The sequence below is a fragment of the Anaerostipes hominis (ex Lee et al. 2021) genome, assembly GCF_002270485.1.
Taxonomy (GTDB): Bacteria; Bacillota; Clostridia; order Lachnospirales; family Lachnospiraceae; genus Anaerostipes; species Anaerostipes hominis.
The window spans coordinates 1-55,869 of sequence record NZ_NQOG01000007.1; the positions used below are offsets into that span (position 1 = coordinate 1).

Consider the following 55,869-nt stretch of genomic DNA (forward strand, 5'->3'; position numbering starts at 1 on the left):
ACTCAAAACATCAAGCTCACCTTCTGTTGATTGTTCTAAATTTAATATTCTCAAACCAATTCGTGTTAAATTTTCAAGGTACAAACAAAATCAGATATTTATTAATGTGTCTTTTGACACCCTAATCTTCATAGGAAAGTTCTACGACCTTCCCTATGAAATAAAAACGCTCCGCGAGTTGTGCACAGATGCGTAAGGAAATTATTTGCCTGCGGCAAATTGCATCTGGCACGCAAAGTTGTCAAGCCCCTCAAAGAGTGAGGGGATGCGAATGAGCATATTCACAAACTAATGTGAATATGATTGACAAACAAATAGAACCTGCTATAATTTTAAATATAAAACATATGCACGATAAATATAGCAAATGCACAAATGGAGGTATTGGCATGATCACAGATATGGGGACAATTTTACGAAAGGCAAAAGCAGAAGGATATGGTGTTGCGGCGCCGAATGTATGGAACAGCGTTACAGTAAAGAGTGTTTTTGAAGCCGCTGAGGAGCTGAAGGCACCGGTAATCTTTGACTGCGCAGGAATCCACAGCCTGGAGGAAACGATAGACACAGTGAATTACTATAAGCATAAGTTTCCAAATGTATCCGGAGCAATCAACTTAGACCACGGCGGAGATTTTGAAGAAATTATTACAGCTATCCGGTGCGGATGCACATCTGTTATGGTAGACCGCTCTACCCTGCCGTTTGAAGAAAATGTAAAAGAGGTTGCGCAGATCGTAAAGATCGCCCATGCTGTCGGAGTTTCTGTGGAGGCAGAGCTGGGACATGTGGGACAGGGGTTTGAGTACGAGCAGACCAGAGATTCGGGACTTACGAGGAAAGAAGAGGCAGCCGAGTTCGTGAAGCAGACCGGGGTTGACTGTCTGGCAGTATCTGTGGGAACTTCCCACGGCGCTTATAAAGGAACTCCAAAGCTGGAATTTAAATTGCTGGCCGAGCTTCACCGGATGCTTGATATTCCGCTGGTTCTTCACGGGGGATCTGGAACGGGAGATGAGAACTTGCAGAGAGCGGTGAAAACAGGAATACAAAAAGTGAACTTGTGTACAGACTTGAGTAATGCAGGGCTTGCAAGGTTAAAAGAGTATCTTGGAATTGACTATGACAGTATTGTAAAAGACGGAAGTCTCGGAGAGTTCGGAAACCAGAGTGCCAACATGTATGACTTGTCAAATGCTATGGGAGAAGGCTATAAGAACTTACTGAAACATTATATGAAATTATTTGGCGGAGAAAACAGAGCATAGAGACTTTTAGGACAGTAAAAAAGGAGTAGATTATGAGCAAAGAGAAAATGAGATTTGGATGCTTAGTAAAAAAAGGAGTGGCAGTAGTCAGGGAAAGAGATTTGCCGGAAATCGGTGAGTATGATGTTCTCCTGAAAATGAAAGCCTGCAACATCTGCACTACCGACTACGGACAGTGGCTTGGTCTGAGAGAACACCAGGGATATCCGATGGCAGGAGGACATGAGGCTGCCGGCATCGTAGAAAAAGTCGGGTCCAAAGTGACTGATTTCAAGATTGGTGATCTGGTGGCAACAGGATATGAGGGCTGCGGAAACTGTTCTGCCTGCCGGAACGGGCAGGTGGACCAGTGTGAAGACATAAGAAAAGACACGGAAGATGGATACCGCTGGGGCTTCTTCGGTTTTTCAGACTACTGTGTAAAAAGTGTGAGGGGCATTTATAAAATAGCAGCTTCTGTTCATCCGGCTGAAGCAGGCTTTTTAGAGCCGCTGGCTACAGTACTCCACGGGGCAAAAAAGTTAAGGCTCAAGCCATTTGATACCGTGGTTGTCATCGGGGCAGGAACAATGGGGCTGATCAACGCACAGGTGGCAAAGGCTTATGGATGCCGTGTGATTGTATCAGAAATGATTCCGAAGAAAATTGAGACTGCCAGAGCCATGGGATTCGAGGTAATCGACTGCAGTCAGTCAGACCCGACAGAGGAAGTAAGAAAGCTGACAAAGGAAGACGGTGCAGATGCGGTCATTGCAGCTGTGGGAGTCACGGCAGCAAACGATCAGGGTCTTGAAATGCTCAAGGAAAAGGATGGTAAGCTTTTACTGTTTGCGGCAGGCTATCCGGCACCGGGATTACATATTGATTCCAACGAAATGCATTACCGAAGGATGGAACTGATCGGAACGTTCGGCGCCGACAATGAGGATTTTCAGGAAGCCGCAAGGGCGCTCAGCACAGGGGTTGTAGACGTCTCAAAATTAATTGAGGAAAAAACATTCAGTCTGGATCAGATACAGGAGGCATTTGAAGCAGCAAGCCGGCCGGGAATGTACAGGGTAAGTGTCCTGCTGGACCAGTAAAAAGGAAAGGAGAAGGATTCTAAGCAGAGCAGAAATACAGACCCTTATGGATATTGAAAAGAGTGGGGTGAAGCTGTATTTTCAGATGCAGTCAACCGACAGGAAAAACGATTTCTTTAATGCAGGCCATATTATTGCTGGAGCTGACCATTGTTTCACTCATTTTGGGCTGTCTCGGGATAATTATATAAAAGGATGAATGGTTTAGATTGACGGATCACGTATCATTTCTATATACTAGTAGTAAGACAAACAAATTTGCAGAAGACAGGGAGACGCAGGAAGTTGAAAGACGAACGGTTCATGATGAAAGTTGTAAAGATGTATTACAAAAACGGCATGTCGCAGGTGGATATCGGTAAGAAATTAAACGTGTCTAGAATGACTGTCGCAAGAGCATTGGAGCAGGCCAGAAAACAGGGATATGTACAGATCAAAATCAACTTTCCTGAAAACAGCGCTGCCAACGAAGAAGAATTCCTTGAAGAAAAATTTGACCTCAAAGAAGCGATCATAGCTTATCCCAGAGAGGGGGAGGTCATCGAAGAAATCGGGTTTCTCACAGCAGACTACATGATCAGGATAATGAAAAACCATATGACTCTGGCACTTACAAAGGGGATCACTCTTCAAAAAGCCATTCAGTATCTGGAAAAAGACATGAGGCTGAGGCTGAAAAAGTATAAGGATGTAAAAGTAGTTCCCCTGTCCGGCTCCAATAATCCGCCGGCTTCTGCAGATGAAGAATACCGTCTGGCATATTCCAATTATCTGATCGATGTGGTCGCCAAGATTTTAAAAGTAAGTGCATATCAGATCATGGCGCCGCTGGTCGTTGCAGACGAGCAGGCTAAACAGAAGTTTATGGAAGAAGAGAGTGTCCGCAATGTCATCGAGATAGCGGAAGACGCGGATGTAGCAGTGTTTGGGATCGGTGCATTGGATTACAATTCAACCATCATGAATACAGATATCATTCCTCCGGGGGAATATGATCGTCTAAAAGAAAAGGGAGGGGTCGGCGAGATTCTTTGCCATGTTTTTGACATAGAGGGAAACTTGATTGAAGATTCCTTCAACAAGCGTCTGGTCAGTATTTCATTTGAGAATTTAAAAAAGATACCAATCAGAGTAGGGGTTGCCTACGGCAAAGAAAAGCGGCAGGCAATTCTGGGCGCGCTGAGGGCAGGCATTGTAAATGTCCTGATCACCGACATGCAGGCAGCAGAATATTTGATGGATGTAGAACAATAAAACACATATAAACATAATTTAAGGAGGTCCAAATGAACAATTTCACATACTCTATTCCAACAAAGATTCATTTTGGAAAGGGACAGATCACACATTTATCCGAACTGAGGGAGAGCGGAGAAAAGGTCCTGCTCGTCTATGGAGGCGGCAGCATTAAAAAAGCAGGAATCTATGATACCGCAATGAAGATTTTGAAAGATGCAGGACTTTGTGTGTCCGAACTTTCCGGTGTGGAGCCTAATCCGCGGATAGAGTCTGTGGTAAAAGGAGTTAAAATCTGCAAGGAAGAAAAAATCGACATGGTCCTTGCAATCGGAGGAGGAAGTGTCATCGACTGCGGAAAAGTCATTGCGGCCGGAGCCTGCAGTGAAGAAGATCCATGGGAACTTGTTTTACACCCGGAAAAGATCACTGCCGCGTTGCCGATTTACTCTGTGCTTACATTGGCAGCCACCGGATCTGAAATGGATAAATTTGCAGTCATCTCCGATCTGAAGAAAAATGAAAAATGGGGAACAGCCAGTGAGCACATGAAACCAAAGATGTCCATCATGGATCCGGAGTATACTTATTCTGTTTCCAAAAAGCAGACGGCAGCAGGTACAGCAGATATAATCAGCCATATTTTTGAAAATTATTTTACCAATGTGTCCAATGCTGATGTACAGGCACGGTTTGCGGAAGGCCTTTTAAAGAACTGTTTTTACTATGGACCTATTGCACTGGAACACCCGGATGATTATGACGCCAGGGCCAATCTCATGTGGACATCCAGCATGGCAATCAACGGCATTCTTTCAGATGGAGCCGAGGTTGCATGGTGTGTGCATCCCATGGAGCATGAATTAAGTGCATTTTATGATATTACCCACGGGGAGGGACTTGCAATCCTCACACCTCACTGGATGGAGTTTGCACTAAATGAAGCTACCGCGAAGAAATTTGCAGACTATGGAAGAAATGTCTGGAATCTGCCGATGGCAGAAGAAAATATGGAGACAGCGAGAAAGGCCATAAACTGTACGAGAAAGTTCTTTAGGGACATGGGTCTTCCTACTACATTGAGAGAAGTAGGGATCGACGAAACCTATTTTGACATCATGGCAGAAAAAGCGGCGGCAGGTTGTAGAGGCTCCTTTGTAGAGCTCACGAAAGAAGATATCATTCATATTTATGAAAATGCATTATAGGTTCAGAGTAAAATAACAGAAAAAGGCCGGGGTCCTGTCCATGGGAACCGGCCTTTTCTGATGCGTTCTCCTGATGAGTGATTTCTTTTTCAAACACACTGTTCCAGTCCGCGAAAAAATACAAAACATTACAAAGTTATTGAGATAATTTCTTGTTTTAATTTTAACAATATGATAAAATAAGCTAGAGCAAATGAGCTTAAAAACATTACTTACATATGAGTGTGGGATGTTTATTATTTATTCACTGAAAGGAGTTTCAACATGATTTATTCACATGAAGTAGAACAAATGTGTACCGTAGCTCAGGGTGTAAACCACGGAGCTGCTCCAATCCCTGAAGAAGCAAAATGGATCAGTGCAAAAGACGTAACTGATATTTCCGGGCTGACTCACGGTATTGGCTGGTGTGCACCTCAGCAGGGGGGATGTAAGTTAACTCTGAACGTTAAAGAGGGAATCATTCAGGAAGCATTGGTAGAGACTATCGGATGCTCTGGTATGACTCACTCAGCTGCTATGGCATCTGAAATTTTACCGGGAAGAACAATTTTAGAAGCATTAAATACAGACTTAGTATGTGATGCTATCAATACAGCAATGAGAGAACTGTTCTTACAGATCGTATACGGAAGAACCCAGAGTGCTTTCTCTGAGGACGGGCTTCCGATCGGAGCAGGTCTTGAAGATTTAGGAAAAGGTTTAAGATCTCAGGTTGGTACTATGTACGGTACACTGAAAAAAGGACCTCGTTACCTTGAAATGGCTGAAGGATATGTTACAGGAATCGCTCTTGACGATGAAGAACAGATCATCGGTTACCAGTTCGTAAACTTCGGTAAGATGATGGATTTCATCAAAGCAGGCGATGACGCTCAGACAGCTTTAGACAAAGCAAAAGGTCAGTACGGCAGAGTAGATGATGCTGCTAAAATCATTGACCCAAGAAATCAATAGGAGGTAACGAACATGGCTTTATTTGAATCATATGAGAGAAGAGAGAAACAAATTCTTGCTGTATTAAAAGAATATGGTATTAATTCTATCGAAGAAGCTGCTGAAGTTACAAAGGCTGCAGGATTAGATGTATATGCTCAGGTAGAAGGCATCCAGCCAATCTGTTTTGAAAATGCAAAATGGGCTTACACCGTGGGTGCTGCCATTGCAATCAAGAAGGGCTGCAAGAGAGCTGCAGACGCTGCGGCTGCTATTGGTGAAGGCCTTCAGGCATTCTGTATCCCTGGATCAGTAGCAGACCAGCGTAAAGTAGGTCTTGGACACGGTAACTTAGGAAAAATGCTCCTGGAAGAAGAAACCGAGTGTTTCGCATTCTTAGCAGGACACGAGTCTTTTGCTGCTGCAGAAGGTGCGATCGGTATTGCCGAGAAAGCAAACAAAGTACGTCAGAACCCACTTCGTGTTATTTTAAATGGTCTTGGAAAAGATGCTGCACAGATCATTTCCAGAATCAATGGATTTACATTTGTTGAAACTAAGATGGACTATTCCACAGGAAAAGTAGAAGAAGTATTCAGAAAATCTTACTCTGAAGGTCTGAGAGCAAAGGTTAACTGCTATGGTGCAAATGATGTAACAGAAGGTGTTGCAATCATGCACAAAGAAGGCGTTGACGTTTCTATCACAGGAAACTCAACAAACCCAACACGTTTCCAGCATCCGGTTGCAGGTACATACAAAAAAGAATGTATCGAACAGGGTAAAAAATACTTCTCTGTTGCATCCGGCGGAGGTACAGGCCGTACACTTCATCCGGACAACATGGCTGCAGGACCGGCTTCTTATGGTATGACAGATACTATGGGACGTATGCATTCTGATGCACAGTTCGCAGGATCATCTTCCGTACCGGCTCACGTTGAAATGATGGGTCTGATCGGAATGGGCAATAACCCAATGGTAGGTGCAACTGTTGCAGTTGCAGTTGCGATTGAGGAGAGCGCCAAAGAAGGTAAATTCTAAATAATAGATTAAAAAAGTATCAAGAAATGGCTTAAAACCGTGGGTTTTAGGCCTTTTCTTTTTGGTGTAAATATGTGGAAAGAAGTCCTCAGATTCAATAAAAATACATGCGTTGGTTACACGTTGGTTACAAATTGGTTACCTGCTTTGGTTACCTACGAAAAATAATTGATAAATTTAGCGTCGATTTTTATTGGAATTTAGGGATACAGATGAAAAAAAGGCTATGTATCCCTAAGTAGTTGACATCCAACTTTTGTATCCCTAAAAAGGATATAATGAAATTTTTTGTATCCCTATCTTGTATTTCTGCTTTCTTTATGTATCCCTAAGTAAAAAATTATGAAAAGGGTAGCCCCAAAAGGCGTAATAAAAGAGACCCTGGAGTGATTTACCAGCGTCTTTTTTATTAAAGCTATGATTTAATTGTATGAAAAATAAAGTAAGAGCCATTCTTCCTTTAGAGGTGGATTAACTTACTTAAAGAAATGTCCCGGATTAAATTTTCTCTTACATAAAAGTGATCATAAGCAAAATCAAATAAGTTATTAAAACATGATTTTACCTTTTCTCTTGCGGCGTTGGTAATATGGATTAAATCACCTTTCTCACTTATACGTGTACCTGATAATAAAAGTTCCCTTATGTCATGTAATGTTATAGAAGCAACATTTTTGTTCCAATAAGGTTTGCTAAATGCATATCCGGAATCATATATCCGATAATTTTTCTTTGGAAAACGATGCTTAAAATATCTCTTAAATACTTGAAAAAGATCCTTTAGGGAAATCTCACGAGGCTTCTGATTTCGGAGATATTTATCCAAATAAGATACAGCTTGTTCTTCCTTTTCAAAACAACCAAGGTGTATCCGAATTCTGGTACCATCAAGTTTCTTTTTAGAGATAACGACTTGCCATGGCTTTTTTCTATTTTTTCCAATGCATCGGATACATCCTGTACCTTTTTTTCTCCTATTCATCATACGCTTCTCCTATGCTGATGATTGCCTGCTTCATTTTTTTCATTATTTCTTCATCATAAACTAAGGGTTCTCGTCTCCGATCATGTACTTCTAATAAATGTTTTAGAATATATGGATCCAGTTTGACTTTCTCTGCGGTAGATAGGAATGTGTTTCTCATGTCTCCGATGGTATGAGTACACGAGAGCATTCTTAAAATTTTTTGATATCTTCCACGAAAAACATCATATGTCATCGATCCGCCCGTTTCATCAGCAAAGAGGAATTCAGAATTGGATTTTGAAGAAAATTCAGCAACCACATCGAGAAGTTTTGGATTGAGTGGAATTGGATGCATATATTCCCCAATTTTATCGATTGGAACCCTAAGTATTCCATTGGATAGAAGGTCCTTTCTTTTGATCCGCACAACCTGGCCTGCCGATATTCCATGATACAAACAAATCAAGACCGGTCTTATGATATATGAAATATAAGGATTGTTTGCGTTATCCCAAAGTATATTTATTTCTTCTTTAGAGAAAAGTCTTTGATTTTTACTTGATTTTGGAGCCGGGTTAAATTCAATGCTTCTTGGAATGTTTCTTTCTAGTAAAATCCCTTCAGAAATAGCATAATCAAAGATCCTATTTAAAAAAGATTTTATCTTTTGCTTTGTATTTGGAGAAGCTTTGATCTTTCCTCTGGCAGGGTCTATCCTATACGAAGAAGTGATGCACTGCACAATATCTTCTCTTACTATACAGACAACTCTTTTCTTATATAGCTTATGACAATAAGGGTATACATAGCGATCATTGTTTGAAAGTAGACCCATGTTCAAACAGGTATGATATAGCATTTCAAACGTTATATTACAAAAAGAAGTCGAATTTCTTTTGAAGCCATCAAGTGCTTTATTGGCGGAGCTTTTCGTTGGATAAAGACCAAGAGAAGTCCGATGGCCTTCCGTAGAAGGAGATAAAGCTTGATAATATATTTGTCCATTTTTCTTTTTGATTTTTCGAATTGTACCATCTCCATTCCGTCTTTTCATAACACATCACCATCGTATTTAAATTTTTTCATTTGGTTGATGTACCACGGGAATTCGGGAGATATATAGCAATCTTCCGTTACATCATTCGCAGTAGAGTGCCCCATAAACTTCTTTATAGCGAAAGCATCCATTCCGGATGTTTTTGCTATAGTAGCAAACGTAGTTCTAGAATCATGGGGAGTATGGGGCCCTAATTCTAAATGCTCTATAACTCTGTTGAATCGATACCTATAATTGTCATAACTCAGGTTTTTTCGTCCTGTGCTATGTCTTGAAATATATGGATCATTAAACAAATATGGACTTTTTAATTTTATAGCAAGGTTATAATAATTATTAATAATGTCTTGTATATCTGGATGAATGGGGACTGATCTTAAATATCCATTTTCAGTCTTTTTTCCAGCTATAATGTATCCTTTATCAGGGAATGTATTTTCAACAAGAATTTCTATGAGTTCTCCTGGCCTCCATCCCATAAAAATATTTACATAAATAAAGTCAGCAAACGGATAATCTAGCCTGGACTTAAGAACTTTTCTTTCTTCATTTGAAAAAGGAATGTGACGCTTATGCTGGCGCTTATATGCCCGCTTGACTTCCTTGCTTATTTTGAAGTTTCTAGCAAGATTAACCGGGAGAATACTTTCGGCAGTCACTAAATCATACATTTGATTTAAAATTGATTTAATCCTCATAATCGTATTTGGAGATGCCACGATTTTTTTGCCGCAATCATTTATGTAGTAAGGAGTACTGTTTAAAAATCTCATCAGATGAACAGTTTGTAGTCCTGTTATTTTCTCATGAGCAATCTTACTGCAGTATCTCCACTGATATTTTAAATCATCTGCATAATCAGGATTTGTTTCAAAAATAATCTCATAAAGTTTTAAAAACACTTCATTTAGTGTCATATCTTTATTTAAAAATTCATAAGGATTTCGTTCATAATTATCAATGGCTCTTTGAGCTTCAGATTCTGTCTTAAAGACGCCTAGACTTTTTCTTTCTGGAATAACGACGTCTTTTACCTGATCATAGTGGTAACCAGAGACGACCCGAGCCCATTTCTTTTTTCGTCTTTTCCCTTTTAGAGTAGTGATGCTTCCTTGTCCGTTTGCTCTTTTCAATTTGGTTCACGCTCCTAACTTACGATGATATCGTATGACAGAAGATGCAATGCCAATAATTACGCAATTACAACTATCCATAATACATCTGAAATATCTGAAATTACATAGTGAAATATAAGAAGCATGGTGAGTTTCCTGGCTAAGATAAAAAACCTCTGATTTTAAAGAACTTTACAGGTTTTCTCAAAGATAAAAGAAAGTGCTATTGCACGGGTAATGATATGTTTTCTAAATAGTTTGTCAAATTTCGCCACCAGGATGGCAAATAATTGCATTTTTACTCTATTATACATACAGAGTATATCATATTTCTAAATTAATTCAACATAATTTTTGTACAAGCATATTTCAAAATTTGTATCTTATCTTTTTTTTGCATACTACTAATAGAACTTATTTTTATGGATGAATCGGAGTGGGCATCAAGATACTTCCGGTTCATTTTTTATGTAAAAAAGGAGGAATTTATGAAAAAAATATTGATGAGATACATAAAAGAGTATACGAATAATGAGGCGTTTGAAAAAAGAGTAGATGGCGCTATCTCATTGGTATTTCGACTTTCTATGTGTATTATGTTGTTCGTTTATCTTATGATTCGTATGAATGAAGGCCTGCTAAATTTGTCAACACTTTGTATTATTGGTGTTGTTATCTTAGCGCTGGCATTTTCGAAACACTAATGAAGGAGTCGGACATGTTTACAACAATTGAAGAAGGAATGAAATTTTTAGAAGAAACTGTAGTGCAAAGAAGCAAATATAAGAGTCTGGATTTATTTGATAAAAGCTGCCAAATTAGTGTGCAGCTTATCCAACTTGGAGCAGATCCGAAAGAAGTAATGAATGCCTTATTGCCTTAAAAAGGGAGCGTATGCTCCTTTTTTTGTTTTATGAGGCGTTTTTATTTATCAATTTAGTGATAATTATTTAGTTTATCAGCTTGGTGATAATATAAAAGCTAGAATTCTTTAATAAAAAGCCAACGGGAGTTTAGTCTTAAATAGTAAAATCGCAGTTTTTAAAAATTGCGCTTCTTTAGAAACATAAGTGAAACACCCCGATAAATATTATACTTCTTGCCCTTTTCCTGCCCCATTTATGCATACAAAACTGCCTTTTCTATAATATTTTGCGGAAACCCATCTCAAATACGCAGAAATTCGTCCTAAATATCTTTTCGCCTCCTCCCCATCAACAGAATCTTCCGCCCAAATCCCATTTACCAGTAAGTTGATAACGATTTTCTTCTATGAATTTATCAATAAGTTGATAAGCAGGAAGAATCCCATTATGATGAATCACCAAGCTGATAACAAGTAGGGGAGAACGTCATCCACTCATAAAGGATTTTATTTATCATAAAGCTGATAAACAAAAAAGGAGCAGAACTGATCCATGTTCTATTGATTTTCATTTACCACTAAACTGATAAAAGTTACTTTTTATCCTATATAAAAGTCACTTTCCTATTTTAAATAGGACTTTCTTTCTCATGAGGGTAATCCCTATCTCCACTTTTTCTATTAAGAAAGTACACATAGTCTTTTTCAAGGAATCTCCTGACTTTTTATAAATTATCCTGTCATGGGATAAGTAGAATGTGTCATAGAGAAAAGGGGTTTTTACCTAGTCAAGACCACTTTTTCTTTTCCTCTTATGAATATCTGCATACTATTTCTGAACAGGTCATTGATGGAAAGGAGTATGAATGAAAATATTCTTATTCCGTCCAATATCAAAGGAGGAATCTCAATTATGAAAGAAAATGTACATGTGTTTATCATTAACGGATATCCGAGGAGTGGAAAGGATACGTTTATTGATTTATGTAAAAAGGCAGCGATGGAGCACAATAAAAAGGGGAAAGGTTCCATCTTCATCAAGTCTCATTCTACGGTAGATACCATTAAGGAGATTTTTCGAATCTTTGGATGGAACGGGGAAAAGACGGAAGTTACCAGAAAACAGTTATCCGACTGTAAACAGTATCTGACAGAAAAATTTGACCTCCCATTCAAGGAATGTGTGAATATCGTCCATACATTGGAGGACGAGGCTCATGATTCAAATCAATACGTTTTGTTTCTTCAGGTAAGGGAACCAAAAGAAATCCAAAGATTAAAGGATGCAGTTGGCGCAAGAACTATCTATATAGATCCGGAAAAACGTAGGAAAAAAACACAACAAAGCAATATGGGCGATGCAAATGTAGAGTGCTTTGAGTATGATCTCCGTATTATAAACAATGGGTCACTCAAAGATTTGGAGAGAAAAGCATGGTGTTTCATTGAGAAAATAACTTTATGAGCTTATTCTTGCCAAGTGGATAATAAAGATCGTAAAAAAGAGATATTTTTGTTTGTGGACGAACGAAGAATTAAAGTAAGGGCTTCCCGTTTTGGGGAGCTCTTTTTTGAATCCATGCAATTCTCTCATAGACTTTTTGGTTTAATAAACCTTGAATACCGCATGTTTAGGTGGTTTTTCATGAGAAAAGCGATGCGCCATCTCTAAAAAACGTTTCATCATACTATCTGTGAAGGGGTCAATGTTGGAAGATAGGGAGGAAACATGGTGATGAAAATTCCATTCAAAGAGGATCAAAAAGCGGGATACCACGGTGATGTCAGAGATCTGAAATATTCTTTATCAGATGAAGATTTTTCCCTTTTACGAATCTACTTGATGGATATTCTCCATGGAGAATCCGGGAAAAGCTTATTAAAACTCTGGAATATTGGAAGCCAGGAAGGTGCATGTGTGATCAGCAGCGGACGAATCTTTCAAGCCGGAATATTAAAAGAGATCCTTCAAAAAAGGAATCTCGCTAACCTTTCCATCACAATGAATACATACCAAAAAGATTCCGATCGTTTCTCAAAGATGAATATCCATGCGATCAAATCATTTGCGATCGACATTGATTACCGGCAGAATGAAGCTTTAAAAGATAAGGATCCACAGACGATCAAACAATGGCTTATGAGTGAGAATTTCCTTGGACTCCCATGGCCAAACTGGATTGAAACAGGGCATCAGCTGCGTCTGATCTATGTCCTGTATAAACCGGTCTTTAATCGCAAACGAACAAAGAACCTTTTTGTCCTGATTGAAAGAATTATGAAGGTCATGTGTCAAAAGATCAATGAAGAATTGGATCTTTATGCTGAACCACAGAAGCTTACGTCTTTTCTGCGCTTGCCGGGAAGCATCAATACCAAAGGGATGGAAATGGTTCGTGTTGAAAGAACAAACACAAAGAAATATACCCTTGATTATTATGTTGAAGAAATCCTTCCTGCATTGCCAATTTGGTACGGGGGATGGAAAAAGAGAAAAAGAAACACAAAAAGGAGAGAAAAAGCTTTAAAAAATCTGGAAATGCATAACAGACAAGTCTTAGAGGATTTAAAAGCATATCAGACATTTCTTAATAAAAAGCGTATCATGACAGGGCACCGCGAGGTCATGTGTTGGATCTATTGCAAATATTGTTACTTGATCTCCGGCGACCAAGAAGACGCTGTTGAAAAAGCGGTGAAATTTAATAAGGGATTTTTGTGCCCACTCATTGAAAGACAGCTCCGATTTGATATCCGCACAACAGATCCTATGCCCTTAAGGAATCAGACTATCTTAGATCAGCTAGGGATAGACGATGTAATTAAAAAAGAAGCTGGGATAAAGATCGGTGAAAATGTGCGAAAAAAGGAATGCCAAAAAAGATACGATCAAAAGAAACGCAGGAAAAAATTCAAAAAAGGGGAATACAAATGCCAGAAGATGAAAAATCAAAAGGAGAAGATCTATACCCTTTACAATCAAGGATTTACACAAACTGCTATAGGAGAAAAACTTGGAATCAGCCGGAAGACAGTCTATAACTATTTGCGCATGAAGAAGGAGGAACTAAGAAAGCAGGAAGAAATGATAAGGCGCCTTCGGGCAGCCCTAAAAGGAGAGAAAAAAGTTGGCCGGCCCGAGGTTATTACCCGGCTTAATTCGGCTGCAAAAAAATATGAAGTATGGAAGCAGCGATTAGAAATGTTAGAACATCGTTTCCATGAATCGAGTGGGGAGGTACTTTTACCAAGCAGTCTTAAAAGGCACAAAAAAAGGCGAAAAAAGATCTGGCGTCCGAAAATTTTTTATTGGTGATAGTGGGAAAAAAGCTTCTGACCCTATATGGCACCATATATGGATGGGAGCAGCGTGAGCATCCTATGTGACTGTTACTTGTGTTTGCCAAAATCAATGAAGCCGATATTGTTATGTGAAGGGAGCTGATACTGTGAGAAAGATGCACGAAAAGCTATACTTACGCCTTAGAAAGAAGGGAATTTCAGAAGATAAACTGTTATATTTCAAAGATCTTAAAAATTCAATTGATGAATTGGAATGCATGGCTCATATCTTTGTAAACTGTGATCTTTCGATCGATGATTCTATAAAGTTTTTTGAACGTGTGAACAAACTTTCCTACCATTCTGTAAACCAAAGAAAAACGGTTATTTCTTGCCTTATGACGGTAAAGGATAAAAAAGAGGTGAAAAAGCGACTGTGGAAACTATTCGAGGGCCCTTTGTACCTTCCCTTATCTTGCTTATATGAGGTTCTCTGTTTTTTCCAAAGGGAAGATGATATGCAGGGAACACTCCAAATCCTAGAAAGACTACCTTACCATGGAGAGGATGCGGAACGGATTCTTACGTCTATCGTTTCCTTTCTTTACGATCCATGTGATGAAAAAATTGTAGATTCTGAGGTGGAACATGTGAAGAAGTATCTGATATATGTGGCGCGAACTGGGAAGCCTGCAGATGAACGCATTTCAAAAAGAGATATTCTTGAGTTTATGAAGGCGCATAAAACTGATAAGTGGCATCTATGGGAAAGTTCTAAAAAGTTTTATGATTTTCTTCAAAAAGAGAACCCATTTTTAAAGGAATTAGATGAACTGTTTCATGATAGGACAAGGCTATCTACAATTCCCGAAAAAGAGATCCGCCAAGACTATCCCATGGAAGCGAAAGATCAATATGTCATTATGAAAAATAATATACAGGCATCGTTTTTAGTGCGGCGGCAAAGTGCGGAAGTGAATTTTTACGCCTATAAAGGAATCTGTGTCCGTGCTGGAAAAACACTGCAAAGAGAAGAAAAGATTGTTGGATATTTTATGAAAAGTAAATTCAAGATTCTTTTCTTCTTTAGCAATGCTGGTGTTTATTATGAAGCCATCAATGGAAAACTTTATCCATTTAGTATTCAAAACCTATGTACCATTCAAAAGGTCTATGGGGAACTAAAAGAGGTATTTGTTGGCATTTTCTCTGCATTATGTCGCAGTGGAGGGTTTGGCCGGTGTGTAGCAAACATGATATCTGATGCTGAACCTTGGATACTTAAAATGGAACTTTCCGATGCTGTCAGGTATCGCTCTTTTGAACATTACTTTATAGAAAACTATAAAGGGGCCCCTGTATTGCAAGAAAAGTTACCAGAAGGAGATTCTATTAATCGTCATCATCCGGAATATTTCTATATGCTGCTTAAGGTGAGGAACAAAATCCAAGATAAGGAACTTATAAAACTTCTTTCTTTCAAAGAGAAGAGGATTGAAGAGCAGATTGTAACGGAGTATAAACTCTGCCTTCAACAGAATACGGTCGAGGAGATGTTGTGTTCCATCTTTCTTGGAGCAAATCCATGGACAAAGAGAGTTGGTGGAATGAGTGCAACTTTTTTTGAAATTTGTCAGAGGGCGAAAATTGTCCATAAAAAAATTCGAATCTTCTATCCAGGAAGAAAATCCTTATTTGACGAAGCTGATTATTTGGAAAACCAGATCCAATGTAGGAGGATGGGCGTTATCAAGATTCCAAGAGATTCTGTATTTCAAAAGCTTGAAAAATTTCTTCCAGAAAACTTTATGAGGATCCGGACCAGAAAGGCACTTAGAGAAATCTGTCTTCTTTATCGGGGGATTGCAAAGGATGGGCATGATGGAAAAATTAATCAAGATAAAGAGGCACTCTTCTGGAAACCTCCATTCCTCTATTCTTTTATCAAAAAGGATGGAGCCTATCAATTGGATGCACTTTATGAAAAAGGAATTCAGATAAAGAAAAGTACCCTAAAGTTTCAAAAGATATTAGAAGAAATTCAGTTATACATAGAGAAAGGTGTAGAAATATTATGATGAATACAAAAGACATTATCCTTAGAGAAATACAAGAAGAAAAGAAAAAACTTGAGGCAATGAAAAAGCAGATAGAAGAAAGCACTCCCGGATCAGATTTTTTGAAGCAGATTGGAAAATTCAAAAGGGATCATAACTTTTCTTGTTTTGATGAGAAAGTGTTTATGGAAATGATTCTTGAGGAGTATCTGCCGGAGGAGTTTTTTACATTGATGGAAAGGAAAGAAACCAAGGATACTTCTCAGTATATCCGATATGAGACAAAAAGGTTTTATATTTTATTTCCTGTCAGATTTCCGTCGCTACTTCCCGCGTCAGAAAAAGAGATACTCATAAGGTTTAAAGGATCACCGCCGCCCATGAAGCCAAACCCAGCTCATCCGGATCTGATAAGAGGAGTGGATATCGCCATAAAGTATAAAAATCAAAAGAGGATAAGTACTTTACTTGAATTTATGAAGCTTTACTATGTGAAGTCAACGAAAAATCCATTTAGATTTTTCATACGGTTTAAAAAGATCTCTCGTGTTTTAAGCAGCGGGATGGTGGAACGACTAACTAGTGAAATTGAAGAGAAAGAAAAACAGAGTCTGGAATATCCAGACAAGAAACGGCGCTATGATGAAGAGCAGGCATATGCAAAAGGTATGATCAAAAAACTTTATCAAGAACTAAAGCCCCTCACAGATGCTGGATGGCGTGTTGACATCCGAGGTATTGAAAGAAATAATGGGGTATTTGTTATGTAACAAACAGGAGACGAGGAAACCCTTTGTCTCCTTCTTTATTGTCATACTATCTATGAAGCATTTTTTAGAAGGAAAGGAGAAGAAAAATTTAAGATGTAAATGACGCACAAAAAAGGAGGATGTGTATGTCTATGCAATGTGTACTAAACGATCTGGTGTCTGATGGAGAAGTTCTCGCGGAATATGCCATCTCAGGTTCTTATATACCCTATCACTGCATCATTGAAAGAGGATCGACGGATATCGCCAGTGCGCTGGAAGATACACTGCATCGGATATTGGATGCCGGTGGAAGTAAGGAGGATATCTATGAAATTCTTGGAGCTAAGATTCCGAATGAGGAAGAGTGGAGAGAACTGCAGGAATTCGACGAATTTATTGTAATTGATCTGGGATATGTTATTCCTGGACTTATCATGTCGTTTCATGAAGATGAAGAAATGAAATATTATGAGGAGGAGAAGAGATGAGTTTGATGAACCCGAGGTACCCAAATTTGGAGTTGATAGAATATAAGTCCCAGCAGTTGCTTTTGGAGAAACATGCTGCTATGCAGTTTGAAGCGATTGTGTTTCCTCAGTTATGGGGGAGTACTTGTACGGGCTTTGATATCACAAAAGATGGAAACCCTGTCATCAGCGGATGTGCTATGACGAAGGAATATACGACAGTCATGCATGAGACAATGACAGATACGTGGCTGGTATTTTTCGGACACAAGCCCTGTTATAAGGTAACAGATGCTGATGAAAAATTTATGAAGGATCTGGCCGAAAGAAATATGGCAAGCTTCAGTGAAGCAAGAAAGAGATATTAAATAAAGGACTGCAAAATTTGTGGTAAAGGAGATTGCTTTAAAAGAATCAGGATATATAAGGTAAAAAAAGATGCGCTTTTGTGGTGTGAAAACAGGTATGGAAATTAAGATTTATTGGAGGAAGATAATATGAGATTAATAGATGCAGATGAGGTAATGAAAGAAATAAATAAAAACAAATTGCTTTCAAGGGAACCTGCTACTAAAAGGTGTATGAAAATCATTAAAAATAGCACGACATACACGGAGCCACCGATGAAGCATGCAAATTGGGTAGAGGATAGATATGGGTATAATGCTTGTTCAGATTGTGGTTATGAATGGGATACGCCGGAATATAATGAAGCCAAATATTGTCCTCAATGTGGGGCAAAAATGCAAATCAATTAAGATTTAAGGAGGCATACCATTTCAAATAGGGAAATCAAAAAAGCATTAACACATGAATTTACGCTAAAAGTTTAGAGAATCTTTTGGAGGAAAAGAAGTATGGGAAAAAGGAAGATTACCTGCAGAAACACATCCTGCAAATTTTATCAGAACAAAGATGAATGCAGTGAATTTGTCTCTTTAGATGAAGATGGTAAATGCGAAACTTTTGAAAAGGGATTTAGTTACTATTTCCATATCGTCTGGGACGCTTTAAGAAAAAAGAACTATATTGATGCATTGGAGCTGAACTCAGATCTAAAGATTGGAATGTTTTATGTCATGGAATGCTATGGGGTAAATTTTAGCATTCAAGAGTTCGGCACTTGCCGCATGTTTCTCCTCTGTGATGATGATAATAAAGGGCTGAAATACAAAGATTTTGTAAGCCGAAAAATTAATGAAGAAAAGCTTGAATTATACTATCAAAACTTTATAAATGGAATAATGCCGAAGGGCTCCAATACAAAACAATCGGATGTCAAAAAGTCTGAAACAAAACCATTCGGATGGCTTTCACCGTCTGGAACTTTTTGTGAATCTAACTTTGGAACTCATGAGGAATCAGCACGGAAGATTTGCAAAGAAAAAAGGTTTCAATATGATGAATGGGTAATAGATGAGAAGCGTAACCCCATAAAAATGATCTTATACCGTGATTTCTTGATCTATGAAAAAGGATATGCTTTAATCCATAATCCTACAGGTGATAAAGGATATATCGTATCCCATCAAAAGCCACTTACGAAAAAGCAAAAAAACTTTTTGTATAGTTATTTTACTGATATGGGAGATAGATTTAAAGCTGAACAGTTCATGAAATAATCAATTCACCACAAATTATTTCTCGATTGGGTATATAAAAGGGGTAATCATAAATTTACATCAAAATTTTAGGAGGAACATGGCATGAAAATAGAGGTAGAATTAAGAGAAGAAAACATTTCTAGGCTTGTGGAGGAAAAAATTGCAAGACAGTTTATGGAAGAACGAGGAGCAGAATATAGGGAATCAAAGTGTGGTGTTCGTGACGGAGTGGACAAGGCTGTGAAAAGTTACATCTACTCCGAAAAAGATAAAATAATTGAAAGAGTAATCGAGCGTGCCACAAAAGAAATTGTCAGAAAGGGATTACCTAAGCTATTAGAGGAGATTGGGAAGAACGTATAAAGATTTGGAGGAGAGCATGAAGAAAGTGATGGAAGAATTGATGAAGACTCTTAGAAGCTATGCAGTCGCATATCAAGAAACTCCGTATGGAAGAGAGGTTCAGGGCACGCCGGAGTTGATAGAACAGGCAATAGTTGCTATACAGAAATCAGTGGAATTGCTAGAAGGGACATTTGAGGCATTAAAACGAATTGACACTGCTGAATTTATGAAGCAGAAAAGCTGGCTGTATCGGCAGATCAAAGAGCTGCCGCCGGGAAGATCATCTGCAGAGCCAGAAGGAATCCTTAACCTGATGGATCATATCCAAGACATTTGTGAGGATTTTCAGATGGAATTTCCTGAGGTTGATGACAAGGTGGGTGTGCAGAATAAACGGGAATCTTCTCATACAAAAATAGGAGAAACTGACTCCATAGGGTATGCGGATATTTTAAAGATCATATTTGATCAGAATTACGTTATTCACTTCGTAGATAACGAACGTTTATTAAAGGTTACGTTTGCGGATGTTTTAAAGATTGCCAAAACAAACGGATACAAAAACGGCGTTATCACATTAATCGCAGAAAGTCCTTTGAACGGAAGAGTCTATCTGTATGGGAATTATGGTCCCTTTTGGGCAGAATGCGGCTCTACAAACGGTTATGCATAGATGATAGGAGGAAAACAATGGGAATTTATTTAAAAGAGCAAATGCAGCACATTAAAAATTCTGGTATTCGCAAAGCATTTCAGTGGTTTGTCGAAGATATCAAATCATTTCTTTTCTGCCTTCGAAAAAAGGATACCTTTGAATCTTTAAAGAGGAGAGAGCTAGTTCATCTGGATACAGGGAAAACGCAATGTATTTGTCGTTTCTCTGGCATTCGTTATTATGGATTCTCTGATAGTATGCTTCCACAATTCTCTGTTATATTGCAAGATATTACAAGAGAAGAGGATAGCGTGTATCAAGGATGGTTCGAAGCAAATCCAAGAAATATTCATTTCTTATGAGTAAAAGACACTAAAATCAATGATAGCCTGAAAAGGAGAAAGGCTTATGAGGCATAAAACGGATCATTTTCTTACAAAAGAATGGCGGTTGCATGGTTTGAAGGTATCGGAGCTTTGCAAAAAAATAGCATTGTTTCTGATTCTCGATAAAGATTATGTGGAGATCTTATCTGAAGCCGGGAAAATACATGACATCGGAAAGTTTTATATTCCAGAGTATGTCCTGAATGCAAAGAGACCATTAAGTCTTATGGAACGTATGGTCGTTGATATGCATTCCTATTATGGGTATATGCAGCTTTTGGAGTTTGGGTACCCGGATATCATTTGTCAGTTGGTGTTAATGCACCACGGGAAAAAGAGATATCGGCCAGACAACATCCAAATCCATTCGCTTATATATGAATTGTATCCAATTTTATTAGCGGCAGATATGTATGACGCATTAAGATCAGATCGAGTATATCGGCAGGCCATGGAAAAAGAACAAGCATTATCAATCTTAAAGGATCATGAAGAAATTTCAGAGGATATCCTCTGTGCGTTGAGTGTAATCGATAACTAAATATATCTTAAATTAAGGCCCTATACATTACAGTATTGTATAGGGCTTTTGTTATACAGAAATCGTGGAGAATTCAACTCTTTATTACAATATCCCAGATATCGTTAAAATCAATCTTATCTTCCCCAATGAAAATTTTATGGTAGACCTCATCGATAAAAGCTACTGAACCTTCTGTCGTTGTATATGTTCCATTTTCATAATGGAGGATATACACATAAGATCCCTTCTTTATACATTTTATAATTTCATTTAATCGTCTTGCATCCTCTTCCATCAATTCACGTTTCGGTTCCGTTGTCCGTTCCATTTCACGGAGCATTTCTTCGTATCCTTTTAAAGCGGCGAACGGAAGAAATTGTCTTGCACGATCTGTTTTCATAGGCACCCTCCATCTCATACATAGGTCACTCCTTTCTTGTTAAAGTATAACATAAGATGCGAAGAGAAGGAAACATATGTTCGATAAAAGATGCTGGTATTTTCTGGATACCTTTTTATGGAAGTAAGGTTTGAAACCAAAATGAGACGTAAATGAGACTGAATTGATTCTTGAAAAGTGAAACAAAATATTATATGATATTAGCAGAAGGAATTGACGTATCCTTTGTTTTATTATTAGATCATCCGTGCGTCGGGATATTTTGCTATTTCAAAAATTGTTGAGATAGATAATTAGACTATACCTGGAAATATTTCAGGGAATTTAAAGAGATTAAAACTAAAAAGATGTTTGAATTTAGAATGAAAATAATAGAGAAACTTATATAGAGTTTACTCCAGAAAGATTATCTACTTTGTTACCTTTCTATAGTCAGGAGGTAATAAAATGATAATAATTTCATTAATAGCAGTAATTTCGGTAATAGTTGCTGCCCTTATTATCATAGGCGGTCTTGTTGTCGTCTATGTGATTTTCTGTCATAGATATATAGAAGGAAAGATTGCATTTCTTCAATATATTTTTTATACACAGGAAATCAGTCACCTGGTCATTATCTTAGGCCGGTTTTTGTTGTGCATGGTTTTTTATATGATTACTATTAATTAATTTCTAAAAAAACACATGGTAACAAAGTCAGAGCAAAATAGAAAAGAATGTGTTTTAAGAATTTACAATGGCTGGCGCCTTTTTGTCACAGATATGTGATGGGAGGGCGCCTTTATCATGCAAAAAAATAAATAGTTTTCATCATACTATAAATAGGAGGACATGGTTTCGGGAGAACGTTCTGTGTCCAAAGACAACATAACCATGAAATTATAATTTAAGGAGGTATGAAGATGAAATCTTATACAACCACAGAAGCATTACTTAAAAGAATTACAGAGATGGAAACACTTAGAGATAAATCTGAGTGGAACAAGGAAGATGAACAAGTATATGCTTTCCTACTAGAATTACATGCTCTAAGGCTTTCAATGCGAAATATTAAAGATGATATTAAGAGAACAGAGAATAATATTGATTATATGCGCGATGAATTTCAAGATGATAAGGGGATGTTGGTTTATTAAATTAGCATTTCATAGAGGAGGAAGTGGATGGATATTTAGGATTTAGGAGGTCGAGCATGAATAAAAGATATGTGATACATAAGCCACCATTTAATAAATTTCACTCAAACGACGGATATATGAGAGATATTTATGTGGGAATATCTCAGACGTTATGGAATGAAATTGATGGAAAAGTGTATGCAGAAATGCCAGGACTAACAGATAATATGGGGATTGAAATTATGCACAAAAATTCATTCTATAGAATACCGTTTGAATTTATTGAGGAACTAAAGTGAAATATTAAAATATAAAGGAGTAGAGATGGAAAATAAGACTGAAAATCAATCATATAAGTACTATTACCAGGAACTTGCCACCGCAGACTTTTTGCCGAGAGAGGAGTTGAAGGCAGCAGACCTCTTTCTGACAAGAGGAGGAAGGGGATATCAATTTACGCGTGTAGGTTTTTATGATCTACCAAAAACATCATTTATGAAACTGATTATTTTCCTTAAAAAGAAAGGAATCATTACATCTCAGTTTATCCGGTATTGTAATATAACTGGAACGAAAAGATTATCCATCTCAAAGGAGGATTATTTAACGTTAAAGATTGCTTTGGCGACAGGGCCTAAAACGTCACAGAATAGACTTCTAATAGAGCACCGTCTAATTGATTGTAATGAAACAGATTGTCCGTGGAGCGATGGGTGTTTACATAAAGAAGAATATAAAAATGAGACTTTAGAGGGGTTTTTAGGAGAATTTCAAGAAGTATATGAAATTCTCAGATAAAGAGCGGAGGTTATATGAAAAAGATACAATATCTTAGGGAGCAGTGGATGGAAATCCAGAAAGAACAAACAGAATTAAATGCGAAGATAAAGCAGTTTCAGAAGCGGGCAAGTCTTATTACCAAAGAAGATCTCTCGGAAGTTTCTTTGGAGGCAGCAGAGTCCTTTATCAAAGACATCCGCTATGGTGTCAGTGAAGAACAGCATAAGAAATGGACTGCAATCTATGAGAAGCGGCTGCGAAAAGAAGCGCCGGGAAAAGAAAAGTTATGCTTTCCAGAACTTCGAAAGATCACTTACTTATCAACAGAACAGATGTGGGCAATCGACAGACATCTTTCTTGTATGGGAAATAGAGGATATTTATATTATGGGCCACTGTGCATACATACGCATTTATCATATGCTTCCTATCAAAAACTTCTCACTGATCTTAAAGAGGCGGGAATTATAGAGCTTCTTTATCGGTGGGATTGTCCCCGCGGTGAACAGACCGCCATTGTCAGTGAGCAGGAATACGCTCACGCGATGAAGTCGGAAGAAGCATTTGAGCGTGAGGGAATTCCAGAGGAAATTCTTAATAATACTTGTAACCTTTGTGATTGGGAAGAACTCTGTGAAGATGGACAAGATATCAGAAAGGCTACAAATCGAGAAGAGTTTCAAAAAATCTTTCAAGGGGCAGAGCGAATTGGAAGGATGAGTTTACAAAAAACAGATAGAAACAAAGAAAAATAGGCGGCCCCTGTGGTCGCCTTTATCTATTCGAAAATAGGTATCTATTGCTTAGAATCGATTGTCATCATGGATATGTTCTGCTATATCATTAAGATCGCACTGCAGAATATTACAAAGCCGATCGAGAGTATTTGTATGGACATTTTGATTATGCTTGAGGCGATTGATCTGACTGCGGCTGACATTATAGTGGGTATATAAGTCATAAACAGATATCCCCTGCTTAGACATGGTGGCCCATAATCTATCGAATTTTATCATTTTTCTTCCTTTCTTATCGAAAATTTCAGGATGAATATTCTTGTACTAGTCTTATTATCTGATTAAAATAGAAATAGAAACAGTGTCCGTATATAGATACTAAAAACGGAGGATAAAGATGGAATTAGAAAAACTGAAAGCATATGCAGATAGAATGCGGGAACCGGCCATACAAAAATTGTTATCAAAAGATGACGTATACCAAACAGAATGTGAAGCCGAAAGAAAAGCAGAGCAAAAATATATTTCTTTAGACCTTACGGATCATGAGCGGAGGATCTGTGATTCTTTGCTAAGAAGTCTTGATGCCAGATGGATGGAGTATGCAAGTGATTCCTATCTTGCGGGATGGAGTGATGCACTTACAATGTTTCGGAATCTTTGATAAAGGAGATCTATGGGTTCTTTTTTTGTTTTTAGGAAAGAGACTTTTCCATACTAAGAAGAGAAGTGTTTATTGAAACAGAAGAAGGATGATTAATATATGCGAGAAAAGACAGATCAATTCCATGAAAAGGTGATCTTCCTTGATGTGGATGGTGTTTTAAATAGTGATGAATTTTTAAAGAGACATACGCAAGAGATCATTAGTATAGATTATGTAAAAATCTTAAAAGAAATCGTTGATCGGACAAATGCTGCCTTAGTATTATCATCTTCGTGGAAGTGTGGGTGGTCTAAGGAGGAAGTTGATCCATTTTGTGTTCCTCTCGTAGAAGCTCTATCCAACGAAGGACTCGAGATTATGGATAAAGTTCCAGAATTTATTGGAAAAGAAAAGGAAATTTCTCAATGGCTGTTCAGCCATCCCTATGTAAAAGGGATATTAATTTAGGATGATGCTCCCTTGAAGTTGGAGGATTATCATTTAGAATCGTATTTTCTACAGACTCAGTATTATGGTCCGGCGGGAGGTTTGAGAAAAGAGGATATAAAGAAAGCAATTCAAATATTAGATAAAGAATTTTCTTCCGAGACAATTCGTTGATCCGTAATTTTAAAGGGGCTTGGAGCCGATCTCTAGGCCTCTTTATCTTATGAGAGAAAGCGAAGTCTACACATACTATGTATGAGAATAGTACTTCATAGCTAAAAGGAGGGAATACCATGACAAATTTAGAAAGAATTTCTTTTGAAAAGTTTATAGAAAAATCAGATACCGCAGAAGTCGCAGTGGCTGCTGAACAATTTGAAGTTTATTTGGAGTCTCTGGACCTTCCGGATAATGAAAAGAGAAAGCTTTCAAATCTCAGATCGGTTTATGGGGAATCCTGCAAGAAAAAAGGATTTCTTAAGGGATATGCTGCAGGGCTGGATTTGATCAAGCAGGTAGTTATTTTATTCATAAGAAATGAAATTCATGATTAGAGATTAGATCTTTTCCAGCGTTATTGTTTCCTGTAATAATTCCAATATGCCTCAATGTCATCCATCAATTCATGCAATTCTTCCCGATCAGGCAAAAGACAGCCCTAAGGTGCTAAGGCGTGTATTTTTAATGAGATATAGGATTCCTATCTCTGAAAGAACTCCAAGAAAGTTATATACGAGATTCTCCACATCGCCGTTCTACCAAAATTCATCTCCATTTTCTCCAAACTTCTGCATATTTCTCAATTTCCTAACAAGGTTCTTTTTGATTATTATATACCGCAAAGAAAATGCCGTCTATCTATATCATTGTTTACAAACAGTTTTTAGTGCTATGAGAGAAACGCTCATTTCTTCATACTAAGAACATAGATAGATCGAAAGGAGAAAACAAATGGAGCAGTGGATAAATAAAGAAATGAAATCATTCGAGGTTCAGGAGAATAGAGACAGAGGAAAGGAAAATATGAAGAAAAAACAGAAAGATTGTGTTGAATTATTTTTTAGTCTTTTTAAGGAAGTAATGAAGGAAGAAGGTTTGATCTTTGGAATAGTAGTAGATAAAAAAGATACTCATATTCTTAACAGTTTTCAGATAAAAAAGAAGGGATTTTCCTTTTTTGTGTTCATACTACATTGTCATACTATTTATAGAAAATATTTATAGAAGACAGAAAGGAGATTAATTTATGGAATTGAAGGATTCTTTAGGTTTAAACGAAAGGAGTATGGAGAGTGGGGAGAGGAGAATTATGAAGCCGATATTTGATTTTCCAAAAACGTCAGGACTTTGTGCCTTTTGTTCTTTCCGGGAAAAGAGGATGTGTATCGTTCATCATGAAAAATGCCGGAAGGTACAGAATTGTGGGCGATACGATGTGCCAGAAAGTCAGCTGCTGCGGGCAGCCATCCGAACTTTAAAATATTGAGAACTTGAGCAAATACACTTCAGGAAACGGATATCAGAAAAGGAGATATGACAAGGGAGTTATGCAAAGTAAAAGAAAAAAGGGAAGAAGGGCTGGTTATGTTTTGTTTAGCTGATATATTTAAGAAAAAAATAGAGAAAGAAGATATAGCAACGCTTCTAAGAACAAGTCCGGATAGGCTGATACAATTTGAAAAAGCATATAGAGATTTAGCATTACGTGATTCCTCTACAGATAACTTTTTTCAGTTAAATGCCAAACAGGCAGCTGAAATGCAGGAAGGTATCACAATTGAGGACACCACAGTAGATCTAAATGATATGATCAATCGTATTGTTAAAGAATTAATATCTGCAACGTCTGTATGGTCATATGATGGAAAACATGTCTTTACGAAGAGGGGCACAAATTTTGACGCTGCAGAAAAAGTTACGAATGAAGAAATTATGCAGTTACCCGAGCAGCTACGCCCTGCATTAACGGGAAGTTTGGCCAAGGTCGACATTAAGGAACCATCCTATGTGGTCTTAGCAAATGATTATCAAAAATATTTAATGGAAAAGAATTTTACAAAGAAGAATATGTTTTATCATCATTTTCGTCAGGGATTGGATATTTTGGATTTAGATCCCATCACTTATGAAATGATAGCCACAAATCCTAATTCTATGGGCCATTGGTTGCCGCAGCTTGTTCATGCAGCTTCACAAAGAGGATTTTTCAAAATTCCAAAGACGACAATTCTCCGTGTGCCTTTACCCATGCTGCAATTGACACGTTTGGATTATATGTCGTTAACCAGAACGACATTGGATATCGTTGATATGTTCTGCAGGGAGATTTTTAATCTGGAGGAAGATAAAGAGTATTTCATTAAAACAGGAACATATTCTTCGAAATTTGATTTCCGGAACGCTTATGTACATGGCACGAAAGAAGTAAGAGAACTAGGAGAATACTTATTGTTCATTCATCATCAGGCCTGCCAGATGGCTTCACCATTAAATAACATAAGTATTTATGGTGTATCTACAACGAACGAATGGGTTGTAAGAGAATTCATCCGGGACAAAGAAAATAACCCTTGCATCTATAAAGGCCTTCCACTGCATACAGAATATCGTGCATTTGTAGATCTGGATTCAAAAGAAGTACTGGGAATAAACCCGTATTGGGATTCGAAGATCATGAAACAGCGTTTTGGGCATGAAGAAGATAAAGACAGTCCACATAACATGCATGATTTTATTATATATTCTATGCATGAAGAAACTCTTATGAATCGATATCATGAGAATGAGTCACAAATATTAAAACAAGTAGAATTGTTAGTAAATGACATGGAAGGATTGTCTGGTCAGTGGTCTATTGACATTATGCAAAATGGAAAAAAGTTCTGGCTGATTGATATGGCTTTGGCCGCGAATTCTGCTTTAAAAGAATGTATTCCAAGAGGGAAGTTGAAACCAATTCAGGAAAACTGGATTCCTGTACTAAAGTAGAGTTAATTTAAATTCTATAATATTACAAAAGCACTGGTGTGAAATTAAATTTTCAGACAGTGCTTTTTGTTTATGAAGGGAATAGTTTGTTCTCATACTATAAATAGAAGAACTAAGAAAGAAGAAAGGAGAAAAAAGATGCATGTTTTAATGTTGAACGATGGTACGATGATTTGCCCGGGCGGCCTATCGGATGCGGTCCAAATTGTTGGAGAAGAGCTATCTCAAGAGCTTGCCAAGCTGATAGAATTGGAGGTGAAAAAAATCTGCCAGGAAACAAAAGAACTTCATTTGGAACTTGATGCTTGTGCCCAGGAAATCTCTATATATGAAGAGAAAAATGCAGCTTTGGAAGAAGAGAATCAGGTGTTAATCCAGAGAATAGAGTCAGCATATGATGTTATTTAATCTAAAGAATTGTAAATTGAAGAGAAAGCGTGGGACATTATGTCTAATGAGAAATGGGTATGGAGTTGTCATCCAAATATCAACCAAAGATCCATGGTGGCTGCCACATAAAGAACTGCATTGCTACGAGAATGGAATGCTACAACTTTATGGTTGGCTGTTTTTCTATGTTGGAACAATAAGAGAGGGGGAACTATGAGGCATAGAGAGAAACGAACGCTGTATCAAAGTAACTATTGTTCTATTATAGAGTGTATCAATGACTTCGGAGAAGTATGGGTATTGGATTCTGACCACAGAATGATTGCAAGCTACATATATGCTGATAAACAGGAGTTGAAGGTCTTTATAAAGGAGCTTTCCAAAAGATGCAGAGACAAGAATGAGGAAGCAGTTGCGTTTTATCTCTTTGAGAAACTGGAAGCGTGCGAGGTTCGGCATTATGCTGATCTTGTGTCTCTTTACCAAATCTTTGGGGAAGATCGTGTTTATCGAATCGGAACTAGTGCCATTATCATGCCACTAATTAACGAAATAACAGTATAAAGGTTTTTACAGCTGTTTTAGAGGTTAGATTTACCAGGAGGAATTACATGAGTCGAAACTGTATAAAATGTGGCACTATTTTATGTGGAAGATCGGATCAGATCTTTTGCACTCCAAGCTGCAGATATAAATATTATCATAGCAGTCATTTAGTCCTAATACTAAAAAAGCAATGGTTCGATATGATTCTAAGTGGTGTAAAAACTGAGGAATATAGAGAAATCAAACCATACTGGAAAAAGCGGTTTCAAAATTATTTCGGCCAATATTATGACTGTTCTATAAATCCTCCATCCATTGTTTGGAGCAATCAAAAGAAAAGTGTCATTTTTAGAAATGGATATCATAGTGATGCTAGGCAGTTTACAGCCGAATGCACAAGAGAAGAATGGGGTGCCGAATGCGGAAAACAATATTATATTTTATCCATGCATAGAATTTTTGATGTTAGAAACGATTGATTTATACGTTGTCAATGAAAAGACGACTTATAGGTAGCGAAGGTATCATAACAGATATCTACTATCGAAAGGAACTGTATTTTGGAAGGAAGGATATCTAGGTAAGAATGATTGAAGAGAAAATAAGTTGTGATTTTTTATTAGCCAGACTATAATAAAAGAAAGGAGAAAGCCATGATTGGAGGAAAAATGATGCAGGGAAAAAGTGAAAATGGATTTGATATTTCGGATGAAGAAATGGATGCCCGTTTTAATCTTGCGGTAGACCGAGCGATACAAAAAGCTAAAGTTATGGGAAAGCCGATTGCCAAATATGATGAGAAACTTAAAAAAGCATATTTAGAGTATCCGGATGGCAGGAGAGAATATGGAACGAAAGCCTGAGATTTTAGTATTTGCCGGCCCAAATGGCTCTGGTAAAAGTACGATTACAGAGTTGATTGAGGTTATTGGCGAATATGTGAATGCCGATGATATTCAGCGAACGACAGGCTGCACAAATATGGAGGCAGCTTTACTGGCCGAAAAACGACGAAATGATTTATTGCAGCAAAAAAGGGATTTTACGTTTGAGACCGTTCTTTCAACCGAACGCAATATAAAGTTATTGCAAAAAGCTAAAGCTGAAGGATACTTTATCAAATGCATTTATGTATTAACAAGTAATTCTGATATTAATGTAGAACGTGTTGCATCAAGGGTCTTATCTGGCGGACACGATGTTCCAAAAGAAAAAATCCTTTGCAGATATGAAAGAGCGATGAAACTGATCCCTGATCTGATAAAAACTTGTGATATTATACACATTTATGATAACTCTCAAAGACCTTTTCGAATCTATAAAAACCGAAAGGGAAGAGAGTTTGTCTGGGCATCTGATTTTTGGACGGAGGAACAGATAAAAGAGTTAGTAGCAAGAGAACGATGTTAAAAAGAAGTCTAAAAGACGAGTAAGATCATGTATATAAAAGGACGACGAGGAACATAATCTTTGTCGTCCTTTTTTTATGTGTATTTATCATACTAAGATTGAAAGGAGGTTTTATATTTGAAGAAAGGGAAAAACATCAGTAAAATGATCGCCGCCATTTTAATAGGGAGCCTTTTGATGCCATCCACTATTACCTATGCCAGCGGAGATAGCGATGACCTATTTTCTTCTGAGGAAAACACTGCAGAAGCACGGTGTAAAGTGATCCATATTAACAAAGATGCTATTGCAAACGGTACGAATAAGAAAAACGAACAGAAAGCGGAAGAGACCGGTCTAGCAAAGAGAATCAAGGCACCATCGAAAGAAAAAGTAGTGATAAATGAAAACGTGATGAAAAGAAAAGCTGATATCCAAAAAGAGATTGCTGAAATAAGGAAAGCAAGGAGGCGTTATAAAGAAAGCAAGAAGCTTAAAGAGACTGTTGAAGCCTTTTATCAAAAAATCGGAACGACCGAAGAAGAAGTTGCCGCAGCCCTGTCCGCCAAAAAGAAAACAGGTAAAGAATTGGATGCCACAGTTGAAGATAAAAACAAAAAAGAATTGCTTCTCGCTCTGTCAAAGGAGATAGAGGATTCATATGTCGCAGAAGTAGCAAATACTTACACTTTTGATCTGGAACTGCATGCTAAAAAGATTGTAGAAAACGTAGAACTGCTCGATCTCAAGTCCTATCTTGATAAGTATCGTAAAGCATCAAAAAATGATACAAGAAGCATTGTAAAACTACAGAAGGAAGCTAATTCTCTTCATGAACTGCGGAAGTTCGATCCTAAGAATCTGCTCATAAAAAGTCATGTTACGAAAGATGAGATGCAGAAGATCCTATCCGGCACAGAGCTTTCTGATTGTGCTGCCTACTTTGTTGAATGCGAAGAAACCTATGGAGTAAATGCTATTTTTATCGCGGGGATTGCCATTCATGAAAGTGGATGGGGAACCAGCCGCAGGGCAAGAGAGGATAATAACCTAACTGGATATGGCGTTACTTCTGATGAAGCCAAAGGAATCAATGAAAATACCAGAAGGTCCGGCCTCCTTCGAACAGCAAAATGTTTGAAGGAAAGTTATCTGACAAAAGGATCAAAGTTCTATCATGGGACGTCAGTTTCTGCGATTAACGTAAAATATTGCGTCGGAGATACCTGGGCGTCATCAGTGACAAAGGCCGGCTATGAGCTAATAGAGCGTATTGGTGATCTAAGAGGCTATCGAAAGGAATAGGTGGGTGCTATGCAGAAGGTTAAATATAAGCGTCCCTTCTACTTCCATGGCAGATTTCACGAACTTGGTATTGGGAGGAAGAGACATTATTTTTTCCTAGATGGACAAGAAATCCAAATAGGACGAAAAGATGGGCGGAGATTCAAACGGTTCAGAACTATACGCGAGGTCCCCATTGTATTGGACGGTCGGGACCTTGTCCTAGTGATTGATATTACGAAAGATAAAGAACAAAGAGCCGATCTCTTAGAGCAGGGTCAGTCCATCATTACTAATGAATATCAGAACAAAGAGAAAAGGAAAAGGGCAGTGAGAACGATTCACAAAAGAATTTCTGCGTGTTTACTGATGCTGCTGATTTCAACTGGAACCATATCTGTATCGGCAAACGAGCCGAAAACTACAGAAATTCAAGCTCCAGCACAGACGGAAGTCTCAACACAGGCTTCTATATCGACAGAAGCAACATTGACAGAGCAAACGAAAGTAAACGTGCATCAGAAAAAAGAACAGTCGAAAAAGAAAGAGAATTCCAAAAAGAAATCAAAGGAACCAAAAACGAAAAAGAGGACTCAACCTTCTAAATTAAAAAAGCTTAAGAAGACAAAAAAGAAGGAACAGAAGATCCAGGTAAAGATCCGGCCGCAGATTTCAAAATCCTATACAGAAGAATCTTTGAAAATGAAGAGAAATAAAGAATACATCGGACATTATATTTATTTTAACCAGGGCGATGCAGCATGGAATCAAAATGGATATGGGATTCATGCAGCAGGATGCGGTCCTACTTCCATGGCTGTATGCGTTACAAATTTGACAAAGAAATGGGTAACACCTGTGGACACAACAAAATGGGCTTATGAAAATGGTTATTATTCCAGCGAGGGAAGTGTTCATTCTGCGATTCCGGCCATGGCGGCCCACTGGGACCTTGGATGCGAAGGACTTGGTACGACAGAACAGGCAATCAAAAAATCATTAAAGAAAGGACGTCCTGTCATTGCCTTAATGGGTCCTGGATATTTTACGTCCGGAGGACATTTTATGGTTCTGATTGACATTGATCAAAATGATAATGTAACCATCGCAGATGTTGGAAGCAGAAGGCGCAGTCATTATAAATACCCTCTAAGGGATGTTATAGGACAATCAAAAAAGGCAGATGCAGGAGGTCCATTTTGGTCTGTTTATCTAAAAAAATCGGTGAGAGTAACGAAACATAAAAAAGGAAAGAAACAAAAAGAAGTGCAGGATGGATTCGAAAAAATTATTCAAGAGTTTTATGCCGGGATCGAGGAAGGAAAAATCCTCATAGGACATAAAAGGATGGCTGGGGAAAAGTTAACAGGATCCGGAAAGTTTCTTAAAAATCAGGTTTTAAGCTTGGCAGCAAAACTCGGGGACGGGAAGATCAAGAGTATTGCAAATACTTATTCTTTTGAATCTATGCCGATTGGAGATGAAAAAGGACTTCTAAGCAGCCCATCTGGTTTTAATTTAAATAAATACTTAGAAAGAACGTATTAAAAGGGGAGACTCCTATCAAGATAGGGGTCTTTTTTTATGAATAATAAGTATGGCCAGTACGAAGCACTTTTGTTTTCCTCATACTATAAGTGGAAGGATAAAAAAGATGATTATTCTAAGGATCACTCTGTGTGTAATGGCAATCACACACTAAGTCAATCCCAAGGGTATAAGGGAGCAACTTGTGAAAAAACGGATATTACAGTTACGAATGCACCAGAGAAGGGTGTTTTTACGAGAAGAGAGAAGATAAATGCTTTGGGACATCAGTGGGATTCTGGAACTGTGACCCAGGAGGCCGATTGCACACACCCGGAAATCACAACATATCGATGCACCAGAGAAGACGTGTGGCCTGCCTGCACTGAAAAAAAGACAGAGGAAACCAAACCAGCATTAGGTCATGATTATCAATTAATATCAACTGCAGATGCCACTTGTACAAAAGATGGAGAGAAAGTCTATACCTGTTCCCATTGTCAGGATGTAAAGACAGAAACGATTCCAAAGACAGGACATCAGCATACGGAACTCCGTAATCAAAAAGATGCAGGCTGTACAGAAAATGGTTATACTGGCGATAGCTATTGTATCGACTGTGATCAGAAAGTTTCTTCCGGAACAACCATAAAAGCAAAAGGGCACAATTACGAGGAAATTTCCACGAAAAAAGCAACCTGCACAGAAACCGGAGAACAAAGTTTTACCTGCAGAAACTGCGGGGACACTTATATAAAAGAAATCCCAAAGCTGTCCCATAAATTTGAAGAAATAAGTAGAAAGCCAGCGTCTTGTATGGGATATGGGGTAATTTTTTATAAATGTTCTGAGTGTGGTAAGGAAGATTCGGACATTGATGAAGATGCCGTGCCTGTAGGTCATGACTATCAGCTGATCTCTACGACGGATGCTACTTGTACAAAGGATGGAAATAAATATTATCGATGCAGCAGATGTGAGGTTCCAAAATATGAGACGATCCCTAAAACGGGGCATCAACATACAGAACTTCGGGATCAAAAAGATGCAGGCTGTACAGAAAATGGTTACACTGGCGACACATACTGCATGGACTGCAACTGTTTATTGAAAGAAGGGACAGTGATTTCAAAAACGGGGCATGTATGGGATGACGGTGAAGTGACAATAGAGCCTACATTTTCAAAAACAGGGGAAAAACTTATAGAAGTAAAAACTGCAGTAAAACAAAGATAGAGGAAATTCCGATGAAGAAACATAATTACGATATCGGAATTGTAACAAAAGAAGCAACCTGTACGGAAGATGGTGAAAAGCAATATGTTTGCCTTGACTGTGGGAACGTGTATACGGAATTGATCCCTGCTGCTGGGCATCAACATACAGAGGTAAAAAATAAAAAGGCGGCAACCTGCATCGGGAAGGGCTATACCGGGGATATGTATTGTATGGATTGTAAAACACTGATTTTGGCCGGGAAAGAAATTGTAGCTACCGGACATTCGTTTGATCAGGGGAAAGTGACAAAGCAGGCTACCTGTAAGCAAAATGGTATAAAAACTTATACCTGTAAGGAATGCCGAGAGACTAAAACGGAGACGATTCCAAAAACAGCAGACCATACATGGGACCGCGGGAAGATCATAAAGGATGCAACCTGTAAGGAAGCAGGAGAGAAAACTTACACTTGTACTATCTGCGAAACCAAAAAAGCAGAAGTAATCACCAGAAAGACAGATCACAACTGGAATCATGGAAATATCATAAAGGCAGCCACTTGTACAAAAAATGGAGAGAGGGTATATACTTGCTTAACTTGCGGTGAAAGGAAGAAAGAAGTCCTTCCTGCAACAGGACACCATTATGGTTCATGGGTAAATCTGCTTCCTGCTACAGTCTTTACATCTGCACAGCATCGGCATATATGCAGTAAATGCGGGACATCTGAAACTTTATCTTATGGCAGGAAAATAAGGCCGACCATCAAACTAAATGCATCGAGTCTTAAATTGAAGGTTAAACAATCCACTATAAAATTAACAGCTGGTGGCCTTGCCAGTGGCGATTATGTGAGATCATGGAGCACCAGCAATAAAAAGATTGTTACAGTCAGTAAAAAAGCAAATGGAAAATGCAGGATTACAGCCAAAAAAGCCGGAAGAGCAAAGGTTACGGTTGTCCTTGCCAGCGGATTAAAGAAAACAATTTCTGTTACTGTGCAGAAGCGTGACATTACCTGCACATCCATTAAGGGAGTACCAAAGGCTATCACACTTATAAGAAAGAGAAGTTATCAATTGCGGCCACAGATTTTTCCCATAACCTGTACAAAAAAAGTTAGCTATATATCTTCTAAGAAAAAGATTGTTAAAGTGAACTCTAAGGGTAAAATAACCGGAGGAAAGAAGGGTAGTGTAAAGATCATAGTTAAGGTCGGAAAAAAGAAATTCACATGTAAAGTTAAAGTTAGATAAAAGATAGGATGTGTATGATATAATTATAAAAATAATAGATATCAGAAAATAAATTTAAACTGTTCCGGGATAAATTTTCTGGACACCTTATAAAAGGGAGAAAATATGGGGAATACACGAGCAATATTAGTGGGAGTCAGTACGTATGCAGGTTTCGGAATTAATCAACTTCCAATGTGCAAAAATGATTTATATGAAGTGAGAGATACCTTAAAAACGGGTCTAAATGTGGATCCAAGGGATATTTTCATTTGTGGTGAAAGCGGACTGGTTTTGATAGGAGATTTGATACAAAAGTTTGAAGAGATGGAGACAAAACTAACAGAAGATGATACGTTTATTTTTTATTTTACAGGCCATGGAGGTAATTCCTGTCTGCGGTTGAGCTATGGGCGCATTAATCTGCAGGGACTAATTGATCTCATTGAAAATAAGATATCAACTAAAAGTAAAATCATTATTATAGACAGCTGCCATTCCGGAGATTTTGAAATCAGTGGTAAGGCAAAGTTTGATATTGAAAAAACAATCGAGGAGTTTGCTGGGCATGGATATGCGGTGCTTGCTTCATGTGGGCCGGATCAGGAGTCAGGCTTTAATGAGCCAAGAAAAATTAGCCTTTATACCAGCTTTGTGTGTGATGCACTGAGAAATCCGGCCTTAATAAGAGAAGGTAAAAAATCTCTTGAAATGATCGGTAAAGCAATCGAACAATATTCTAGTGCTTGGGAGAGTAATCATCCAGATGGTATTCAGCAGCATCCCATTTTTCGATCAAATATAGGGGGTACGATCTTTTTTTCCGTTGCAGAATATCATCCTTATCAAATTACGAATATTTATGAGGAAACAGAGAGGTACATAATTTACGCCGTCAAGCCTGTTCATCATTCGGATGTCAAGAGATTAGCGGTAAAAGTCATTCTAAAAAATAACTTCCTTATGGAAGAAATAGCGGATCTTACGTTAGAAATAAAGGATAAACTCTTATATGCGGAAGTTTATCAAAGCGCGAATGAAGAGAGAAGATTCAAAGGAAAGCCTACGAACATTGTTTGGTGTTATTTTGGATTCGATCAAGAGGATATGGTGCATCCACATTACCTATGGCTTAGTACTTGGGTGGATGATTCACAGGACAAAGACAGCTGGTATGGTTCTAAGAAAGACTCTAAAATTATCCGCGGGGTTTATGTCGAGGAAGATCCTAACTATGAAATCTTAAGAAGTATAATGAATTACACAGGGGAGGTCGAAAAGGATGAGCTGATGCAACGAATGCATGAAATTTTAACAGAAATGATCACTCTTGGGGAAGAAATGATTTACAATTTTAGAGAGTATAAGAATGAAGTTATTTCAGAGGAAGAACTTGTTCTGTTAAACGAAGGACTCGGAATCAAAATAACAGATTTATATATGCAGCAAAATGATCTGCCAGCAGCACCTATTGAATTATATGAGTGGGCGACTTTTCAAATTGATATTGGTGCGACCATTCAGGATTTTGCTTTGTTTTTTGATAGAAAGAATCTTACTTTATGGAATGCGGATAATCGCAAATTTCTAATGGAGCAAAGTATAAACAGATATCAGAAGGATTTAGAAAGATTAAAAGAAAAGGAAAAGATGCTGCAAATAGACGAAGATGATACTTAAACAATTAAATATGAATAGTATACAAATACCAGTGAATGCATCACTGGTATTTTTTATTTTATGAGACAACAAAGAAAGATGATATATATTGTGATATCTATATAAGTTATTTTTTTCTCAACCAGCTGAAAAGATAAATTTTTTTGGAAAGTTTCCGGATAGAAAAAATTATAGCAGTCCTGCTGCTCTTTTTCTTTTGTCCTGATAAATAAGTAGATGGATACTCCCAAACTGCAGATCATCATAATCACTTGAGTAAAAGTTGCTGTCACAAAGTAATATGTAAAGATAATTTTGATTGTGATAATATGAAAAATTATTTGTGAAATTAAACCTGAAATAGAGATGATTTTTAGAGAGCGCCTGCTAAATACCCGATAAGCGGGCGAATAAGTGAAATGCATCGAAAAATAAATTGGCTTGTATTCAATCCGTTCTATCCTACCACATAATATAGTAGCCAGATAATGTCCAGGCTCATGAAATAGAGTTCCGGTAATGTAGAAACTGCAAAAGAAGATGAGCAGTATATAAATAAATTCATATCGTATCATAGTAGGATTCCTCTGTTGATTGGTTTAATTAATTTTGTATTCATTATTATACCACAATCTCTTAATATTTCCATCTAATTGTATACCTTTTTATCATACTATAAATGATCTGTTTTTGAAGTATGGAGGACATAGGTTTGTGCTTTTTAGAGAAGGAAGGTTATTTATGAAGCAGAATAGTAAGAAGGGTATTATTATGAGGTGTGAATATTGTGGTTACGAAGGAAATGATTTTGAAGAGGATTTTTGCCATCAAAAAGGAGCATGGTGTCCTGCTTGTGAAGGTTTCCAATATTATTTAGGAAAAGAAAACCATGCAGCATTCCATGTGCTGTTAGAAAGGAAAAACTCAGGAGTTGAAGGTGTACATAAGAAGACAAGCCTGAAAAAGAGGATCTCTCCTTTGCGATATCCCGGAGGGAAAAGCAAAGCAATTGACATGATTTATCCTTTCCTTTCTGAGAGAAAAGTGTTTGTGGAGCCATTTTGTGGAGGGGCATCGGTAGGATTGTCCATGCTGGATGCAGGACGGATCAACAAATTAATCCTAAATGATATGGACCAGGATCTCTATACTTTTTGGAAGGTAGTTTGTGGAGGTCAATGTCATGAGCTTATCGAACGAATTCGGAATTATCAGCCAACAAGAGAAGATTATTTTAAGTATCGAGAAGAGTTAAAGAATCCATATTTACAGGATGTCCTGCGTGCATTTTATTTTTTTGTCATCAACAGGTGCAGCTTTTCAGGTATTAAAATGTCAAATCCCAAAGCAGATGTCATGGACCGGTGGAATGCAGAAGCTTTAACTAAAAGAATCTGTCACATCCATGAGATGGCTGATGCAATCAGCGTTTTCCATCAAGATGCACTTACAATTATTGAGGAATACTATTGGGGTTCAGACGTCTGTCTTTTTATTGATCCTCCATATGTAAAAAAGGGGGATATGTTATATCCTGAGAAGTTTGCAAGGCATAAAGAGCTTTCTTGGCTGCTTACGGACCTTATAAAAGAAGTTCCAGGATGTGCCAGCATCGTTTTAACTTACGATGATGAAGAGATGATTCGAGATTTGTACGATTTCCCAAATACAGAAATTCATTTTGTAAACCGGAGATATAGCTGTGCATAGGAGTGAGAAAAAGGGGGCCAAGGCAGGCTCCCTTTTTGATGTATCCATCTAAGAAAGATGCACACAAGGTCTATGAGGGTGATTTTTCCGTTTATCATACTATATATGAAGGGACAAATTTTCCCGAACATATAACAGAACCTGGAAGGAGAAAAGTAATAAATGAAGTATGGAGTAAACATTGCAATTGTAATTGGAACAATCAAAGAACTGGAATTTTCCCAGCAAAGTAATGACAAAAGATTTTATCATGGGCGATTATCTTGTGAAAGATTAAGCGGAACATCAGATGAAATCCCTTTCATAATAGAAGAAAATGTACTGAAGGAGATTGGCTTCGATTATGAAGGAAAGCGCGTTCAAATAAGAGGTCAGTATTTATCCCACAATGAGCGGATCGAGGGAACGGAAGGAAGTCATCTGAAATTATTTGTATCCGTTCAAAATATCATGGAGGTAGAAGTGTCTACGCCTGCAAAAAACGAGCTTGTTTTAGAAGGATATCTTTGTAAGACTCCGATAGTAAGAGAGACCCCAAGAGGAGTCAAAATTTGCGACCTTATGATAGCAATCAATCGTAGATCACACGGGAAATCTATCGCATCGTATATTCCGTGTATCTGCTTTGGTGACCTTGCGGTTTATATGGGAGATCAACCAATGGGGAGTGAATTGACCATTCGGGGACGGATACAAAGCAGAGCCTATACAAAGCGTACAGCAGAGGGCACTATGATGGAAAGAATAGCATATGAGATTGCGGCCTATCGTATTCAGGTAGAAAATGATGATTTACAATGAGAATAAGAACCTTGGAAACGCCTTTGAGGGCCTTATTGATCGAGGATGCGATTACTACCGGAAACAGAACATTGGCTGCATTCTAAAGACGCCAGAACCTTTCCGGGCGATTCAGAGAGTGAAGGGAGGAAAGGTTATTGGTTTCTACGAAAAGAAGGCGCAACCAGATTACAAAGGGATTTTATATAACGGGCAATGTATTATTTTCGAAGCAAAATCAACCGTCAAAGACCGGATCTGCCAAAACGTCGTTACCAAAGTACAGACTGAAATTTTGGATGAACATGCAGCCTATCATGCAATGTGTTATGTGATTGTGTCTATAAAAGGGACGCACTTCTTTCGGATTCCATGGAAGATATGGAAAACCATGAAAGCTATTTACGGAAGAAAATATATGACAGCTAAAGATTTAGAGGCATTTTCCATTCAGGAGAGAAATGGGATTCTGCTCTTTTTGGAGGGTGTAATCGTCCCTAAGATAAAAGAAAGTTATATATGCGGTAGGAAATCATGTGGAAAGAAAGGGAATCTTTGCTGTGGATCATGCGACGAAAGGGAGCTTTGCGAAGGAAAATGCAGTTATACCCAAAAGAATGATTGTAACTATAGATTGAAGAATTATGAGGAAGAAAACTAAAAGAAAAATAATCAGGAACCATTTATTCTAATAGAAAAAGGAGATAAATATGGGAATCAATAAAGAAGAACTTTTCATAAGGAAAATGATTCTTCACCTATTAAATAATCAAAATGGAGACATGAAACTTTCCAAAGATCTTTTCGATATCTCTGCAGATATGGAAGATTATTTAAAAGGCCAGATAGTAAAACTTTTATCAAGTGATGATGCAAAAGAAACGAAACTTAATCAGGAAAGCAGGGTGCCAAACCTTTTGTTTTCCATGGATGAGTCTAAAGAGGTAGAATTCATAGAAACAAGTCGACTCATAGCGGAGGGCCTTTTCGATATCATGTGCGATAGCTTTCTGATTCCGGCAGCATGTTTTGTTATGCTTAGCTTTAGCTATCAGGAAGAAGTTTATTATGGATTGCTAAAACTCCCTCTGGAGGAAGTTTTAAAGGCAGATTTCAGAGGCTCGGGTGATTGCATAGATGTCGGAATGTCAAAGAGCACAGCATTAAACAGAAGAGGAAAGCTTCAGGAGGCGATCATCATACATCCGGTGAAGGGGTCCGCTCGATTATACGAAAAGAGATTTGAGATGCAGAATGGCGAAAAGATTTTTTATTTATCAGAGCGATTTTTAGAGTCTATCGCACAGATGCCGATCAAGCGAAAAATCTCTATCCTGGCAAAATCTATAAACGAGGCATGCGTCCACCATGAGATGAATGTACAAGATCAGATACAATGCAAAAAGATAACATTAGAGTTAATGGAAAATGATGGATTCTTTGATATCCCAAAGATTAGTCAAGAACTCTTTGGGAATACACCACAAGCTAAGGAATATTTTGATAAACAAATGGAGAGATATGATCTGTCATACGACAAGTTTATGCCAAAGGACGAAACAAGTTTAAAGCCTTTCTTGTTCTATACAGTAACGACCGATCTGGGAGTGGAAATCAAGGTTCCTTCCAATTTAGTATCAGAATACATTGAGTTTCGAGAGTATGACGGATCCATCACTCTTCGTGGCATTGATCGAATAAACTTAAAATAGGAGAGGAGTTTTAAGTGTTAAAGATTTTTCCGATATTTATTATGAAAGACAAGGAGGATTTCCTTGTATATATCCCTGACTTCCGGGAATATACAAAGGGAACTAATTTGGAAGATGCCCTCACTATGGCAAAGCAACACATGCTGCTTCTCATAAAAGAAACAAAAATTAAAGCAGGCTGTCCAAAGCCGAGTAGTGATGCAGATGCGCATTGTTTGGTGAAAGAAGCGGCGAGAAAGGGTTATATAGATTTCAAAAAAGGGAAGCTTTACCATGTCATGATTCCAATGAAGAAATAATGAGAAAGGATGGGTCCGCGTGATCCGTCCTTTTTGCGATCCACTTGTTTCTCCATACTATGGATAGAAGTTTTTATTGATGCAATGGAGGAAGAATCAAAATTGCATTTGAATCTTAGAAAGGAGACTGTGAATGGAAAATGAACATGTAAGTCTGGAGGGAGAGCAAGTGAGGATGTTAATGTCTTGTCCTATGTGCGGCACAGATCATCTCGTTATTCTGACTTTGGACCAGTATCAGAGATTTCTTGATTCGAGGATAAAGGGTATGTATATTCAGACAGCACTTCCTGATGTTGATCCTGCCACAAGAGAGTTACTTATTACAGGTATTTGTCCAGCGTGTTTTTCTATCTTATAGGAGGAAAGATTATGATTCAATTACAGAGAATAGAAAATGATATCCTTATCTATGACGACAAAAAGATCAGCAAGGAGTTCGTAAAAGATTTAATTGATGCAGATATTTATAAATGGTCTGATAAGATTATCACCTGCAGCATAAAGGAAGCAACCGAATTAGTAAAAAAAATCACAGTCGATTTAGGGAGGAGTCTGTATGAAAATATGTCAAAGAACGTTTATATCCTATGAATATGACGTAGAGGCACTGGTTTCATTGGAAAGGAAAAAATTATGAATCATTATGTAATTATTGTATCAGGTGGCCGTGATTTTAAAAATGAAGAATTGTTGCGGCGGGGACTTGATCAGCTACTTATAAAGAGAAACATTATGTCATTTGAATTTGTTTCAGGCCGAGCATCTGGAGTAGATACATTGACGGAGAAATACTGCAAAGAAAGGAATTTTAAATTCACTCCTTTTACTATAAAAAGAAATCGATATGGAGCAACGGCGGAGAGTATACGCAGCAAACAAATGGTGGACTATGCGAAGGAAAATGGTGATCGTCAAATTCTTGTTGCATTCTGGGATGGGAAAAGTACCAGAGTAGATCGATTCATTGCAATAGCAAATAAGATGAATTTTTTAGTTGAAAAGATAATTTCTTAACATGATAAAACTTTAGGTAAGGAGGTAGTTATGAAGTTACTTTTTAAACAAATAAAATTATTTCGGCTGCTTATGTCACTCACTTTAGAGGAAACGCAGATGTTTGTTATGATTTGCAATAAAGCAATAGAGCTGAATGGAAAACTTAAAAACGATACAGATAATTAAGGGTTTTGTGGAGGTATGAGATGAAAGAGGAAAATTCTGTGATATCCGATGCAGGTAAGGTATAATAGAGTTGAACTATCAGCAGACTACGGGTTAGAAAAATGAGGAAGCAGTAAAGGAGATGCTATAATGAATAAATTGTATACAGAAATGCATAAAATTTTAAAACCATGTGAATGCCCTCCGTATAAATTAGAATATTTTGATATAGATAAAAAGAATTTTGGAGCAATGCTTCAGGGAATTAGTCCAGGAAAGTATACGCGACTAATGCGTGGTGGAGAGGTAATCATGTCTGATACCGATATGGAGAAAAGGACGAATCGGGAATTCGTAATGAATGCATATGGAGATGTATTGATTGGAGGCCTTGGAATTGGTCTCATTCTTATGGCGATACAAGAAAAGGAAGATATCAGAACGATCACAGTTTTGGAAAAATCAAAAAAGGTGATTAAGATGATTGAAAGCCAGCTTCCGTTGAATAAAAAAACAAAAATAATTCAAGCGGATGTTTTCAAATGGGAGCCATCAGAACAGGTTAGGTTTAATACAATCTATATGGATATTTGGACATGTATTAATCAGAAAATTTATTATAATGAAATGCTGCCGTTAATTGAAAAATATCAGCAATATCTTGATAGCAAAGATCCGAATAAACTCATTACCTGTTGGTGTGAATATGAAGCTGAACATAATATAAGAATCTAGCTGAAGGGAGAAGTCAAAATGAGGGAAATGTTTGACGGGAAAGAATTGACTGAAGAATTCTTGTATGAAATTTTTGATGATAATGGAAGTGTTATTGCACGTGGAGAATGAGATAATTAATTAAAAAATATAAGATGAGAAAGCAATTTGATAAGGAAATACGTCGTGGATCTTCTACGGCGTTTTTTCTTTTTTTATTTGTCATACTATGAATGGAAGGAGAAAATGTGTTATGAAGAAAAATATGATAAAAGTGTTTATGTTTTTATGCATGATTGCTGTTTGTATCAGTGGATATTGTTTGTATCAGCGGTGTGCATCAGATAAAGAAGCAAAAGAAGAATATGATTCTATTAGAGAAGCCGTGAAATATTCTAAGAAAAAAGGGAAACAGATTAACTGGAAGAAACTTAAAAAGATGAATTCAGATGTAGTTGGATGGATCTATATCCCGAATACGGAAATTGATTATCCTATAGTTCAGGGAGGGGATAATGAGGAATATTTACATAAAACCTTCCAAGGAAATTATAATGCGTCTGGGGCCATTTTCTTAGATTACAAATGTAAGAAAAATTTTACTTCGGGCAATAACGTTTTGTATGGTCATCATATGAGAAATGGAAGTATGTTTGCAGGCCTTACAAAGTTTCGAAATCAATCTTATGTCAAAAAACATCCTTATGCCTATATCTATACTCCGAATCGAACCATTCGGTTAAAGTTGTTAAGTGCATATGCTAAATCAGGATATCATGCAAATATTCCGATTGAGTTTAACGACAAAAAGGAAAAGGATGCTTTTCTGGACCAGATTCTTTCATTGAGCAATGTCTATGTTCCAATTAAAAAATGGAACTTGACGCAGGATGAAAATAAGAATGATATGACAAGGCATCAACCATCTGATATCTTTACTCTTATTACCTGCAGCTACGAACAGCGCAATAATCGAACTTTTGTACATGCAATCATAGATCCGCGGTAAACGTTTAGATATCTATATTTGCATACTAGAAAAAGTTCATTGATGTGTCTGACAAAAGACAGGAGGGAGGTTAAGGGAAAATATTCAAAAATAACATAATTAATTATAAAGTAAGAATATGGAGGAAAATATGAAAAAGTTAGATACGGATTTTATTGAAACTATTATTGCAACTATTATTGCAACGATATTATTTCCGGTGATAACATTTGGACTTGCCTACCTTGGTGGAATGCTCTTAAATTGGATTGTTGGAGCAGGGCTGATAGAAGGGATAAATCTAATGTTTAATACGACGAGGTTTACACGAGAATTAATCCCTTTAACCTGTGCTACACTTGCGGTAATTGGAAGTTATTTTAAGTCGGATGGGACAGATTTTCTTAATGTAGATAAAAGCTGAATTGAAACTCAAAGCCCGTAGGAAAACATATGGTACTGTTTGTATATTCATTTTTATTATTTGAATTGTGAATAGTATAATAATAGAATTCTTGTGAAACAGGAGGTATTTACGCCCCTCCTGTTTTTGCATACTATGATTAGAAACTGATTCATAGATGTGTCTGATAGAATAGACAGGAGGTATAAATAAAATATTCAGACGGTATGAGAATCTTTGTGAAATGTATGTATAGGAGGCAATTATGTGTAATGCTGAATTATTAGGAGTCAAGAAACTTGTATGCAGTCAGACGTCAAGGATCTGTCGTATGGCATTTCCATATGAGGATTATAAAACGTCTTTATTTTTTTATCAAAAAGAAGATGGAATCCTCATCACAAAAGACAGGATTAAAGAAATGGAGTCCTTGGAGAATCGAAAAGTCGGAAGAATTAGAAATCAATCAGGTTACAATACATATCTGAATATGAAGAATATCCTAGTTGATGAGCCGTGCTATTATAGCATTTTCTTATCTGAAGATGGATATTTTGTTCGGAAAAGTAATGAAAAAGAAATGGAGCAATCAAGAAGGATTGTTCCTAAAACATCGAATGCAGATGGACATATTGGATATACCAGAGCAATAAGAGAGGCTTTGATCCCGGCGTGGATGGATGAAAAGCTTCGCGGTGATAAAAAGAAGCGTTTTCTTGCTTGCACTTTATCTTTCCAAGGAAAACGGTATATGAAATTGACTCCAATGGAAACGTTGGAAGGCATTCCTTCAGAGAATGAAGTAGCGAGGCTATTTAAGGGAAGAACTTATTTTTATCAGGCAGAGGAACCTGTGACGTTTCAATATCGTTCCAAACAAAAGCACAGCATTAAGAATCATCGGTACCGTATCCCGATTGCTTTTTATCGGGCTATGGGATTTCAAGAAGGGAATCCTGTGCACCTTGAGTTCTTGGAAGATGGGTCTCTGGTTCTGACCCCAAAGATCAATTGTGATATTTGTGGTGAACCCATTGATTCATATTGGGATGAATCGTCATCCATTAAAATAACCAAAAATGTTCATGATAAACTCCCTGATATAAGGGAGTCTATGAAAAAGCATCAGGATCTTTTACACAAAGAACGCTTTTTGATTGCGAAGGAGACACAGAAAGAAATCTTAAAAAGGCTTAAAAATATAGAAGCGACATTGGAAGAGGCCTTATCATAGGCTTTATTTTTTTACAGAAAAACAGGAGGAGCATTCCCTATGAACGGTGAATTATTCATGAAAATGTATCAAATCGAACAAGAAGCCTGTGAAAGTGTGTTAAATAATTTAAAAAGATATCTGCAGGCATCTTTAAAGCTTCAGACTGACAGAACAGAAGATGCATTGTTAGAAAAACACAACTTCCGCATGCGGATCGTCAAAGAGTTACTTCGGTTAAATAGCATCGCACATAAGAAATATGAGGAAGAAATGATCCCATATTTTGTTAAGATGCATGATATCCAATCCTGTGATCAGTTGATCGGGGACCTTTATGATGAACTAAGAACTTTGATTTAAGGAGGAAGATTATGAAATCCAGAACAAATGAAGCTGTAGCATTTTCAGGAAATGATGGCCTTTATTTAAAAAAGAAATTTGAGGGTCATGTGAAGATCATATGCACACAAGAGGGATTCTATATCAAGAATTTGGAAGCGAAAGAAGAAGGTTTCATTCGAAAAGTAAGCTTTTCACGGGTCACATTTCCAGAACGGATATTAAAAGCTTATGGATATGATTTGATCAAAGATACTATGATGGTACAGCAGCTATCCAATAATGAGGTTTTTATTATAGGACGCAGACCGCTGGAACAGAGCGAAGTTCCTAAGCCATACCCGGGCTTTAAGTTTCAGGGAGATCATAAGGTGGAAGATTTTCAAAATTATTTTGAGGTGGTTTATAAAGAATCTGTTTCCAACAATTATGATATTAAGCTTCCTAAAGATTTTCAGGTAGATACTTTAAGTAAGATAACCTTGTGTATGGAAGAAAACAGAGAATTCATCTTAATAGAAAAAGCAACAGAAAAGGATTCAAATCGCTATGAAAAGATTAAAGATCTGAAAAGTGAATTTGGGAAAAATCTTCAACACTTTGTTGGTGAAGAATTTATTTACTTACAAGCTAAGGCTAAAAGCTTTAGGATCCCCCGTCTATTCCGCGATCGGGCCGGAATCCGTATCGGTGAAAAGGTACGGGTGATTCCCGTTGACTCACGAAGGCTGCTCATTGCAAAAGATGCTTTGATTTGTGCTGTTTCTGGAGACACTATGGATCCTATTAAACAGACAGGGAAAGAAGCCATTGTTTGTAAGGAATGTAAGAAGAAAGAGAATCTTTCTGAGGTTAATGAGATCATTAAGCTATTATCAACGATCGAACAAAAGCTTGATCAGACTTCCAAACAGTGTATGGAATATAAGAAGAAATGTGAGCATCAATGTAAGGAAAATCAGCTGCTAAAAGACGAAAATGAGAAAATGATGAAACGCGTGGGGAAGGTTGAGGATTTTCTTCAGTCGTTTCAATCTTTGATAGGCGATGATAAGAATGAAATTGATCTTTAAGCAGAGTGATACAATTATTTATAGGAGAAGAAAAATGAAAATTAGGAAAATTATCGGAATGCTGTTAATGGTTTTTGGAATCTTTTTTGGAATATTCGTAGGTGGATGGCTTTTGCTGATTGAACCAATCATAAGCGTCTGTAAAGCTTTTGATACAGGGACTTTGACTGCAACAATCCTTGGAATTACACTTTTAAAATGTGTTTTTGCTTCACCTGTTGGCACACTCATATTTTTACTCTTTAGCTGGATAGCAATGAAAGTGGATGGATTTTGTTGATTGAACCAAATATAATGCAATTTTGTAGTGCAAGCTAAGGAGGGCATACCATGCGAACAGACGAAACAGCTGCCGTAAAAGTGGCAGCGAAGCGAAGCATTAAAGCTGGCAATATTGAAGCTGGTTATCAATATCTTTATAAATGGCATCGAAGACATCAAAACATCAATATGAGTGAAGTTTTGAAGTGCTTCAAAAAATGGGTACGGAGATATCAAAATGACTAGTAAGTTTATATGAGTCTGAATATTTAAGTAGAAAAGGGCCTTTTATGGTCCTTTTTTATTTTTCATACTATGATTGAGAGGATGAAAAGGAGGAGGTTATGAGAAAAATACGGATCGGGTGTTTTATTATATTTTTGTTAATAGCAATGTCCGGCCTTGTGGGGATTGCTTTCTTATTCTTAAAATTTCATAGTCAAGAGGACGCAAATATCATTGTTAGCTGCAAAGAACAACTAAAGATAAGTGAAAATGGGCAGCCAGCCTTAAATGAAGAAACACTGGAAGAAGAAGTGGAATATAAGCTAACATTGCGCAGTGGGGAAACAATTATATCAAAAGTAAGTATGCCTATAAATTCAGTATATGAAGAAGAAAAAGGGAGCAGAGATGAAAGATTGCGTATCTTGGTGTTAAAATCAAGTATCCTGCTTTTTATTGCAGTATTTTTTATTATTTTATGTCTATTGATTCCACTTGGCAAGGATGAGGTAAAAGAACCATTGAGAATCTAAGATATACTCCTTTTCTCATACTATATATGAAAATGAAAGGAGAATATTTATGAAAAGGATTAAAAAATTATCTGTTGTTCTTGTTACCATGATACTGGTATCTGCTAAAAATCCTGTATGGGCAGAGGATAAGACAAGCGTAGAGATTACAGATGAAGAGTTTACGGTCGGGTACACAGATGGAGACTCAAGAATAGACTCAGAAATCAGCTTGAAAAAGGAGAAGAAAAAGAAGGATAAAGCTGCACCAAAGATTGTAGTAAAAAAATATTATACGAATAAGAAAAGGCGGGTTCGGATTTACGCAAAGGACAAAAGCGGAGTTGCTGTTTTGAAGCTATATCGTGGAAGAGTTACGTCAAAGAACTCTCCAAAATGGAAGAAAGCAAGAAAGATCAAGAGTGGAAGACGTTACACTTTAAAAAAGAACAGCATCTATTCTATTTATGCAAAAGATACTGCTGGAAATGTTCGTATCAAAAGATTCTCTTCTGCAAAGAGAAAGACATTTCGAATTACAGCGTATTGCGGATGCCGGCTTTGTAACGGAAGATGGTATGGACAGCCCACTAAATCCGGAAGAAAGGCAATTGCAGGAAAAACTCTGGCAGTAGACCCGAATATCATTAATTTAGGTGATCACGTCAAGATTAAAGGACATAATTTTCGGGCAGACGATACAGGATCAGCTATTAAAAATTACCGTATCGACATGTATTTTAATTCTCATACTACAGGAAACCGATGGGGTGTCAAATATCTGAAGGTAATATATTAGGAATAAAAAAGAACTGCGCACAATTTATTGTACTGCAGTTCTTTTGTGTGTTTAAATCCACGCAAAGCTTTTCGTGCGTAATAATGAGTTGCTTGTTCTTAGTTTATACACGGGGGGCTTCTTTCCCTTTTCATAATGGCATCACTTCCTTTCGCTTTGGAATTCGATTTGTCTGCGCAGGTCCGTCATCCTGTCATTTGATTTTTGAAATGATGATTTTGGTACGTATCCGTCAGCATAAATTAAGAAAAATGCCAGAATTCCTCCAAAAAATAGAGCCAAAATAAATTTTTTCATCAAAGACCCCCTTTTTCATAGAAAAATGAAAACATCTTTATCATACTATTAATGAAGGAGAACGGACGGCAAAACAATCCAAGCCTACCTTCGTTGCTATAAACAACAATTATAAAATTAATTTGTTTTGCCAGACCTTTTTCTAAATTTATAACCTGATTCAATTCAGGTGCGTTCTCCTTCTATATTTTAGGAGGATTCTTATGTATTTTAAAAAAATAGAAGAAAAGTACTATAAATATTTATCATTAAACCGTCCGGTTGTTGTGAGATTGGATGCCGTTGGAGCGACAAGGACGCATAAGTATCATTTGGTTCCGTGCGATCGGCATCAAGATAATTTTATGGATGCGCTTATTCAGACAGCTGAAAAATTGTCCGAAGAATACCGTTGTACTGCATCATGCGGGGCGGATGAAATTAATCTGATTTTTCCTATTGCACCGGTAGGGACACGACAAAAACGACTAAATTCTCAAAAAGTGTCCAGTATTATCTCACAAAAAGTATTTGTATTGTTTAATGAAGCATTTGATGGAGATGAACCTATTTTCTTCGCAGCAAAGGCATTCCATATCCCACAAGAAAAGGAAGATGATTACATACAATATCGAAAAAAATCCTGTGAAAATACAGCAATCCAGTATCTTACGAAAGATTATTTTTCGGCCAGAAAGCGTTCTCATAAGAAGCTTCCTGAACTTCGAGAAATGCTTATCGATAATGATATCCCTATTCCTGGATACGCCGTCAATGGACGAGTTTTTGTCAACGGGATGCGTAAATAAAGGACAAGAGAGCGGACTGCAAATGCAGTCCCTCTTTTTTTCACGACAGCAGGGGTAACTCGATAACATATCAGGACGGCCCATTGGTTTTGCCCTTGTCAATGCATTAGACAGATGTTGCCAAGATAGTATTCTTTTCCTTCCTCCATGTTGCGTATGAACTGGTCCATAGTATAAAAGCAGCCCCCATCAAGGTAGACAGCGTCGCTGTAACGGTCGTCGATCAGATGTTGGATGTCATACGGTTTACTGTTGGATGCAAAATCTTCTAATGATATGTCTGCCGCTTTCTGTTTGAATTGGCTGAAGCATTCTGAAAAATAAGCCTTTTTGCTTTCTTTGGAGGCAATGATGCAGGTTCCATCCGGCGTGTCCTGTATAGTAAATCCAAAGTTTTTCAATACCTGCAGCAGGTCATTTCTTGCTTCTTTGCCTTCCTCTTTTGCGACGGCGTTTATATATTCAAATTCCTGGCCGCAGTATTCGTACAGATCGGATTCTTTCATATATTGTAATCCATCATCAAAGGGCCAGCTTTTTGTGTTGATCTCGTAGATAAAACCTCTTGTCATAACATAGTTCTCCTTTTTTAGTTTTGGGAAGCGGCGCAGTTCGGGCAGACACCAGCATAAACGGGTTTACCGTTGCCGTCTTGCCGGCGTCCCATTTTTATAAGTCTACATATTCTATGACATCCAACTCTTTTGGGGCGACGGTCTTAAAACCATTGGCCACGTTTAGATACTTCACAAAATCATCACGATTTAAGGTCATTTCCAGTTGAGTAGGTGTGACTGCTCTTTTTTCATAGACCGTCGTATCTCCCTGATCTTTAATTGCGACTGCGAGGAATATTGGAAACTTCTTCTTTCTGCATAAATCAATAACTTCATCTATCTTTTCTTTTATCTCTTCTCTAAAAACGACTTCTTTGTTCTCCATTTTTCTTCTCCTTATTTATAGGTTGTCAAACATTTCCATAAAAGCATCCATGCTATCAGCGTTTATTTGTTTTGTTTCCGGTGTTTTTATTGTTTGAGGGGTGTTTTGTGCGACATCTTCAGCCTTGTTATAGGGCTTTGGATTTTGGTTTATGGTTTCTTTGGGATGTTGCTTGGCCTCATCCTCCATAAGGACTTCTTTTGCTGGCCGTTTTTTACTAATAGGTCTAGGATCCTTCTTTTCACTTTTTCTCTCTTTAGATGGACTCCTTGTTCTTTTGGGTATTGGAGGGATCTCCGCTGCATTTACATTCCACGAAATGTATGGTTCTATAAACGCATACGCCAGGTATTCGCGGTATAAGATCTTGAGAGTGTCATTGATTCGATTCCTCATGATAGAATTCTTCAAGAAATCTAAAACTAAAAGGTCTTCCTTTTCTTCTGTGTCAAAAAGAAGATGGATCTGATAGCTTTTTTTTGTCACTTGATAAGCCTTGAAGTTTGTCGGAGGATAGATTTTAAAATCCTGGCGATGCAGGAAGGCTTTGATGGCATTTGCCATATCCATCTTAAACTTCGCGGTATCATATAGGTAAAGCTGGATTAGGTCAAGATCTCTTGGAAAATGCAGGCGGATTGTTACATGCCGTCGCATCTACGCCTGCTTTCGGCGTAAATTGGACACCAGAAACAGATAGTATCCGCGAACGTTCGAAAAAATGTTTGACAAATCCGAATCGTTTTGATTTCCGGATATTACCTGCAAACCCTCCATGTCCTTAAAGTAATCAATAATGAAGCCTTTCCAGGCAGCGCCGGTTCCTCCTGTGACGAGAAAGTAGTCAACGTCCATGAAGTAATTAAAAATTGGTTTGATCCGGTCTAATGCCTCCAGGCAGACTTCTTTTGTGTGCCTGGCAAGGATCTCGTCAAAGGGGATCTTTGTGCGCTGCATCGTTCGCTTGTCAAATTTGATAAACTTTCCTTCGGCAAGGTATTTTTGTAATGCATGGATCTGGATCTTGATTTTATATCGATCATAGATGTCACGGACCGTCCTAAGAAAAATTTCTTTCATTCCCAAATCATCGAAAGTCAGTTTAAATTCTGTATTTCCAGCTCGGACACTAAACACATCAAAGGTATCAAAACCGGGATCGCATACCAGAGTATTTTTTGAAAGGTAGTTCCTTGCGTCTGCTACCGGAGATCCATTGTTTTTTATACTCGCCCCAAACATAGAGCCTTTTGGCTGCTCCATGACTTCAATGTTTTTACGTTCCAAGTTTAAGTTGAAGTCTTTCCAGGAAGCAGCACCAATTTTTAGAGAAAAAACGTGTCGTCCGTATAAGGCATCCTTTAAATCATCGGAGTCAGTCTCCAGGTATTCCGTTGGCAGGCCAGTTTGTAGTAGATATGGGAGTCCGTCTGCTTTACCGTACTCGTTTTCCATAAGGGATATTCCTAATGCTGCCTGTGCAATAACACGGAACATAGGCTGGAAATAGCGGTTCCTTCCGTATAATATTTCTTCGGAATCTCCGGTCTCTATGTCATTGATCATTGAATTGGCCTTTTCACCAATGCACCAGGTCTTACCATCTTCTCCACGGTACAGGATGTCCGTCGGGTTTGGAGAGCCGATGATGGAATCTAAGTCGATCTCCCGGGCATAGGATGGAAACGCAAAGACTTTGTTTGGTGACATGCCTTTAACTGCGGAATATCCGATGTCGATGGCGGTTGGCCATACCTGCTCTGCTGCTATATTTTTACGTGCGATAAATAATGTTTTTGTTTTGAAATCTCTTGTGTTCATTTAAAGCTCCTTTCTCAATCACCTGTTTCTATTTATAGTATGATAACGCTTTTGTAAAAAAAGTTTTCTCTCATAGGATTCATCCTTTTCTTTATCAAGAGGGGCTTTTTCATACTATCTATAGACCATTGTTTTTATGAAGAGATGGAGAAAATGAACATCCAGAAAGGAGAATGAATGAAGATTTTTATGTATCAAAATTTCTTAAGAGCATATCAGATATTTCCGGATAAAGCCGATATTGCAACGAAAAAAATGGCAGAGGCGATGCGTATGCAGTGGAGTTTTCTTAATAATGAAAATGAAACCGTTGAAATTACAATGCTGAGAAATCGGGCTGTGAAAAAAGCTGTAGAATTGCTGCTTGCATTTAATCACCAGGCAAAGACCTGCGGATGTCCTTTTTTAAGGGCATTCGTTAGAAAGGAAGACATTGTGAGTTGTTCTAATCTTTTGAATGAAATTTTTGAAGCAACGATTCTTTCCATTCATGTAACTCCGGATGTGAAAGAACTTACGAAGGGGGTAGAAGCGTTTGTTTGATGCTGAATTGATCCGTGAAGAGATGGAAGTTTCCGCGGTACTGGATTATCACGACATCCCATACCGCAAAATTGGGAATCATTATGATATCTATTGTCCGGATCCGGAACATCATGATCATCATTTTGGAAACTGCAGGATGCAGGAGGATGGAAGGTACTATTGTTTTGCCTGTAAGAATGGGGGCAGTATTTTTGATTTTTTTATGCAGCAATTCGATTGTTCTTTTCCACAAGCGGCAGAGATGATCACAGAAGCCCTTGGAGGCCCTGATATCTTCCTAACAACTACACATCGCTGGGGTTCTTTTGATGAAGATGGTTTTCTTGCAGAATCTATTTCGAATAAGGATAAGGAACTTTTAAGACTTAAAAAGGGGAAGACACGACCAAGGATTCCGAAAGACTTCACCTATGAGAAACCAGAGAATGGAGAGTTTCGAACAGTTTATCAAACGATGGATGATGAAGAATTAAAAGGCTATCTTATCATAAAACCTTCAAAGGAGATATTTTCTCTAAAAGCTCTTTATAATGAAGACAGGGAAGCATATGATTTCCTTGTGGTAGGAAAGGCGAGAGAACGGATGATCGAATTCTTGGAAGAAATGATCCAAAACCCATATAACAAAAAAGCAAAAGAGCTTTTTAACAGATGCCGTAGTATTTTTCTTGAAAACGGCGGAATTCTGGAACGTGAGCAGGAAAAAGTATCAAGTCCATTTCGTAATATCCCTGTAGTAAATCATTTTTAACCCCGATTTTATCGGGGTTTTTGTGTAAAGAAATTTATGTAAGTGGATATGCTTATTTTTTGAGGTCTTTCCTTTTACATACTATAAACAGAGACATTTCATGAAGAAACGGAGTCGTTTAAGACAGATCGGAGGATAGAATGAAGAAAAAATGTATCATATGTGAGAGAGAAATTGATGAGAATGAGGTTTCCATTCGTGTGCATGAAGATGATCAAAAGGACTTTTCCATTTGTTCCAATTGTGTTGAAAGAATTTATAGTATGGTCCAGGACGCAAAAGCGAAAGAAGAAACCGTCATTTCGGTACATCCATTGGATGTTTACAGACATTTTGAAAAAAAGATCATTTCACAGGACGAAGCAAAGAAGACGTTAGCAGTAGCAGTCAGTAACCATTTTAAAAGGATCAGCCATCCGGAACTTGGAATAGAGAAGTCTAACATTCTTTTAGTGGGGCCAACTGGATGCGGAAAGACTGCCTTTGCAAGGGAAATTGCATCCTACCTTCAGGTACCATTTGTCGTTGCTGATGCTACATCCATGACCGAAGCGGGTTATGTGGGTGAAGATGTATCAGATATCTTAAGAAGGCTGCTTATTGTAGCAGATGGAAATATTATAGAAGCACAGAGGGGTATCATATTCATTGATGAAATCGATAAGCTTGCTTCAGGCTCCAATGAGAATACATCAATGGTCAAGAGAGAAGGTGTTCAGCAGGCGTTGCTTAAAATGCTGGAAGGTAGTCGGATTGCAGTTCCTATATCCAGTGAGAACTCTTCTACTAAGAAGAATGTAGAAATTGACACAAGCCAGATTTTATTCATTTGTGGAGGAGCATTCCCAGAGCTTTATGAAAAAGAAGAAAAAAAGAATTATTCCATTGGATTTCATAATTTTGAAGTTACGGAAAAGAAAACTTCTATTTTTGAAAAAATAAAGAATTTAGGCTTCCTGCCAGAACTACTGGGGAGACTGTCTGTTATTGTTACATTAGAAAAGCTTGATGTAACGGATATTCGGCGTATCTTGGTTGAACCAGAGAATTCTATTGTGGACCAGTATAAAAAATTACTATCTATTGACGGGATTTCCTTAGATTTTTCAAACGAGGCTATGGATACAATCGCAAAGAAAGCAATCCGGCTTGGGACAGGAGCAAGAGGGCTTCGTACTATCATGGAAAAGACGATGCTTGATATTATGTTCAAAGCTTCGGAAAAGAGTGGAAGTGAACTTGTCGTTACAAAAGAAATGGTTGATGCTGCATTCTACGAGCCCGATAAATCTGTTTACTGAACCAAAAAAGCACCT

General features: G+C 37.7%; 73 protein-coding genes. 63 read left to right on the forward strand and 10 right to left on the reverse strand.

The window, feature by feature from the left end; genetic code table 11:
• Positions 1-389: 389 nt before the first annotated feature.
• The 6 genes from CI597_RS08245 (at position 390) to CI597_RS08270 (ending at position 6,774) form a co-directional block, all read left to right on the forward strand.
• Complete coding sequence (locus CI597_RS08245) at positions 390-1,268, forward strand: class II fructose-bisphosphate aldolase (RefSeq protein WP_024727298.1); 879 nt, start codon at positions 390-392, stop codon at positions 1,266-1,268.
• A gap of 32 nt (positions 1,269-1,300) precedes the next feature.
• Positions 1,301-2,350: a zinc-dependent alcohol dehydrogenase gene (locus CI597_RS08250; protein ID WP_024727299.1), complete on the forward strand. Its 1,050-nt coding sequence runs from the start codon at positions 1,301-1,303 to the stop codon at positions 2,348-2,350.
• 285 nt (positions 2,351-2,635) lie between these two features.
• Positions 2,636-3,604, forward strand: a complete 969-nt coding sequence (locus CI597_RS08255) for a sugar-binding transcriptional regulator (RefSeq protein WP_143266070.1) — start codon at positions 2,636-2,638, stop codon at positions 3,602-3,604.
• A gap of 32 nt (positions 3,605-3,636) precedes the next feature.
• On the forward strand, positions 3,637-4,794 hold the full coding sequence (locus CI597_RS08260; protein ID WP_024727301.1) for an iron-containing alcohol dehydrogenase: 1,158 nt from the start codon (positions 3,637-3,639) through the stop codon (positions 4,792-4,794).
• 264 nt (positions 4,795-5,058) lie between these two features.
• On the forward strand, positions 5,059-5,751 hold the full coding sequence (locus CI597_RS08265; RefSeq protein WP_024727302.1) for an iron-sulfur cluster assembly scaffold protein: 693 nt from the start codon (positions 5,059-5,061) through the stop codon (positions 5,749-5,751).
• Between the two features lie 12 nt (positions 5,752-5,763).
• Entirely contained in the window at positions 5,764-6,774 is a 1,011-nt protein-coding gene (locus CI597_RS08270) for a GGGtGRT protein (protein ID WP_024727303.1), read from the forward strand.
• A gap of 460 nt (positions 6,775-7,234) precedes the next feature.
• Here the strand turns inward: CI597_RS08270 and CI597_RS08275 are convergent, their stop codons facing one another.
• Genes CI597_RS08275 through CI597_RS08285 form a run of 3 tightly spaced genes read right to left on the reverse strand, consistent with a single transcriptional unit; the run spans position 7,235 to position 9,931 of the window.
• Positions 7,235-7,759: a hypothetical protein gene (locus CI597_RS08275; protein WP_024727304.1), complete on the reverse strand. Its 525-nt coding sequence runs from the start codon at positions 7,757-7,759 to the stop codon at positions 7,235-7,237.
• On the reverse strand, positions 7,749-8,795 hold the full coding sequence (locus CI597_RS08280; protein WP_024727305.1) for a tyrosine-type recombinase/integrase: 1,047 nt from the start codon (positions 8,793-8,795) through the stop codon (positions 7,749-7,751). Before CI597_RS08280 ends, CI597_RS08275 begins: the two co-directional genes overlap by 11 nt.
• On the reverse strand, positions 8,792-9,931 hold the full coding sequence (locus tag CI597_RS08285; RefSeq protein ID WP_024727306.1) for a tyrosine-type recombinase/integrase: 1,140 nt from the start codon (positions 9,929-9,931) through the stop codon (positions 8,792-8,794). Before CI597_RS08285 ends, CI597_RS08280 begins: the two co-directional genes overlap by 4 nt.
• 470 nt (positions 9,932-10,401) lie before the next feature.
• Here CI597_RS08285 and CI597_RS08290 point away from each other — a divergent pair, with 470 nt between their 5' ends.
• The 14 genes from CI597_RS08290 to CI597_RS08350 all read left to right on the forward strand — a co-directional run bounded on the left by CI597_RS08290 (position 10,402) and on the right by CI597_RS08350 (position 20,867).
• The gene (locus CI597_RS08290; RefSeq protein ID WP_024727307.1) at positions 10,402-10,617 is read left to right on the forward strand and encodes a hypothetical protein; all 216 of its coding nucleotides are present in this window, start codon (positions 10,402-10,404) and stop codon (positions 10,615-10,617) included.
• Between the two features lie 14 nt (positions 10,618-10,631).
• Positions 10,632-10,796: a hypothetical protein gene (locus CI597_RS17930; protein WP_155854008.1), complete on the forward strand. Its 165-nt coding sequence runs from the start codon at positions 10,632-10,634 to the stop codon at positions 10,794-10,796.
• Between the two features lie 895 nt (positions 10,797-11,691).
• The gene (locus tag CI597_RS08295; protein WP_143266071.1) at positions 11,692-12,243 is read left to right on the forward strand and encodes a hypothetical protein; all 552 of its coding nucleotides are present in this window, start codon (positions 11,692-11,694) and stop codon (positions 12,241-12,243) included.
• 264 nt (positions 12,244-12,507) lie between these two features.
• Positions 12,508-14,094: a terminase gpP N-terminus-related DNA-binding protein gene (locus CI597_RS08300; RefSeq protein WP_024727309.1), complete on the forward strand. Its 1,587-nt coding sequence runs from the start codon at positions 12,508-12,510 to the stop codon at positions 14,092-14,094.
• 133 nt (positions 14,095-14,227) lie between these two features.
• Positions 14,228-16,138: a hypothetical protein gene (locus CI597_RS08305; RefSeq protein WP_095142909.1), complete on the forward strand. Its 1,911-nt coding sequence runs from the start codon at positions 14,228-14,230 to the stop codon at positions 16,136-16,138.
• Between the two features lie 212 nt (positions 16,139-16,350).
• Positions 16,351-16,887: a hypothetical protein gene (locus CI597_RS08310; RefSeq protein WP_143266072.1), complete on the forward strand. Its 537-nt coding sequence runs from the start codon at positions 16,351-16,353 to the stop codon at positions 16,885-16,887.
• A 125-nt stretch (positions 16,888-17,012) separates the two neighbouring features.
• On the forward strand, positions 17,013-17,357 hold the full coding sequence (locus tag CI597_RS08315; RefSeq protein WP_024727313.1) for a hypothetical protein: 345 nt from the start codon (positions 17,013-17,015) through the stop codon (positions 17,355-17,357).
• Positions 17,354-17,704 (forward strand): hypothetical protein, encoded by a 351-nt coding sequence (locus CI597_RS08320; RefSeq protein WP_024727314.1) that lies wholly within the window; start codon positions 17,354-17,356, stop codon positions 17,702-17,704. The genes CI597_RS08315 and CI597_RS08320 overlap by 4 nt, the downstream gene beginning before the upstream one ends.
• A gap of 129 nt (positions 17,705-17,833) precedes the next feature.
• The gene (locus tag CI597_RS08325; RefSeq protein WP_024727315.1) at positions 17,834-18,094 is read left to right on the forward strand and encodes a hypothetical protein; all 261 of its coding nucleotides are present in this window, start codon (positions 17,834-17,836) and stop codon (positions 18,092-18,094) included.
• Positions 18,095-18,193: 99 nt separating this feature from the next.
• Positions 18,194-18,958 (forward strand): hypothetical protein, encoded by a 765-nt coding sequence (locus CI597_RS08330; RefSeq protein ID WP_024727316.1) that lies wholly within the window; start codon positions 18,194-18,196, stop codon positions 18,956-18,958.
• An 84-nt stretch (positions 18,959-19,042) separates the two neighbouring features.
• Positions 19,043-19,303: a hypothetical protein gene (locus CI597_RS08335; protein ID WP_024727317.1), complete on the forward strand. Its 261-nt coding sequence runs from the start codon at positions 19,043-19,045 to the stop codon at positions 19,301-19,303.
• A 16-nt stretch (positions 19,304-19,319) separates the two neighbouring features.
• Complete coding sequence (locus CI597_RS08340) at positions 19,320-19,958, forward strand: hypothetical protein (protein WP_024727318.1); 639 nt, start codon at positions 19,320-19,322, stop codon at positions 19,956-19,958.
• Between the two features lie 17 nt (positions 19,959-19,975).
• Positions 19,976-20,302, forward strand: a complete 327-nt coding sequence (locus tag CI597_RS08345; RefSeq protein ID WP_024727319.1) for a hypothetical protein — start codon at positions 19,976-19,978, stop codon at positions 20,300-20,302.
• Between the two features lie 46 nt (positions 20,303-20,348).
• Positions 20,349-20,867: an HD-GYP domain-containing protein gene (locus CI597_RS08350; protein WP_024727320.1), complete on the forward strand. Its 519-nt coding sequence runs from the start codon at positions 20,349-20,351 to the stop codon at positions 20,865-20,867.
• 73 nt (positions 20,868-20,940) lie between these two features.
• Here the strand turns inward: CI597_RS08350 and CI597_RS08355 are convergent, their stop codons facing one another.
• Positions 20,941-21,249, reverse strand: coding sequence for a YolD-like family protein (locus CI597_RS08355; protein WP_034549258.1), 309 nt, complete (start codon positions 21,247-21,249; stop codon positions 20,941-20,943).
• A gap of 902 nt (positions 21,250-22,151) precedes the next feature.
• Here CI597_RS08355 and CI597_RS08365 point away from each other — a divergent pair.
• From CI597_RS08365 to CI597_RS08380, 4 genes are read left to right on the forward strand one after another with little or no spacing between them, the layout of a single operon-like run.
• The gene (locus tag CI597_RS08365; RefSeq protein ID WP_024727323.1) at positions 22,152-22,385 is read left to right on the forward strand and encodes a hypothetical protein; all 234 of its coding nucleotides are present in this window, start codon (positions 22,152-22,154) and stop codon (positions 22,383-22,385) included.
• Positions 22,386-22,441: 56 nt separating this feature from the next.
• The gene (locus CI597_RS08370) at positions 22,442-22,666 is read left to right on the forward strand and encodes a hypothetical protein (protein WP_024727324.1); all 225 of its coding nucleotides are present in this window, start codon (positions 22,442-22,444) and stop codon (positions 22,664-22,666) included.
• Positions 22,667-22,691: 25 nt separating this feature from the next.
• Positions 22,692-23,165: a hypothetical protein gene (locus tag CI597_RS08375; protein WP_024727325.1), complete on the forward strand. Its 474-nt coding sequence runs from the start codon at positions 22,692-22,694 to the stop codon at positions 23,163-23,165.
• A 14-nt stretch (positions 23,166-23,179) separates the two neighbouring features.
• Entirely contained in the window at positions 23,180-23,902 is a 723-nt protein-coding gene (locus tag CI597_RS08380) for a hypothetical protein (RefSeq protein WP_024727326.1), read from the forward strand.
• Positions 23,903-23,950: 48 nt separating this feature from the next.
• Here the strand turns inward: CI597_RS08380 and CI597_RS08385 are convergent, their stop codons facing one another.
• The gene (locus CI597_RS08385; RefSeq protein ID WP_081723814.1) at positions 23,951-24,163 is read right to left on the reverse strand and encodes a helix-turn-helix domain-containing protein; all 213 of its coding nucleotides are present in this window, start codon (positions 24,161-24,163) and stop codon (positions 23,951-23,953) included.
• A 118-nt stretch (positions 24,164-24,281) separates the two neighbouring features.
• Between CI597_RS08385 and CI597_RS08390 the strand changes: the two genes are divergently transcribed.
• From CI597_RS08390 to CI597_RS08560, 35 genes are all read left to right on the forward strand, one after another.
• Positions 24,282-24,548 carry a hypothetical protein gene (locus CI597_RS08390; RefSeq protein WP_095142910.1) on the forward strand — a complete coding sequence of 89 codons (267 nt, stop codon included), beginning with the start codon at positions 24,282-24,284 and terminating at the stop codon, positions 24,546-24,548.
• 99 nt (positions 24,549-24,647) lie between these two features.
• On the forward strand, positions 24,648-24,998 hold the full coding sequence (locus CI597_RS08395) for an HAD domain-containing protein (RefSeq protein WP_051405196.1): 351 nt from the start codon (positions 24,648-24,650) through the stop codon (positions 24,996-24,998).
• A gap of 272 nt (positions 24,999-25,270) precedes the next feature.
• On the forward strand, positions 25,271-25,531 hold the full coding sequence (locus CI597_RS08400; RefSeq protein ID WP_024727329.1) for a hypothetical protein: 261 nt from the start codon (positions 25,271-25,273) through the stop codon (positions 25,529-25,531).
• A gap of 397 nt (positions 25,532-25,928) precedes the next feature.
• On the forward strand, positions 25,929-26,201 hold the full coding sequence (locus CI597_RS08405) for a hypothetical protein (RefSeq protein WP_024727330.1): 273 nt from the start codon (positions 25,929-25,931) through the stop codon (positions 26,199-26,201).
• 85 nt (positions 26,202-26,286) lie between these two features.
• A complete protein-coding gene (locus CI597_RS17935; RefSeq protein ID WP_155854009.1) occupies positions 26,287-26,463 on the forward strand; it encodes a hypothetical protein in 177 nt (58 codons plus the stop codon).
• A gap of 47 nt (positions 26,464-26,510) precedes the next feature.
• Positions 26,511-27,965, forward strand: coding sequence for a hypothetical protein (locus tag CI597_RS08415; RefSeq protein WP_095142911.1), 1,455 nt, complete (start codon positions 26,511-26,513; stop codon positions 27,963-27,965).
• Between the two features lie 138 nt (positions 27,966-28,103).
• Positions 28,104-28,373 (forward strand): hypothetical protein, encoded by a 270-nt coding sequence (locus tag CI597_RS08420; protein WP_024727332.1) that lies wholly within the window; start codon positions 28,104-28,106, stop codon positions 28,371-28,373.
• A gap of 195 nt (positions 28,374-28,568) precedes the next feature.
• Positions 28,569-28,919 (forward strand): hypothetical protein, encoded by a 351-nt coding sequence (locus tag CI597_RS08430; RefSeq protein ID WP_024727334.1) that lies wholly within the window; start codon positions 28,569-28,571, stop codon positions 28,917-28,919.
• Positions 28,920-28,966: 47 nt separating this feature from the next.
• On the forward strand, positions 28,967-29,380 hold the full coding sequence (locus tag CI597_RS08435; RefSeq protein ID WP_024727335.1) for an ASCH domain-containing protein: 414 nt from the start codon (positions 28,967-28,969) through the stop codon (positions 29,378-29,380).
• Between the two features lie 174 nt (positions 29,381-29,554).
• Positions 29,555-29,764: a hypothetical protein gene (locus CI597_RS08440; protein ID WP_235824582.1), complete on the forward strand. Its 210-nt coding sequence runs from the start codon at positions 29,555-29,557 to the stop codon at positions 29,762-29,764.
• The gene (locus CI597_RS08445) at positions 29,748-30,311 is read left to right on the forward strand and encodes a zeta toxin family protein (RefSeq protein ID WP_198959575.1); all 564 of its coding nucleotides are present in this window, start codon (positions 29,748-29,750) and stop codon (positions 30,309-30,311) included. The genes CI597_RS08440 and CI597_RS08445 overlap by 17 nt, the downstream gene beginning before the upstream one ends.
• 117 nt (positions 30,312-30,428) lie before the next feature.
• Positions 30,429-31,595 carry a glucosaminidase domain-containing protein gene (locus CI597_RS08450; protein ID WP_024727338.1) on the forward strand — a complete coding sequence of 389 codons (1,167 nt, stop codon included), beginning with the start codon at positions 30,429-30,431 and terminating at the stop codon, positions 31,593-31,595.
• Positions 31,596-31,799: 204 nt separating this feature from the next.
• Positions 31,800-33,122 (forward strand): C39 family peptidase, encoded by a 1,323-nt coding sequence (locus CI597_RS08455; RefSeq protein WP_158221713.1) that lies wholly within the window; start codon positions 31,800-31,802, stop codon positions 33,120-33,122.
• Positions 33,123-33,158: 36 nt separating this feature from the next.
• Positions 33,159-34,337 carry a hypothetical protein gene (locus tag CI597_RS08460; RefSeq protein WP_024727340.1) on the forward strand — a complete coding sequence of 393 codons (1,179 nt, stop codon included), beginning with the start codon at positions 33,159-33,161 and terminating at the stop codon, positions 34,335-34,337.
• 284 nt (positions 34,338-34,621) lie between these two features.
• Positions 34,622-35,575, forward strand: coding sequence for an Ig-like domain-containing protein (locus CI597_RS08465; RefSeq protein WP_158221714.1), 954 nt, complete (start codon positions 34,622-34,624; stop codon positions 35,573-35,575).
• Between the two features lie 105 nt (positions 35,576-35,680).
• Positions 35,681-37,234, forward strand: coding sequence for a caspase family protein (locus CI597_RS08470; RefSeq protein ID WP_024727342.1), 1,554 nt, complete (start codon positions 35,681-35,683; stop codon positions 37,232-37,234).
• Between the two features lie 720 nt (positions 37,235-37,954).
• Positions 37,955-38,923: a DNA adenine methylase gene (locus CI597_RS08480; RefSeq protein WP_024727344.1), complete on the forward strand. Its 969-nt coding sequence runs from the start codon at positions 37,955-37,957 to the stop codon at positions 38,921-38,923.
• A gap of 162 nt (positions 38,924-39,085) precedes the next feature.
• Positions 39,086-39,724 (forward strand): single-stranded DNA-binding protein, encoded by a 639-nt coding sequence (locus CI597_RS08485; protein WP_024727345.1) that lies wholly within the window; start codon positions 39,086-39,088, stop codon positions 39,722-39,724.
• A complete protein-coding gene (locus CI597_RS08490; protein ID WP_024727346.1) occupies positions 39,711-40,364 on the forward strand; it encodes a Holliday junction resolvase RecU in 654 nt (217 codons plus the stop codon). Before CI597_RS08485 ends, CI597_RS08490 begins: the two co-directional genes overlap by 14 nt.
• Positions 40,365-40,413: 49 nt before the next feature.
• Complete coding sequence (locus CI597_RS08495) at positions 40,414-41,415, forward strand: nucleoid-associated protein (RefSeq protein ID WP_024727347.1); 1,002 nt, start codon at positions 40,414-40,416, stop codon at positions 41,413-41,415.
• A 14-nt stretch (positions 41,416-41,429) separates the two neighbouring features.
• Positions 41,430-41,714, forward strand: coding sequence for a type II toxin-antitoxin system HicB family antitoxin (locus CI597_RS08500; RefSeq protein WP_024727348.1), 285 nt, complete (start codon positions 41,430-41,432; stop codon positions 41,712-41,714).
• 133 nt (positions 41,715-41,847) lie between these two features.
• Positions 41,848-42,075 carry a hypothetical protein gene (locus CI597_RS08505; RefSeq protein WP_024727349.1) on the forward strand — a complete coding sequence of 76 codons (228 nt, stop codon included), beginning with the start codon at positions 41,848-41,850 and terminating at the stop codon, positions 42,073-42,075.
• Between the two features lie 11 nt (positions 42,076-42,086).
• Positions 42,087-42,308 (forward strand): hypothetical protein, encoded by a 222-nt coding sequence (locus CI597_RS08510; protein ID WP_024727350.1) that lies wholly within the window; start codon positions 42,087-42,089, stop codon positions 42,306-42,308.
• A 42-nt stretch (positions 42,309-42,350) separates the two neighbouring features.
• On the forward strand, positions 42,351-42,731 hold the full coding sequence (locus tag CI597_RS08515) for an SLOG family protein (RefSeq protein WP_024727351.1): 381 nt from the start codon (positions 42,351-42,353) through the stop codon (positions 42,729-42,731).
• A gap of 30 nt (positions 42,732-42,761) precedes the next feature.
• Positions 42,762-42,899: a hypothetical protein gene (locus CI597_RS17940; RefSeq protein ID WP_155854010.1), complete on the forward strand. Its 138-nt coding sequence runs from the start codon at positions 42,762-42,764 to the stop codon at positions 42,897-42,899.
• Positions 42,900-43,028: 129 nt separating this feature from the next.
• Positions 43,029-43,613, forward strand: coding sequence for a hypothetical protein (locus CI597_RS08520; protein ID WP_095142912.1), 585 nt, complete (start codon positions 43,029-43,031; stop codon positions 43,611-43,613).
• Positions 43,614-43,845: 232 nt separating this feature from the next.
• Positions 43,846-44,601, forward strand: coding sequence for a class B sortase (srtB, locus tag CI597_RS08525; protein ID WP_024727353.1), 756 nt, complete (start codon positions 43,846-43,848; stop codon positions 44,599-44,601).
• Positions 44,602-44,731: 130 nt separating this feature from the next.
• Complete coding sequence (locus CI597_RS08530) at positions 44,732-45,004, forward strand: hypothetical protein (protein WP_024727354.1); 273 nt, start codon at positions 44,732-44,734, stop codon at positions 45,002-45,004.
• Between the two features lie 244 nt (positions 45,005-45,248).
• Positions 45,249-46,217 (forward strand): hypothetical protein, encoded by a 969-nt coding sequence (locus tag CI597_RS08535; RefSeq protein ID WP_024727355.1) that lies wholly within the window; start codon positions 45,249-45,251, stop codon positions 46,215-46,217.
• A 39-nt stretch (positions 46,218-46,256) separates the two neighbouring features.
• The gene (locus tag CI597_RS08540; protein ID WP_024727356.1) at positions 46,257-46,559 is read left to right on the forward strand and encodes a hypothetical protein; all 303 of its coding nucleotides are present in this window, start codon (positions 46,257-46,259) and stop codon (positions 46,557-46,559) included.
• Positions 46,560-46,690: 131 nt separating this feature from the next.
• Positions 46,691-47,611 (forward strand): hypothetical protein, encoded by a 921-nt coding sequence (locus tag CI597_RS08545; RefSeq protein ID WP_143266073.1) that lies wholly within the window; start codon positions 46,691-46,693, stop codon positions 47,609-47,611.
• A 34-nt stretch (positions 47,612-47,645) separates the two neighbouring features.
• Positions 47,646-47,891 (forward strand): hypothetical protein, encoded by a 246-nt coding sequence (locus CI597_RS08550; protein WP_024727358.1) that lies wholly within the window; start codon positions 47,646-47,648, stop codon positions 47,889-47,891.
• A gap of 50 nt (positions 47,892-47,941) precedes the next feature.
• Positions 47,942-48,118, forward strand: a complete 177-nt coding sequence (locus CI597_RS17945; RefSeq protein WP_155854011.1) for a hypothetical protein — start codon at positions 47,942-47,944, stop codon at positions 48,116-48,118.
• Positions 48,119-48,216: 98 nt separating this feature from the next.
• On the forward strand, positions 48,217-48,630 hold the full coding sequence (locus tag CI597_RS08555; RefSeq protein WP_024727359.1) for a hypothetical protein: 414 nt from the start codon (positions 48,217-48,219) through the stop codon (positions 48,628-48,630).
• 49 nt (positions 48,631-48,679) lie between these two features.
• Positions 48,680-49,408, forward strand: a complete 729-nt coding sequence (locus tag CI597_RS08560) for a 3D domain-containing protein (RefSeq protein ID WP_024727360.1) — start codon at positions 48,680-48,682, stop codon at positions 49,406-49,408.
• Between the two features lie 141 nt (positions 49,409-49,549).
• Here the strand turns inward: CI597_RS08560 and CI597_RS17950 are convergent, their stop codons facing one another.
• The gene (locus CI597_RS17950; RefSeq protein ID WP_155854012.1) at positions 49,550-49,705 is read right to left on the reverse strand and encodes a hypothetical protein; all 156 of its coding nucleotides are present in this window, start codon (positions 49,703-49,705) and stop codon (positions 49,550-49,552) included.
• Between the two features lie 203 nt (positions 49,706-49,908).
• Between CI597_RS17950 and CI597_RS08565 the strand changes: the two genes are divergently transcribed.
• The gene (locus CI597_RS08565; protein WP_024727361.1) at positions 49,909-50,493 is read left to right on the forward strand and encodes a hypothetical protein; all 585 of its coding nucleotides are present in this window, start codon (positions 49,909-49,911) and stop codon (positions 50,491-50,493) included.
• Between the two features lie 98 nt (positions 50,494-50,591).
• Here the strand turns inward: CI597_RS08565 and CI597_RS08570 are convergent, their stop codons facing one another.
• The 4 genes from CI597_RS08570 to CI597_RS08585 all read right to left on the reverse strand — a co-directional run bounded on the left by CI597_RS08570 (position 50,592) and on the right by CI597_RS08585 (position 53,256).
• Entirely contained in the window at positions 50,592-51,065 is a 474-nt protein-coding gene (locus tag CI597_RS08570) for a hypothetical protein (protein ID WP_024727362.1), read from the reverse strand.
• Positions 51,066-51,162: 97 nt separating this feature from the next.
• Entirely contained in the window at positions 51,163-51,435 is a 273-nt protein-coding gene (locus CI597_RS08575; protein WP_024727363.1) for a hypothetical protein, read from the reverse strand.
• 15 nt (positions 51,436-51,450) lie between these two features.
• On the reverse strand, positions 51,451-52,092 hold the full coding sequence (locus tag CI597_RS08580; RefSeq protein WP_024727364.1) for a hypothetical protein: 642 nt from the start codon (positions 52,090-52,092) through the stop codon (positions 51,451-51,453).
• Positions 52,093-53,256 carry a ParM/StbA family protein gene (locus CI597_RS08585; RefSeq protein ID WP_024727365.1) on the reverse strand — a complete coding sequence of 388 codons (1,164 nt, stop codon included), beginning with the start codon at positions 53,254-53,256 and terminating at the stop codon, positions 52,093-52,095.
• A 177-nt stretch (positions 53,257-53,433) separates the two neighbouring features.
• Between CI597_RS08585 and CI597_RS08590 the strand changes: the two genes are divergently transcribed.
• The 3 genes from CI597_RS08590 (at position 53,434) to clpX (ending at position 55,854) form a co-directional block, all read left to right on the forward strand.
• The gene (locus CI597_RS08590) at positions 53,434-53,799 is read left to right on the forward strand and encodes a hypothetical protein (protein ID WP_024727366.1); all 366 of its coding nucleotides are present in this window, start codon (positions 53,434-53,436) and stop codon (positions 53,797-53,799) included.
• Complete coding sequence (locus tag CI597_RS08595) at positions 53,792-54,553, forward strand: CHC2 zinc finger domain-containing protein (protein WP_024727367.1); 762 nt, start codon at positions 53,792-53,794, stop codon at positions 54,551-54,553. Before CI597_RS08590 ends, CI597_RS08595 begins: the two co-directional genes overlap by 8 nt.
• 140 nt (positions 54,554-54,693) lie before the next feature.
• Complete coding sequence (gene clpX / locus CI597_RS08600; RefSeq protein ID WP_024727368.1) at positions 54,694-55,854, forward strand: ATP-dependent Clp protease ATP-binding subunit ClpX; 1,161 nt, start codon at positions 54,694-54,696, stop codon at positions 55,852-55,854.
• Positions 55,855-55,869 lie beyond the last annotated feature (15 nt).

Coding starts and splice junctions, on each gene's coding strand:
- CI597_RS08390 (WP_095142910.1), top strand. CDS start 24,282: ATGGAATTAGAAAAACTGAAAGCATATGCAGATAGAATGCGGGAACCG.
- CI597_RS08535 (WP_024727355.1), top strand. CDS start 45,249: ATGTGTAATGCTGAATTATTAGGAGTCAAGAAACTTGTATGCAGTCAG.
- CI597_RS08485 (WP_024727345.1), top strand. CDS start 39,086: ATGAAGTATGGAGTAAACATTGCAATTGTAATTGGAACAATCAAAGAA.
- CI597_RS08565 (WP_024727361.1), top strand. CDS start 49,909: ATGTATTTTAAAAAAATAGAAGAAAAGTACTATAAATATTTATCATTA.
- CI597_RS08335 (WP_024727317.1), top strand. CDS start 19,043: ATGAAAATAGAGGTAGAATTAAGAGAAGAAAACATTTCTAGGCTTGTG.
- CI597_RS17940 (WP_155854010.1), top strand. CDS start 42,762: ATGAAGTTACTTTTTAAACAAATAAAATTATTTCGGCTGCTTATGTCA.
- CI597_RS08345 (WP_024727319.1), top strand. CDS start 19,976: ATGGGAATTTATTTAAAAGAGCAAATGCAGCACATTAAAAATTCTGGT.
- CI597_RS08510 (WP_024727350.1), top strand. CDS start 42,087: ATGATTCAATTACAGAGAATAGAAAATGATATCCTTATCTATGACGAC.
- CI597_RS08540 (WP_024727356.1), top strand. CDS start 46,257: ATGAACGGTGAATTATTCATGAAAATGTATCAAATCGAACAAGAAGCC.
- CI597_RS08530 (WP_024727354.1), top strand. CDS start 44,732: ATGAAAAAGTTAGATACGGATTTTATTGAAACTATTATTGCAACTATT.
- CI597_RS08430 (WP_024727334.1), top strand. CDS start 28,569: ATGAGGCATAGAGAGAAACGAACGCTGTATCAAAGTAACTATTGTTCT.
- CI597_RS08325 (WP_024727315.1), top strand. CDS start 17,834: ATGAGATTAATAGATGCAGATGAGGTAATGAAAGAAATAAATAAAAAC.
- CI597_RS08585 (WP_024727365.1), bottom strand. CDS start 53,256: ATGAACACAAGAGATTTCAAAACAAAAACATTATTTATCGCACGTAAA.
- CI597_RS08270 (WP_024727303.1), top strand. CDS start 5,764: ATGGCTTTATTTGAATCATATGAGAGAAGAGAGAAACAAATTCTTGCT.
- CI597_RS17950 (WP_155854012.1), bottom strand. CDS start 49,705: ATGAAAAAATTTATTTTGGCTCTATTTTTTGGAGGAATTCTGGCATTT.
- CI597_RS08375 (WP_024727325.1), top strand. CDS start 22,692: ATGGAAAATAAGACTGAAAATCAATCATATAAGTACTATTACCAGGAA.
- CI597_RS08515 (WP_024727351.1), top strand. CDS start 42,351: ATGAATCATTATGTAATTATTGTATCAGGTGGCCGTGATTTTAAAAAT.
- CI597_RS08380 (WP_024727326.1), top strand. CDS start 23,180: ATGAAAAAGATACAATATCTTAGGGAGCAGTGGATGGAAATCCAGAAA.
- CI597_RS08395 (WP_051405196.1), top strand. CDS start 24,648: ATGCGAGAAAAGACAGATCAATTCCATGAAAAGGTGATCTTCCTTGAT.
- CI597_RS08575 (WP_024727363.1), bottom strand. CDS start 51,435: ATGGAGAACAAAGAAGTCGTTTTTAGAGAAGAGATAAAAGAAAAGATA.
- CI597_RS08520 (WP_095142912.1), top strand. CDS start 43,029: ATGAATAAATTGTATACAGAAATGCATAAAATTTTAAAACCATGTGAA.
- CI597_RS08550 (WP_024727358.1), top strand. CDS start 47,646: ATGAAAATTAGGAAAATTATCGGAATGCTGTTAATGGTTTTTGGAATC.
- CI597_RS08295 (WP_143266071.1), top strand. CDS start 11,692: ATGAAAGAAAATGTACATGTGTTTATCATTAACGGATATCCGAGGAGT.
- CI597_RS08340 (WP_024727318.1), top strand. CDS start 19,320: ATGAAGAAAGTGATGGAAGAATTGATGAAGACTCTTAGAAGCTATGCA.
- CI597_RS08260 (WP_024727301.1), top strand. CDS start 3,637: ATGAACAATTTCACATACTCTATTCCAACAAAGATTCATTTTGGAAAG.
- CI597_RS08480 (WP_024727344.1), top strand. CDS start 37,955: ATGAAGCAGAATAGTAAGAAGGGTATTATTATGAGGTGTGAATATTGT.
- CI597_RS08420 (WP_024727332.1), top strand. CDS start 28,104: ATGCATGTTTTAATGTTGAACGATGGTACGATGATTTGCCCGGGCGGC.
- CI597_RS08440 (WP_235824582.1), top strand. CDS start 29,555: ATGATTGGAGGAAAAATGATGCAGGGAAAAAGTGAAAATGGATTTGAT.
- CI597_RS08405 (WP_024727330.1), top strand. CDS start 25,929: ATGGAGCAGTGGATAAATAAAGAAATGAAATCATTCGAGGTTCAGGAG.
- CI597_RS08460 (WP_024727340.1), top strand. CDS start 33,159: ATGAATAATAAGTATGGCCAGTACGAAGCACTTTTGTTTTCCTCATAC.
- CI597_RS17935 (WP_155854009.1), top strand. CDS start 26,287: ATGAAGCCGATATTTGATTTTCCAAAAACGTCAGGACTTTGTGCCTTT.
- CI597_RS08555 (WP_024727359.1), top strand. CDS start 48,217: ATGAGAAAAATACGGATCGGGTGTTTTATTATATTTTTGTTAATAGCA.
- CI597_RS08590 (WP_024727366.1), top strand. CDS start 53,434: ATGAAGATTTTTATGTATCAAAATTTCTTAAGAGCATATCAGATATTT.
- CI597_RS08330 (WP_024727316.1), top strand. CDS start 18,194: ATGGGAAAAAGGAAGATTACCTGCAGAAACACATCCTGCAAATTTTAT.
- CI597_RS08350 (WP_024727320.1), top strand. CDS start 20,349: ATGAGGCATAAAACGGATCATTTTCTTACAAAAGAATGGCGGTTGCAT.
- CI597_RS08385 (WP_081723814.1), bottom strand. CDS start 24,163: ATGATAAAATTCGATAGATTATGGGCCACCATGTCTAAGCAGGGGATA.
- CI597_RS08505 (WP_024727349.1), top strand. CDS start 41,848: ATGGAAAATGAACATGTAAGTCTGGAGGGAGAGCAAGTGAGGATGTTA.
- CI597_RS08275 (WP_024727304.1), bottom strand. CDS start 7,759: ATGATGAATAGGAGAAAAAAAGGTACAGGATGTATCCGATGCATTGGA.
- CI597_RS08495 (WP_024727347.1), top strand. CDS start 40,414: ATGGGAATCAATAAAGAAGAACTTTTCATAAGGAAAATGATTCTTCAC.
- CI597_RS08355 (WP_034549258.1), bottom strand. CDS start 21,249: ATGAAAACAGATCGTGCAAGACAATTTCTTCCGTTCGCCGCTTTAAAA.
- CI597_RS08445 (WP_198959575.1), top strand. CDS start 29,748: ATGGAACGAAAGCCTGAGATTTTAGTATTTGCCGGCCCAAATGGCTCT.
- srtB (WP_024727353.1), top strand. CDS start 43,846: ATGAAGAAAAATATGATAAAAGTGTTTATGTTTTTATGCATGATTGCT.
- CI597_RS08400 (WP_024727329.1), top strand. CDS start 25,271: ATGACAAATTTAGAAAGAATTTCTTTTGAAAAGTTTATAGAAAAATCA.
- CI597_RS08280 (WP_024727305.1), bottom strand. CDS start 8,795: ATGAAAAGACGGAATGGAGATGGTACAATTCGAAAAATCAAAAAGAAA.
- CI597_RS17930 (WP_155854008.1), top strand. CDS start 10,632: ATGTTTACAACAATTGAAGAAGGAATGAAATTTTTAGAAGAAACTGTA.
- CI597_RS08470 (WP_024727342.1), top strand. CDS start 35,681: ATGGGGAATACACGAGCAATATTAGTGGGAGTCAGTACGTATGCAGGT.
- CI597_RS08570 (WP_024727362.1), bottom strand. CDS start 51,065: ATGACAAGAGGTTTTATCTACGAGATCAACACAAAAAGCTGGCCCTTT.
- CI597_RS17945 (WP_155854011.1), top strand. CDS start 47,942: ATGCGAACAGACGAAACAGCTGCCGTAAAAGTGGCAGCGAAGCGAAGC.
- CI597_RS08490 (WP_024727346.1), top strand. CDS start 39,711: ATGATTTACAATGAGAATAAGAACCTTGGAAACGCCTTTGAGGGCCTT.
- CI597_RS08580 (WP_024727364.1), bottom strand. CDS start 52,092: ATGCGACGGCATGTAACAATCCGCCTGCATTTTCCAAGAGATCTTGAC.
- CI597_RS08365 (WP_024727323.1), top strand. CDS start 22,152: ATGAAATCTTATACAACCACAGAAGCATTACTTAAAAGAATTACAGAG.
- CI597_RS08290 (WP_024727307.1), top strand. CDS start 10,402: ATGAAAAAAATATTGATGAGATACATAAAAGAGTATACGAATAATGAG.
- CI597_RS08415 (WP_095142911.1), top strand. CDS start 26,511: ATGACAAGGGAGTTATGCAAAGTAAAAGAAAAAAGGGAAGAAGGGCTG.
- CI597_RS08315 (WP_024727313.1), top strand. CDS start 17,013: ATGTCTATGCAATGTGTACTAAACGATCTGGTGTCTGATGGAGAAGTT.
- CI597_RS08265 (WP_024727302.1), top strand. CDS start 5,059: ATGATTTATTCACATGAAGTAGAACAAATGTGTACCGTAGCTCAGGGT.
- CI597_RS08310 (WP_143266072.1), top strand. CDS start 16,351: ATGGAAAGGAAAGAAACCAAGGATACTTCTCAGTATATCCGATATGAG.
- CI597_RS08370 (WP_024727324.1), top strand. CDS start 22,442: ATGAATAAAAGATATGTGATACATAAGCCACCATTTAATAAATTTCAC.
- clpX (WP_024727368.1), top strand. CDS start 54,694: ATGAAGAAAAAATGTATCATATGTGAGAGAGAAATTGATGAGAATGAG.
- CI597_RS08560 (WP_024727360.1), top strand. CDS start 48,680: ATGAAAAGGATTAAAAAATTATCTGTTGTTCTTGTTACCATGATACTG.
- CI597_RS08435 (WP_024727335.1), top strand. CDS start 28,967: ATGAGTCGAAACTGTATAAAATGTGGCACTATTTTATGTGGAAGATCG.
- CI597_RS08320 (WP_024727314.1), top strand. CDS start 17,354: ATGAGTTTGATGAACCCGAGGTACCCAAATTTGGAGTTGATAGAATAT.
- CI597_RS08245 (WP_024727298.1), top strand. CDS start 390: ATGATCACAGATATGGGGACAATTTTACGAAAGGCAAAAGCAGAAGGA.
- CI597_RS08300 (WP_024727309.1), top strand. CDS start 12,508: ATGGTGATGAAAATTCCATTCAAAGAGGATCAAAAAGCGGGATACCAC.
- CI597_RS08250 (WP_024727299.1), top strand. CDS start 1,301: ATGAGCAAAGAGAAAATGAGATTTGGATGCTTAGTAAAAAAAGGAGTG.